The sequence below is a fragment of the Allobosea sp. GW821-FHT10B12 genome (assembly GCF_059415545.1).
The window spans coordinates 1-53,213 of sequence record NZ_JBWKNL010000017.1 but is presented as its reverse complement, the minus strand read 5'-3'; the positions used below and the strand labels follow the sequence as shown (position 1 = coordinate 53,213).

The following is a 53,213-nucleotide window of genomic DNA, read 5'->3' as shown; positions in this document are numbered from 1 at the left end:
TCGGGTCCTCTGTTTCCGGGTAATCCGGATGGACATGACCCCAAGGGAAGGTATGCACCGATGCGTTCCGGTGTGATTGCACAGAAAGTCGGGATGACCCGCATCTTCACCGATGCCGGCGAGCATATCCCGGTCACCGTGCTGAAGCTCGACAACTGCCAGGTCGTCGCGCATCGCACGATCGAGAAGAACGGCTATGTCGCCGTGCAGCTCGGGTCGGGCTTGGCCAAGGTCAAGAACGTCTCGAAGGCGCAGCGCGGCCACTTCGCCGTCGCCAAGGTCGAGCCGAAGCAGAAGATCGTCGAGTTCCGCGTCAGCGACGACGCGTTGATTCCGGTCGGCGCCGAGCTGACCGCCGACCACTTCGTCGTCGGCCAGTTCGTCGACGTCTCCGGCACGACCACCGGCAAGGGCTTCGCCGGCGGCATGAAGCGCTGGAACTTCGGCGGTCTGCGCGCCACGCACGGTGTCTCGATCTCGCATCGTTCGATCGGTTCGACCGGTGGCCGTCAGGACCCGGGCAAGACCTTCAAGAACAAGAAGATGCCGGGCCATCTCGGTGCCGAGCGCGTCACCACGCAGAACCTGCGCGTCGTCCAGACGGACGCCGAGCGCGGCCTGATCCTGGTCGAGGGCGCCGTCCCCGGCGTCGCCGGCGGCTGGATCCACGTCCGTGACGCGGTCAAGCGCACGCTGCCGAAGGACGCCCCGCTGCCGGGCAAGTTCAAGGTTTCCGGCGAGAGCAAGGCCGAAACTGTCGAGGCTCCTGCGGCCCAGGCTGAGGAGAACGTGTGATGAAACTCGATATCGTCACTCTTGAAGGCGGCAAGGCCGGCTCGCTCGAGCTGTCCGATGCGATCTTCGGCCTCGAGCCGCGCGCCGATCTGCTCGCCCGCATGGTGCGCTACCAGCTCGCCAAGCGCCGCGCCGGCACGCACAAGTCGAAGGGCCGTTCGGAAGTCGACCGGACCCGCAAGAAGATCTACAAGCAGAAGGGCACCGGCGGCGCTCGCCACGGCGCGGCTTCCGCTCCGCAGTTCCGCGGCGGCGGCAAGGCCTTCGGCCCGGTGGTGCGTGACCATGCTCACGAGCTGCCGAAGAAGGTGAAGGCCCTGGCCCTGCGCCATGCGCTTTCGTCGAAGGCCAAGGATGCCGGCCTGATCATCATCGACGACGCGAAGCTCGCGGAGCCGAAGACGAAGATCCTGCTCGGTCATTTCGGCAAGCTCGACCTGTCGAGCGCGCTGGTGATCGGCGGCGCCGAGATCGATGTGAACTTCGGCCTGGCGGCGCGTTCGATCCCGAACGTCGACGTCCTGCCGGTCCAGGGCATCAACGTCTATGACATCCTGCGTCGCGACAAGCTCGTGCTGACGCGCTCGGCTGTCGACGCGCTGGAGGCGCGCTTCAAATGAGCCAGTCCAAGAACCTCGATCCGCGGCACTACGACGTCATCGTCGGGCCCGTGATCACCGAGAAGGCGACCATGCTCTCCGAGCACAACAAGGTCGTCTTCAAGGTCGCCAAGACCGCGACCAAGCCGCAGATCAAGGCGGCCGTCGAGAAGCTGTTCGACGTCAAGGTGGTGAGCGTCAACACGCTCGTCACCGAGGGCAAGGTCAAGGTCTTCCGCGGCCGTCTCGGCCAGCGCTCTGACGTCAAGAAGGCGGTCGTGACCCTCGAAGAGGGCCACTCCATCGACGTCACCACGGGCCTCTGAGAAGGATCGTCATCATGGCTTTGAAAAGTTTCAAGCCGATCACGCCGAGCCTTCGCCAGCTCGTGATCGTCGACCGCAGCGAGCTCTACAAGGGCAAGCCGGTCAAGGCGCTGACCGAGGGCAAGTCGTCCTCGGGCGGCCGCAACAACCTCGGCCGCATCACCGTCCGCTTCCGCGGCGGTGGCCACAAGCGCACGCTGCGCCTGATCGATTTCAAGCGTCGCGGCAAGGCCGGTATCCCGGCGACCGTGGAGCGGATCGAGTATGATCCGAACCGCACCGCCTTCATCGCCCTGATCAAGTATCAGGACGGCGAGCTCTCCTACATCCTGGCGCCGCAGCGCCTGGCCGTGGGCGACACCGTCGTCGCCGGCGACAGCGTCGACGTGAAGCCCGGCAACGCCGCCCCGATGGGCTCGCTGCCGATCGGCACGATCGTCCACAATGTCGAGCTCAAGATCGGCAAGGGCGGGGCGCTGGCGCGCTCGGCGGGCAACTACGCCCAGATCGTCGGCCGTGACCAGGGCTACGTCATCGTCCGCCTGAACTCGGGCGAGCAGCGCCTGATCAGCGGCCTGTGCTATGCTACCGTGGGCGCGGTCTCGAACCCCGACCACATGAACATCAACATCGGCAAGGCCGGCCGCAATCGCTGGCTGGGCAAGCGTCCGCACAATCGCGGCGTGTCGATGAACCCGGTCGACCACCCGCACGGCGGCGGCGAAGGCCGCACCTCGGGCGGCCGTCATCCGGTCACGCCCTGGGGTCTGCCGACCAAGGGCAAGAAGACCCGCTCGAACAAGCGGACCGATACGTTCATCGTGTCGAGCCGTCACGCCCGCAAGAAGAAGAACTGAGGTCCGTCATGGCGCGTTCGCTTTGGAAAGGTCCGTTCGTCGACGGATACCTCCTGAAGAAGGCCGAGGTCGCCCGTTCGGCGAGCCGGTCGGAAGTCATCAAGATCTGGAGCCGCCGCTCCACGATCCTCCCGCAGTTCGTCGGTCTGACGTTCGGCGTCTACAACGGCCACAAGCATGTGCCGGTGAACGTCTCCGAGGAGATGGTGGGCCACAAGTTCGGCGAGTTCTCGCCGACGCGCACCTTCCCCGGCCACGCTGCCGACAAGAAGGCGAAGAGGAAGTAAGCCATGGGTAAGCCCTCCGCCCCCCGTGCGCTGCCCGAGAACGAGGCCAAGGCGGTGGCGCGCAACCTGCGCGTCTCCCCGCAGAAGCTGAACCTTCTCGCCCAGCTCATCCGCGGCAAGAAGGTCTCGACCGCGCTCGCCGACCTCGAGTTCTCGCGCAAGCGGATCTCGACCGATGTGCGCAAGTGCCTGCAGAGCGCGATCGCCAACGCCGAGAACAATCATGATCTCGACGTCGACGATCTGGTCGTCTCGCAGGCCTTCGTCGGCAAGGCGCTTGTCATGAAGCGCTTCCATGCCCGCGCCCGCGGCCGTGGCGCCCGCATCATGAAGCCCTTCGCCAACATCACGATCGTGGTGCGCGAAGTTCAGGCTGCGAAGGCCTGAGGAGAGAACGATGGGTCAGAAAATCAATCCGATCGGCCTTCGTCTCGGCATCAACCGGACCTGGGATTCGCGCTGGTTCGCCAACAAGGGCGAGTACGGCAAGCTGCTGCATGAGGACATGGCGATCCGCGCCGCCCTGATGAAGCTGCTGAAGCAGGCTGCCGTCTCGAAGATCATCATCGAGCGTCCGCACAAGAAGTGCCGCGTCACCATCCACTCGGCTCGTCCGGGCGTGGTGATCGGCAAGAAGGGCGCCGACATCGAGAAGCTGCGCAAGACGGTCTCGAAGCTGACGAACGCCGACGTGACGATCAACATCGTCGAGGTGCGCAAGCCCGAGATCGACGCGACCCTGGTCGCCGACTCGATCGCTCAGCAGCTCGAGCGCCGCGTCGCCTTCCGTCGCGCCATGAAGCGCGCCGTGCAGTCGGCGATGCGTCTCGGCGCCGAGGGCATCCGCATCAACTGCTCGGGCCGTCTGGGCGGCGCGGAAATCGCGCGCCTCGAATGGTACCGTGAGGGCCGCGTGCCGCTGCATACGCTGCGCGCCGACGTCGATTACGGCGTCGCCACTGCCTTCACGACCTACGGCACGTGCGGGATCAAGGTCTGGATCTTCAAGGGCGAGATCCTCGAACACGACCCGATGGCCCAGGACAAGCGCCTCTCGGACGAGGGCGGCCGCTCGGGTGGTGAGCGTCGCGAACGTCGCGAGCAGGCTGCGTAAGGCTGATCGAGAAGAGCCATGCTGCAACCAAAGCGCACTAAGTTCCGTAAGCAGTTCAAGGGACGCATTTCCGGCGTCGCCAAGGGCGGTACGGACCTCAACTTCGGCCAGTTCGGCCTGAAGGCCCAGGAGCCGGAGCGCGTCACGGCCCGCCAGATCGAGGCGGCCCGTCGTGCCATCACCCGCGCCATGAAGCGCGCGGGTCGAGTCTGGATCCGGATCTTCCCGGACGTGCCGGTCTCGAAGAAGCCGACCGAAGTCCGCATGGGTAAGGGCAAGGGTTCGCCCGAGTTCTGGGCGGCCAAGGTCAAGCCGGGCCGGATCATGTTCGAGCTCGACGGCGTCCCGGAGGATATCGCCCGCGAGGCGCTCCGTCTCGGCGCCGCCAAGCTGCCGATCAAGACCCGCTTCATCCAGCGCATCGCCGAGTAAGGAGGGCGAGATGAAATCGACTCAACGCCTGTCCGATCTCAAAGTGATGAGCGCGGACCAGCTCCAGGACGAGCTTCTCAAGCTCAAGAAGGAGCAGTTCAACCTGCGTTTCCAGCGCGCCACCGGTCAGCTCGAGAATACCGCTCGGGTCACCTTGGTGCGCAAGGAGATCGCCCGCATCAAGACACTGCAGCGGTCGAAGACCGCGGCAGTGAGCGCCTGAGGAGTAGGGGACCATGCCGAAGCGCGTGCTGCAGGGCGTCGTCGTCAGCGACAAGCAAAACAAAACTGTTGTGGTCAAGGTCGAGCGGCGTTATACGCACCCGCTCCTCAAGAAGACGGTGCGCCGTTCGAAGAACTATCACGCCCATGACGAGGCGGGGTCGTTCAAGGTCGGTGACTCGGTTTGGATCGAGGAGTCGAAGCCCATTTCCAAGCTGAAAAGCTGGGTTGTGCTCGAAAACGCCCCCAAGGCGTAAGCGAAATCATTGAGGCCAGGGGGCGATCGACCCCCGTCAGTCGTAGTCCGGGCTCAGGCATAACGCCTTTGTCCGGAAACCGCGCTGATACACAGATGGAAGGATCAAGGCCATGATCCAGGTGCAGACCAATCTCGAGGTCGCCGACAATTCCGGCGCCCGCCGCGTGATGTGCATCAAGGTTCTCGGCGGCTCGAAGCGGCGCTATGCCCGCATCGGCGATATTATCGTGGTTTCCATCAAGGAAGCCATTCCGCGCGGCCGCGTGAAGAAGGGCGACGTCATGAAGGCGATCGTCGTGCGCACCGCCAAGGACATCAAGCGTCCTGACGGTTCGGTGATCCGCTTCGACCGCAATGCGGCCGTGCTGATCAACAACCAGAAGGAGCCGGTGGGCACCCGTATCTTCGGACCGGTTCCGCGCGAGCTGCGCGCCAAGAACCACATGAAGATCATTTCGCTCGCTCCCGAGGTGCTGTGATGGCTGCGAAGATCAAGAAGGGCGACAAGGTCGTCGTGCTCGCCGGCCGCGACAAAGGCAAGAACGGCGAAGTGCTCCAGGTCCTGCCGAAGGACGCCCGCGCCGTCGTGCGCGGCGTGAACCTGGTGAAGAAGCACACCAAGGCTACCGCCCAGTCCGAGGGCGGCATCATCAGCAAGGAAGCCACGATCGACCTGTCGAACCTGGCCGTCGCCGATCCGAAGGACGGCAAGCCGACCCGCGTCGGCTTCAAGGTGCTCGATGACGGCCGCAAGGTCCGTTTCGCCAAGCGTTCGGGAGATCTGATCGATGGCTGATACCCAGCAGGCGGCTCTCTCGCCGCGTTTGAAGAAGCATTACGAGGACGTCGTTCGTCCCGCGATGATCGCCGAGTTCGGCTACAAGAACGTCATGGAAGTGCCGACCCTCGAGAAGGTCGTCATCAACATGGGCGTTGGCGAAGCGACTGCCGACCGCAAGAAGGTCGACAACGCCGCCGGCGACCTTGCCATGATCGCCGGCCAGAAGCCGGTCATCACCAAGTCCCGCCTCGCCATCGCCGGCTTCAAGCTGCGCGAGAACATGGCGGTGGGCTGCAAGGTCACGCTGCGCAAGACCAAGATGTTCGAGTTCGTCGACCGGCTCGTCACCATTGCTCTTCCGCGGGTGCGCGACTTCCGTGGCCTCAACCCGAAGTCGTTCGACGGGCGCGGCAATTTCGCGCTCGGGATCAAGGAGCACATCGTGTTCCCCGAGATCAACTACGACAAGGTCGACCAGGTCTGGGGTATGGACGTGATCGTCTGCACGACTGCGAAGTCGGATGACGAGGCTCGCGCCCTGCTCAAGCACTTCAACTTCCCGTTCCGGCAGTGAGCCTTCGGGCTCATACGCGGAAACCAGGAGATATCGATGGCTAAGAAGAGCTCCGTCGAGAAGAACAACCACCGCAAGGCGCTCGTGAAGAAATTCGCGGGCCGCCGGGCGCGCCTTCTCGCGATCGCCAATGACGAGAACCAGTCGATGGACGAGCGTTTCCTCGCTCGCCTGAAGCTGGCCGAACTGCCGCGCAATTCCGCCGGCATCCGCGTGCGCAACCGTTGCGAAGTCACCGGCCGCCCGCGCGCGTTCTATCGCAAGCTGAAGATGTCGCGCGTTGCTCTGCGCGAGCTCGGCAACAAGGGGCTGGTTCCCGGCCTCGTCAAGTCGAGCTGGTGAGGAGGTAGCACCATGGCGATCATCGATCCGCTTGGCGATATGCTGACCCGCATCCGCAATGCGCAGATGCGGCGCAAGTCGCGCGTTTCCACCCCGGGCTCGAAGCTGCGCGCCCGCGTGCTCGACGTGCTGCAGTCGGAAGGCTACATCCGCGGCTATTCGACCACCGAGTTCGGCAACGGCCGTACCGAGTTCGACATCGAGCTGAAGTACCACGAGGGACAGCCGGTCATCCGGTCGATCTCGCGCGTGTCGAAGCCCGGCCGTCGCGTCTACTCCTCGGTCGAGACCATGCCGCGCGTGGCCGACGGCCTCGGCGTCACCATCGTCTCCACGCCCCGTGGCGTGATGTCCGATCATCTTGCCCGCGAGCAGAACGTGGGCGGCGAAGTGCTCTGCAAGGTCTTCTGACCTTTCAGGCCGCTGCTCAGGAGAGATCCAATGTCTCGTATCGGTAAGAAGCCCGTTTCGGTCCCCGCTGGCGTCACCGCCAACGTTTCGGGCCAGCTGGTCAAGGTCAAGGGCGCGAAGGGCGAACTGTCCTTCGTGGTTCCCGAGGAGGTCTCGGTCGCCCTGGAGAACGGCGCCATCGCCGTCCAGCCGCGGTCGCAGACCAAGCGCGCCCGCGCGCTCTGGGGCACCTCGCGCGCCCGCATCAACAACCTGGTCGTCGGCACGACGGCCGGATTCGAGAAGAAGCTCGAGATCAACGGCGTCGGCTACAAGGCCGCGGTCGCCGGCAAGGTCCTGAAGCTCTCGCTCGGCTACAGCCACGACATCGACTACGAAATCCCGGCCGGGGTGACGATCACGACGCCGAAGCCGACGGAAATCGTCGTCGTCGGCATCGACAAGCAGGTCGTCGGCCAGACCGCCGCCGAGATCCGCGACTATCGCGGTCCCGAGCCCTACAAGGGCAAGGGCGTCAAGTACGCCGGCGAATTCATCTTCCGCAAGGAAGGCAAGAAGAAGTAAGGACGCGAGCCATGAGCAAGCAGACAGTTGCGACTGCGCGCCGCAAGGCCCGCGTCCGCCGCGCGATCAAGGCAGTGGCCAATGGCCGCGCCCGCCTGTCGGTGCACCGCACCGGCAAGCAGATCTATGCGCAGGTCATCGACGACACGAAGGGGCTGACGCTCGCTTCGGCCTCGTCGATGGACAAGGATATCCGTGCCGAGATCAAGTCGGGCGCGAATGTCGAGGCCGCGGCGCAGATCGGCAAGATCCTTGCCGAGCGCGCCATCAAGGCCGGCGTCAAGGAGGTCGTGTTCGACCGTGGCGCCTACATGTACCATGGCCGCGTCAAGGCGTTGGCCGAGGCCGCTCGCGAAGGCGGGCTGAGCTTCTGACTGGTTGAAGACCGCGGGATGCGGGAGGCCCCAACGGCTTCCCGCATATCGCATTTGGAAAGCCGCTCCATTCCGGAGCGCTCGAGCGAGCGGCGGGCCATGATCGGCACCGTCCGCGCAAGTAAGAGGAAGACATGGCGAGAGAACCTCGTGACCGCGATCGCGAAGAGCGCGATTCGGAATTCGTGGACCGGCTGGTCCACATCAACCGCGTCGCCAAGGTGGTGAAGGGCGGCCGTCGCTTCGGCTTTGCTGCCCTCGTCGTCGTCGGTGACCAGAAGGGCCGCGTCGGCTTCGGCCACGGCAAGGCCCGTGAAGTTCCCGAGGCGATCCGCAAGGCGACGGAAGCCGCCAAGCGTGGTCTCGTCCGCATTCCGCTGCGCGAAGGCCGCACGCTGCACCACGACGTCCAGGGCCGTCACGGCGCCGGCAAGGTCGTGCTGCGCGCTGCCCCGGCCGGTACCGGCATCATCGCCGGCGGCCCGATGCGCGCCGTCTTCGAGGCGGTCGGCATGCAGGACGTGGTTTCGAAGTCGCTCGGCTCGTCGAACCCGTACAACCTCGTGCGCGCCACCTTCGATGCGCTGAAGAACGAGGATTCGCCGCGCAGCGTCGCTGCGCGTCGCTCGCTCAAGGTTTCGGCCCTGCAGACCCGCCGCCGCGATGCTGGCGCGGATGCCGGCGCGGACGCGTGAGGAGGGTTCGATGGCAAAGGCTGAGAAGACCTTCACCGTCGAGCAGATCGGTTCGCCGATCCGCCGCGACGCCTCGCAGCGCCAGACCCTGATCGGTCTCGGCCTGAACAAGATCCGCCGCCAATCGACCCTGCAGGACACGCCGGCTGCGCGTGGCATGGTCGAGAAGGTCAAGCACCTCGTCCGCGTCGTCGACGCGAAGTGAGGAGGGGCGAACATGAAACTCACAGACATTCGTGACAACGAAGGCGCGACCAAGTCGCGCATCCGCGTCGGCCGCGGCATCGGCTCCGGCAAAGGCAAGACCGGCGGACGTGGCGTCAAGGGCCAGAAGGCTCGCGCCGGCGTCGCGGTCAAGGGCTTCGAAGGCGGCCAGATGCCGCTCTATCGGCGCCTGCCGAAGCGCGGCTTCCACAACCTGTTCGCCAAGGATCTGAACGAGGTCAACCTCGGTCGCATCCAGCAGGCAGTCGAAGCCGGCAAGCTCGATGCCAAGGGTGCCGTGACGATCGAGGCGCTGGTCGCCGCCGGCGTCATCACCCGGCAGGCCAAGGACGGCGTCAAGATCCTCGGCGTCGGCGAGCTCAAGGCGAAGCTCGCCTTCGAGGTGGCCGGTGCGTCGAAGTCGGCCGTCGAGGCGATCGAGAAGGCTGGCGGCACGGTCAAGATCCTGGCGGCTGCCGCTTCACAGGCGTGACTTCCACGCTTACATGACTAACGCGAGCGGCGGCCGGGCCCGAAGCCTTGGCCGCCGTTCGACTGTCTAGACCAGATTACACCCAAGGACCGGACGCATGGCATCGGCGGCTGAACAGCTTGCGGCAAACCTGAACTTCGGCGCGCTGGCCAAGGCCGACGAGCTGAAGAAGCGGATCTGGTTCACGCTGGGGGCGCTGATCGTCTACCGGCTCGGCACCTATATCCCGCTGCCGGGCATGAACCCCGACGCGGTCGCCGATCTGTTCAAGCAGACCCAGTCGGGCGTGCTCGGCCTGTTCAACATGTTCTCCGGCGGTGCGGTCGGCCGGCTCGCGATCTTCGCGCTGGCGATCATGCCGTACATCTCGGCCTCGATCATCATCCAGCTGCTGTCCAGCGTCGTCCCGACTTTCGAGGCGCTGAAGAAGGAAGGCGAGGCGGGCCGCAAGATCCTCAACCAGTACACGCGCTACCTGACGCTGGTCTTGGCGGTGTTCCAGGCCTGGGGCATCGGCGTGGGTCTTCAAGGCTCGGGCAATCTCGTGCTCGAACCCGGGCCGTTCTTCCTGATCTCGACCACGATCACCCTGGTCGGCGGCACGATGTTCCTGCTCTGGCTCGGTGAGCAGATCACCAGCCGCGGCATCGGCAACGGCACCTCGATGATCATCTTCGCCGGCATCATCGCCGAGTTCCCGGCACAGTTGGCGCAGACGCTCGAGCTCGGCCGCCAGGGCGCGATCTCGACCGGCCTCCTGCTGCTGGTGCTGGTCATGGCGGTCTGTGTCATCGCCTTCGTCGTCTTCGTCGAGCGCGCCCAGCGCCGCCTGCTGATCAACTACCCGAAGCGCCAGGTCGGCAACCGCATGTATGAGGGCCAGACCTCGTTCCTGCCGCTGAAGCTCAACACCGCCGGCGTGATCCCGCCGATCTTCGCCTCCTCGCTGCTGCTGCTGCCGACCACGATCGCCAGCTTCTCGCAGGCTTCCGGCGGCACCGGCATCCTGTCGACGCTCGCGACCTATCTGGCCCATGGCCGGCCGCTGTTCATGATCCTCTATGCGGCGCTGATCATCTTCTTCTGCTTCTTCTACACCGCGATCGTGTTCAATCCGGTCGAGACGGCGGACAACCTCAAGAAGCATGGCGGCTTCATGCCGGGCATCCGCCCGGGCGAGCGCACCGCCGAGCATATCGACCGGGTGCTGACCCGCATCACCGTGCTCGGCGCCGCCTATTTGACTATCGTCTGCTTGATCCCCGAGTTCATGATCACCTATGCCCAGATTCCGATCATCCTGCTCGGCGGCACCTCGCTGCTGATCGTGGTGACGACGACGATGGACACTGTCGCTCAGGTCCATGGTCATCTCCTGGCCCACCAGTATGAGGGCCTGGTCAAGAAGGCGAAGTTGAGGGGGGCAAGGCGCTGATGAGGCTGATTTTCCTGGGGCCGCCAGGGGCGGGGAAGGGCACTCAGGCGACGCGGATCGTCGCGAAGCACGGCATTCCGCAACTCTCGACCGGCGACATGCTGCGCGCGGCGGTGGCCGCCGGCACCCCGGTCGGTCTCAAGGCGAAGGCGGTGATGGATGCCGGTGGGCTGGTCTCGGACGAGATCGTCATTGGCATCGTCGCCGACCGCATCGAAGAAGCCGATGCGAAGAAGGGCTTCATCCTCGACGGCTTCCCGCGCACCCTGGCACAGGCCGAGGCACTCGACGCCATGCTCGCCGGCAAGGGGCTGAAGCTCGACAAGGTGCTGGAGCTCAGGGTCGACCAGAGCAAGCTCGTCGACCGGATCGTGCGCCGCGCTGAAGAAGCCAAGGCCGCTGGCCAGCCGGTCCGCAAGGACGACGACCCGGAGGTCTTCAAGACCCGGCTCGAGGCCTATAACCGCGATACAGCGATCGTCGCGCCCTATTACGAGAAGCGCGGCCAGCTGACGCCGATCGACGGCATGCAGCCGATCGATCATGTCTCGACCGCAATCGAGCAGGCGCTGACGGGCTGAGAGCCCGGCCCAATCCGAATTCAGAGGCCGCGCGGTTCTCGCCGCGCGGCTTTTTCTTGCGATGGAGCAGGCCCATGCCCAACGGCAACGACGACTACGTCTATGACGAAGCGACCGGTGAGTGGCGCCCGGCCTCGGAGCTGGCGACGGCTGCGGCTCAGAAGTCCGAGGTCCGCGATGCCTCCGGCAACATCCTCGCCGATGGCGACGCGGTGACGCTGATCAAGGACCTCAAGGTCAAAGGCGCCAACCAGACCCTGAAGCAGGGCACGGTGATCCGCTCGATCCGGCTGACGGACAATCCCGAGGAGATCGACTGCCGGCACGAGAGCATCAAGGGGCTGGTGCTGCGCACGGAGTTCGTGCGCAAGCGCTGAGACCTGCTGAAGCGCAGCCGCTCTCGCAACGCCCGAAGCCGACATTCCAAACCTGCCGAGTTGTGGCATGCTGCGGCCTGGAAGAGCGGGCGGGCTGGCCGTGCAGGTCGATCCTTCGGATGTCCATCAGACGCTCGAATACCGGCTGGACGCGGAGTTCGCGAGCTGGCTGCCGATCGGCTTGCTGACCCTGTTCTGCGGCCTCTTCATTTTCGCCGTGAAAATTCCCGACTGGCCGCCTCCCGGCGAGACCTTCGGCGCCTCGGCGGCGATCCTCGTCGGCATCGGCCTTTCGGCCTTCGCGCTCCGGCGTCGCTTCCGCCGCGGCAAGCCGGTCTATGTGCTGTCGCCGGATGGCGTGCACATATGCTGGTCGTCATCGCGCAAGGAGAGCTTCATCCCCTGGCGCGAGGTCAAGGGCATCGACACGATCGACATCGTGGTCTGGCACTGGCTGGCGCGCAATCCGCGGAACCTGCACTATAACGACGTCACCGTGGTCCTGGTCTCCAAGCAGTTCTACCAGGCGAACCTGCATATCAAGTCGCTGTTCCAGCGCGGACCCTACTGGCACCAGACCGCCTTCATCGCGAAGGGCGACATGGTGCAATGCGCGCTGCATGCGGAATTCGTCGGCGTCGAGCCGCAGCAGCTTCGTGCTGCGGTCGAGGTGCGCTGGCGGGCGTTCGGCGGAGAGCCCCACCGGCCGAAGCCGAGCGTGCCGGTCGTCTATGCCGCGCGCTGGCCGGATGGAACTGAGGCGACGGCCGTGCCCGGCCGGAAAGTGGTCGCGGCGGGAGGAACGCCGCGACCGATCTCGGCATGGGAGGCGATCAAGATCGTGCTGCCGCTGATCGGGATCGTCGTGGCTGGCAGCAACCTGCTCGGAATCTGGTCCACGGACGCGCAGATCGTTGCCCTGGCCAAGAAGCGCGAATGGCAGGAATGGAATGCGCGCTATGAGCGGGAGCGGCGCGAGCTCGACGAGAAGCTGCAAAGGCAGCGCGAGGAGATCGATGAGGCCCTGCGGCGCGCTTTCATAAGGCACTACTGATCAGCCCCCGGTGCGCTTTTGCGCCAGCGCAGGCGCGATTTCGCGCCCCGCTCCTGCAATTGACACATCCTCTCCCCGAAACTGAACTTCCGGCAGGCCCAAGACGGCCAAGACATGGCGGCGGTAGCCGATGGCTGGTGGCATGCGCCATCGCCGGCTGACCGACCGGCCAGTGATCGGGAGGACAGCATGAAACGGGTTGCGTGCCTTGTGGCGGCCGCGCTGCTGGCGACCGCATCGACCGCGCAGGCGCAGGATGCGGTCAAGATCGGCATCCTCAACGACCAGTCGGGCAATTATGCCGAGTTCGGCGGGCTCGGCTCGGTCGAGGCGGCGAAGCTGGCGATCGAGGATTTCGGTGGCTCGGTGCTCGGCAAGCCGATCGAGATCGTTGCTGGCGACCACCAGAACAAGCCTGATATCGCCGCCGGCCTGGCGCGGCGCTGGTACGATGTCGACGGCGTCACCGCCATCGCCGACCTGACCAATTCGGCGGTGGCACTCGCAGTCGCGGGCATCGCCAAGGAGAAGCAGAAGGTCGCGCTCTACAATGGCCCGGCGACGACGCGGCTGTTCAACGAGGACTGCTCGCCGACCGGCTTCATGTGGACCTTCGACACGGCGACCTCGGCCAAGGGCACGGCGCTGTCGATCCTGCGCGAGGGCGGCGACAGCTGGTACATCATCGCCGCCGACTACGCCTTCGGCCATCAGCTCACCGCCGATATCGAATCGATCGTCGCGGCCAACAAGGGCAAGACGCTGGGCGCGGTGCGCGCGCCGCTCTCGACGCCGGACTTCTCCTCCTTCCTGCTGCAGGCGCAGGCCTCGAAGGCCAAGATCGTCGCCTTCGCCAATGCCGGCACCGACACGATCAACTCGATCAAGCAGGCCGGCGAGTTCGGCCTCGTCGACAGCGGCCAGAAGCTCGCCGCCATGGTCGTGGTGCTGAGCGACGTGCACGGGCTCGGCCTCGACAAGGCCAAGGGCCTGATTACCACCGCCGCCTATTATCACGACGCCGACAAGCCGAGCCGCGCCTTCGCCGACCGCTACATGGCGCGAACCAAGAAGATGCCGGGCATGATCCAGGCCAGCGTCTATTCCTCGGTGCTGCACTATCTCAAGGCGGTGAAGGCGGCCGGTACGGCGGCGGGGCCTGCAGTCGCGGCCAAGATGAAGGAGCTGCCGGTCGATGATTTCTACGCGCCCGGCGCGAAGATCCGCGAGGACGGCCGCCTGCTGAACGACATGCTGCTGGTCGAGGCCAAGGCTCCGTCCGAATCCAAGGCGGCCTGGGACTACTTCAAGGTGGTCCGCAGGATCCCGGCGGCCGAGATCATCGCGCCGCTCTCGGAGAGCAAGTGCCCAGTGGTCAAGAAGTGACGCAGGCCCGGTTGGGCGTCTCCCGGCTTGACAGGGGGCGCCCGACCGACTAACAGCCGGCCATCCGGTTTCAGATGAGCGATGCCGATGCCTTCGCAAGAAGGGTCGACGTCGCGTTCTCGCGTGGACTGGGTTCAATGCTCCGCAGGGGCCGGCCTCCACCGGACGCGGAGTTCTTGTCATTGTCGTGGCGCTCCGCGTCGCGGCCGCAATGGAGAGGTGAAGAACATGGCTCGTATCGCGGGCGTCAACATTCCGACCGGCAAGCGCGTCGTCATCGGTCTGCAGTACATTCACGGCATCGGCGCCCACAAGGCCCAGGAGATCTGCGAGAAGGTCGGCATCGCCGCCGAGCGCCGGGTCAACCAGCTGACCGACGCCGAAGTGCTGCAGATCCGCGAGACGATCGACCGCGACTATCTCGTCGAGGGCGATCTGCGTCGCGAAGTCTCGATGAACATCAAGCGCCTGATGGACCTCGGCTGCTATCGCGGCCTGCGTCATCGCCGCTCGCTGCCGGTGCGCGGCCAGCGTACCCACACCAACGCCCGCACCCGCAAGGGCAAGGCGAAGCCGATCGCCGGCAAGAAGAAGTGAGTTTCGGCGGGCCGGACAACCGGCCCGCTGCACTGTTTTGCGTCGCCTGACCTGCTCGCGGGCAGGCGACATCCCCAGCGCCTGGCATCACGGGCGCGCCTGAAGGATGGAAGAAAGAGACTATGGCCAAGGAAGCCCAACGCGTCCGTCGTCGCGAACGCAAGAACATCGTTTCCGGCGTCGCGCATGTGAACGCCTCGTTCAACAACACCATGATCACCATCACCGACGCACAGGGCAACACGATCTCGTGGTCGTCCGCCGGCACGATGGGTTTCAAGGGCTCGCGCAAGTCGACCCCCTATGCCGCTCAGGTCGCCGCCGAGGACGCCGCCCGCAAGGCTGCCGAGCACGGCATGCGCACCCTCGAGGTCGAGGTCACCGGTCCGGGTTCGGGCCGCGAGTCGGCGCTGCGCGCGCTGCAGGCCGCCGGCTTCACCGTCACCTCGATCCGCGACGTGACGCCGATCCCGCACAATGGCTGCCGGCCGCGCAAGCGTCGCCGCGTCTGAGCCTTAGCCGGATCGAAGCGGCGTCCGCAGGGGCGGACGCCGGTACGGGGCGGCCCGCCGCCGCCATTATTGAATCACCAGGAGTGCGGTCGTGATCAGCAAGAATTGGCAGGATCTGTCCAAGCCTAACAAGCTCGAAGTCAAGGTCGGCGACGACCCGAAGCGTCAGGCCACCGTGATCGCGCGTCCGCTCGAGCGCGGCTTCGGCATGACCCTCGGCAACGCGCTGCGCCGCGTGCTGCTCTCCTCGCTCCAGGGCGCTGCCGTCACCGCCGTCCAGATCGACGGCGTGCTGCATGAATTCTCCTCGATCCCGGGCGTGCGCGAGGACGTCACCGACATCGTCCTGAACATCAAGGCGATCGCCATCAAGATGCAGGGCGAGGGTCCCAAGCGCATGACCCTGCGCAAGACCGGTCCTGGCGCCGTTACCGCCGGCGACATCAACACCATCGGCGATGTCTCGATCCTCAATCCCGAGCTCGTGCTCTGCACGCTCGACGACGGGGCCGAGATCCGCATGGAGTTCACGGTCAACACCGGCAAGGGCTACGTCCCCTCCGAGCAGAACCGTCCCGAGGACGCGCCGATCGGCCTGATCCCGGTCGACAGCCTCTACTCGCCGGTCAAGAAGGTCTCCTATCGCGTCGAGAACACCCGCGAGGGCCAGAACCTCGACCGCGACATGCTGACCATGCAGATCGAGACCAACGGCTCGGTTTCGCCCGAGGACGCGCTGGCGCTCGCCGCCCGCATCCTGCAGGATCAGCTCGCCGTCTTCATCACCTTCGAAGAGCCGCGCAAGGAAGAGGCCGTCTCGACCGCGCCGCAGCTGCCGTTCAACCCGGCCCTGCTCAAGAAGGTCGACGAGCTCGAACTGTCGGTCCGTTCGGCGAACTGCCTGAAGAACGACAACATCGTCTATATCGGCGACCTCATCCAGAAGTCCGAGGGCGAGATGCTGCGCACCCCGAACTTCGGCCGCAAGTCGCTGAACGAGATCAAGGAAGTGCTCGCCACCATGGGCCTCCATCTCGGCATGGACGTGCAGGGCTGGCCGCCGGAGAACATCGAAGAGCTGGCGAAGCGCTTCGAAGAGCACTACTGAGACCCTGGCGCGGGGATACCTCCCGCGCCATTCCCCGCCCGGCGTGACATCACTCCGGAGCATAAAGGACGGCCGTTCCGTGGCACGGCGGCCGTAAGCAACGAAGGAGCCAAACATGCGTCACGGATTTCGCGGTCGCCGTTTCAACCGCACGGCCGAGCATCGCCAGGCGATGTTCGCCAACATGGCCCAGGCCCTGATCAAGCACGAGCAGATCACCACCACGCTGCCGAAGGCCAAGGACCTACGTCCGGTCGTCGAGAAGCTGGTGACCCTCGGCAAGCGCGGCGACCTGCACGCCCGCCGCCAGGCGATCGCGCAGATCAAGGACGTCGCCCTGGTCGGCAAGCTCTTCGCCGTGCTGGGCCCGCGCTACAAGGAGCGCAATGGCGGCTATCTGCGCATCATGAAGGCCGGCTTCCGCTTCGGCGACAACGCCCCGCTCGCCGTGATCGAGTTCGTCGACCGCGACGTCGAGGCCAAGGGCAAGGATTCCGGCCCGGTCTTCACGGCGGATGACGAGCAGGCGGCCTGAGCCTCATCGGCATCGAGCATTTCGAAAGGGCGGTCTTCGGGCCGCCCTTTTTCTTTGTCCGCTCTCCTGACTTGCCGAGGTTTTGAGGGATATACGCAATACGCGTGGATTCGAGCCTGGATATCCCGATGCGAGCAAGCCGCTTTGCCGCCTATGTCGATGCCGCTCGCAATGGGAAGAGTGCGCTGTGGCGCATCCTTCTCGCGGTCGCGATCATCGCGGTCATCTGGGCCGTCGTATCGCTTGTCTTCGTTTATGCCTCCGCTGTCTTGATTCTGGTCCGCGACGGGATCTGGCCGGGGAGCTTCGGCGGCGTCTTCGAGCTCATCGATCTGGCGGACCTGACCGGTGACCCGATCTGGCCCTTCGTCATGCTGCTCTCGATCGCGCCGCTATGGTTCGCCGTCTGGCTGGCCGTTAAGGTCGCCCATAGGCGGCCGTTGCGTGGGCTGTTCGGGGTCGAGGGGCGCTTATACTGGTCAGATTTTGCCAGGAGCGCGCTCGTCACATTGGTCGTCGGCTTCGTGACCGCGCCGATCGCCCTTCTCATCGATCCGACCATCGTCCGCGGCAGTGTCAGCCTGTCCAGCTGGCTGGCGATGGCGCCTCTGCTGCTCGTCAGCCTGTTCCTGCAAACCTCGGCCGAGGAGGTTGTCTTTCGCGGGTATCTCCACCAGGCGCTGGCGGCACGCTTCGCGACGCCGCTGATCTGGCTCGCCGTGCCGACGGTGCTGTTCACAGCAATGCACTGGCAAAGCGGAGCTTCGACGGCAATGAACCTGGCCGGTCTGTTCGTCATCCTCGGCTTCTCGCTGAGCATGACCTGCCTACTCATGGCGAGCGGCAATCTGGCGGCGGCGATGGGCGCGCATCTCGCCAATAATATCGGTGCCGTCATGCTGTTCTCGTACCAACCGGACCTGGGCAGCGCCGCGTTGTTCATGGGGCGCTCGATCCTCGACCCGGGCTGGACGCCGACGCAGGCGGTCATGTTCGCCCTGTACGGCGTTCTGGTCGTGGCGGTGACGCAACTCCTGCTCTTGGACCGCGCCTCGCCGGTGCGGCTGCGATCATTGTCGTAGCGGCGCAGGGCGGCGGCCACGATTGCTACGGGAGATTGTTGCGCCCGCTCGCGCTTTTCGCTGCGTCAGGCCGATGCTAGCGTCGCCTCGAACCGGGCAGGGCGCTGCAACGCCAATGGGAAACAAGCCCGGCAACGAGGGGAATTCTCGCATGAAGCGCGCTGCTCTGACCATGCTCGCCGCCATCGCCGTCCTGCCGGCCGAGGCCCAGGACAAGTATCCGTCGAAGCCGATCAACATGCTGGTGCCGTTCGCGGCCGGCGGCTCCTCCGATGTGATCGCGCGGCTCGTCGGCGAGGAGATGGCCCAGGTGCTCGGCCAGCGCATCGTGATGGAGAACATGGGCGGAGCGGGCGGCGCCACCGCGCTGACCCGGGCGGCCCGCGCCGAGCCCGACGGCTACACCATTGTGATCGGCAACAGCGGCACCAACGCCGCCTCCTACACGATCTACAACGACCTGAAATACACCCCGGCCGATTTCGTGCCGATCGGCCTGGTCGCCAAGACCTCGCCGATGATCGCGCTGAAACTCGACTTTCCGGCCAAGGACCTCAAGGAATTCCTCGATTACGCTAAGAAGAACCCCGGCAAGCTCAGCCTCGGCCATGCCGGCGTCGGTTCGTCGAACTATCTGATCTGCCGCAACTTCCTGAAGGCGTCGGGGCTCGACGTGGCGCTGGTGAGCTATCGCGGCGCGGGCCCGGCGCTGAACGATCTGATGGGCGGGCAGATCGACGGCGTCTGCGATGCCGCGACCTCGCTCTCCGGGGCGGTCCAGGGAAACAAGGTCAAGGCGCTGGTGGTGGCGACGCCGCAGCGCCTGCCGAGCCTGCCCGACGTGCCGACCGCGGCCGAGGCCGGGCTGCCGGCCTTCCAGGCCCAGGGCTGGAACGCGATCTTCGCGCCGAAGGGCACGCCGCAGCCGGTGATCGACCGCCTGAACCAGGCGCTGCGTACCGCGCTTTCCAGCGAGAAGCTGCATGCGCGCTTCAAGGAGCTCTCCTCGGTATTGCCCGAGAAGGAGGAGATGTCGCCGGAGTTCGTCGCCAAGATGGTCCCGGCCGAGATCGAGAAGTACAAGGTGCTGCTCAGCGACAGCAAGTAGGCCTCAAGCCTGCGCGCTGGCGAGCTCGCCGGCGAGATCGAGCAGCACGTCCAGCGGCTGCTCGAAGATCTCGGCCTCCGGCGAGACGCCGTAGAGCCCGAAGATGAACTGGGTCGTCTCATTGTGCTCGGCGAAGGCCATCGCCCAGCCGGTGAACTTTCGTTGCGCGATGGCATCCTGCGCCAGCAGGCGCAGCTCGCCATGGCGTGGATCGACCATGATCCGGCCATAGGTTTCCGCGATAGAGCCGGCCTCGCCTTCGAGGACCTGGGCGAATCCGCCCGGCGTCGCCATCAGGAACCCCGTGACATGCCGCTCGGCATTGAGCCGTCGCGCCGTCTCGAGAATGCGCGCGAGCTCGACGCGTCGATCCGCCTCGACGAGTCGGCTGCGGCTGGCATAAACAAGGCGCACGAGGTTCACGTCGATGGTCCTTTCCAGAGCGGGGTGGGGTGCTTCGCGGCCCGGAACGGAAACGCGCAGTGCGTGTTTCCGAGACTGTCCGGGATGTTGCCGCGGATGGATGGTTCAGGAATTGAACGTCCAAGGCAGTCGTTTTGTTTCAAGAAGGAGATCGGCATGCGCCGTTCCATCATGCCGAACCGCTATCAGTTCGTCGCCCTGAGCCTCGGCCTTGCGCTGTCGATAGGGACGTCGACGCTGGCTCTCGCCCAGACCCGGCAAGTCCCCGAGGCGCGCCAGCAGATCAGCCTGTCCTTCGCGCCCGTCGTGCAGAAGACGGCGCCCTCGGTCGTCAACGTCTATGGCGCGCGCGTCGAGCGGCGGCCGCAGAATCCGTTCATGGACGATCCGTTCTTCCGCCGCTTCTTCGGCGATGGCGGCTTCGGCTTGCCGCGCGAGCAGGTGCAGCGCTCGCTCGGCTCGGGCGTGATCGTCGATGCGACCGGCCTCGTCGTCACCAACAACCACGTCATCCAGAACATGACCGAGGTGAAGGTGGCGCTGGCCGACAAGCGCGAATACGAGGCCGAGATCGTGCTGCGCGATCCGCGCACCGACCTCGCCGTGCTCAAGGTCAAGGGCGCCAAGGACCTCGCCGCGATCGAGGTCGGCGATTCCGACACGCTGCAGATCGGCGATCTCGTGCTGGCGATCGGCAATCCCTTCGGCGTCGGCCAGACGGTGACGCAGGGCATCATCTCGGCGCTGGCGCGCACCCAGGTCGGCGTCGGCGACGCCCAGTCCTTCATCCAGACCGACGCGGCGATCAATCCCGGCAATTCCGGCGGGGCGCTGGTCGACATGCAGGGGCGCCTCACCGGCATCAACACCGCGATCTTCTCGCGCTCGGGCGGCAGCCACGGCATCGGCTTTGCGATCCCCTCCGCCATGGTCCGCGTCGTCATCGAGAGCGCCAAGTCCGGCGCCAAGCTGGTGCGCCGGCCCTGGTTCGGGGCACGGCTGCAGGCGCTGACCCAGGACGTCGCCGATGGGCTCGGGCTCGACCGGCCGGCCGGTTCGGTCGTCGCCAGCGTGGTCGATTCGGGGCCGGCGGCGGAAGGCGGCCTCAAGCGCTCCGACGTGATCCTCGCGGTCGACGGCGTCGGTGTCGACGACCCCGAGAGCTTCGGCTACCGCTTCGCCACGCGCCCGATCGGCGGCACGACGCAGCTCACCGTGCTGCGCGGCGGCAAGCGCATCACGGTGCCGGTCAAGCTCACCCCGGCGCCGGAAACCCGCCCGCGCGAGCCGGTCAAGGTCGCCGGCCGCTCGCCTTTTACGGGCCTGACCGTGCTGAACCTCTCGCCGGCCGTTGCCGAGGAGCTCTCGATCGACCCGTCGACCGAGGGCGTCGTCGTCGGCGAGATCGAGGACAACAGCGCCGCTGCCCGCGTCGGCTTCCAGAAGGGCGACCTGATCCTCGCCATCAATGGCGAGCGCATCACTGCCTCGCGCGAGATCGAGCTGGCGACGCGCGAACGCAAGCGCTCCTGGGAGGTGACGATCTCGCGCAATGGCCAGACCGTGACTTCGACCTTCGGCGGGTGAGGTGAGCGATCTCTTCTCCGCCTCCGGCCTCGACAAATCCGGCCCACGCCCGCTCGCCGACCGGGTGCGGCCGACGACGCTCGGCGAGGTCGCCGGCCAGGACCACCTGACCGGCGAAGACGGCGTGCTGACCCGGCTGATCGCCTCGGGCTCGCTCGGCAGCCTGATCTTCTGGGGGCCGCCCGGCACCGGCAAGACCACCGTTGCGCGTCTGCTGGCTGGCGCGACCGATCTCGGTTTCGAGCAGATCAGTGCGATCTTCTCGGGCGTCGCTGATCTGAAGAAAGTCTTCGACGCCGCCCGCGGCCGCCGTCTCGGGGGTAGGGGCACCTTGCTGTTCGTCGACGAGATCCACCGCTTCAACCGGGCCCAGCAGGACGCCTTCCTGCCGGTGATGGAGGACGGCACGATCACCCTGGTCGGCGCCACCACCGAAAACCCGTCCTTTGCCCTCAACGCGGCGCTGCTCTCGCGGGCTCGCGTTCTGACCTTCAAGGCGCTCGACGAGGGCGCGCTGCTCTTCATGCTGGGCCGGGCCGAGGCGCTGGAGAACCGCGAATTGCCATTGACGCCGGAGGCGCGCCTCGCGCTGGCGCGTTTCGCCGATGGCGACGGGCGGGCGGTGCTGACGCTCGCCGAGGAGACCTGGCGCGCCGCCAAGCCGGGCGAGATCTTCGATGAGGCGGGTCTCAGCGAGGTGATCCAGCGCCGTGCGCCGATCTACGACAAGGCGCAGGACGGCCACTACAATCTGATCTCGGCCCTGCACAAGACGATCCGCGGCTCCGACCCGGATGCGGCGCTCTACTATTTCGCTCGCATGCTCGATGCCGGCGAGGATCCGCGCTTTCTGGCGCGGCGGCTGGTGCGCATGGCGGTCGAGGATATCGGCCTCGCCGACCCGCAGGCGCTGGTGCATGCCCGTGCCGCGGCCGAGACCTATGAGCAGCTCGGCTCGCCCGAGGGCGAGCTCGCTCTGGCCAACACGGTGATCTATCTCGCCACCGCGCCGAAATCGAACGCGGCCTATGTCGCCTACAAGGCGGCGATGCGCACCGCCAAGGAGGCGGGATCGCTGACGCCGCCCAAGACCATCCTGAATGCGCCGACCAAGCTGATGAAGAGCGAGGGCTACGGCGCCGACTACGCCTATGACCACGACGCGCCCGACGCCTTTTCCGGCCAGAACTACTGGCCCGACGCGCTCGGCCGCCAGCGCTTTTACGACCCGCCCGAGCGCGGCTTCGAGCGCGAGATCAGGAAGCGGCTGGAGTATTGGGAGAAGCTGAGAGCGGACAGGGGGGAGTGAGATTTTCTGCTTCTTCAGGTTGCCTTCTTCGCTTCAAGGCACTCCATCGTCATTCCGGCCGCAGAGAAGCGGAGCGCCGGAAACCATCTTAGAGCACCAGAGCCGTACGATGGATTCGGAAGCTGCGCCACTACGCGGCTTGTCCGGAATGACGCTGGGCCGCTAGGGCAGACGCTCGCTTGCAATCATTGGCAGCCTTACCGACAGTGGGCGCCGGGCGAGGGCGGCAGGCTTGACGACGGTGGAGAGCGGGATTGATTTGCGCTCGCATGAGGATGTTGAGCGCTTCCTGAGCGGTAAGCCGCGCGAATGGGCTGAGATGCTGGCGGCGCGGGCGGTGCTGCGGGTCGTGCCTCTGCTAGCGCCAATCTTGCTACCGAGACCAGGGGAATTGTACGACACCGAACCCTCCTACATAGTTCTTCCCTTGTTGCGAGCCACGACGCTGCCGTGGCTCGCGGCTCGTGTGCCGAGCGACGGCCGGGCGCTCAGAGTTGCCGCCGGCTACTTCCGTTCCAATGCTGACGTCGCCGCCTCGGTCGCTGCTCGTGCCGCTACCGCCGCCTTCGCCGTTGAGGCCGTCAAGGCCGCTGCCGACTATGTCGATGTCGCCGACGTTGCCGCCTCCGCTGCCACCGCCTCCGTCCGTGCCACCACTGCTGCCGCCCACGTCGCCTCTGCCCGGGCAGCCTCTGCCGCCAATGATGCGCTATCTCACGATGCACAGCATTTGATGGAAGGCGGGCCAACGGCTCTCACGGGGCTGCCACTCTGGATGGAAGGCAGCGTCCCGCCGAGAATCGGTGATGCCTGGACCGATTTTGTCCGCTTGGCAGCCCGTCTGGACGGTGCGCAAGATTGGCGCATCGTTTGGCTCGACTGGTACGAGGCGGTGCGCGACGGCCGCCCGCCTTGGGGCCTGCCGCGCGAAGCGGGCGAGCACATCCTGGTCGAGGCGATGCTCTGGTCACAGGCGGACTGGGACAAGGGTGCGCAGCATATCAATCCGCGCATCCGGACGCTGATCGAGGCGGAGCGGGGGAAGCTGCCTACCGAACACGAACTTGTTGAGCGCAAAGCTAAGCCAAGAGGGCGTAGCAAAAAGTCGGCGGCTGAGGCTGTAGAGCACGAGAAGCGGCGACCGAAAACCAGGGTTGGCGCCTCCGCTTTGGAACGCAGCCCCGAACTGCTTTCTCTCTGCACTGGGCTAACCTTGCTGATCGATCAGCGTCTTTCGGAGTTGCACCAGAGCCGGCCGAACTCAGAAGATGCTGTCTTCGAGCGGGACCGCGATATCGCGCAATTGGAGGATATGCGCCGGCAGGTCGCCGATCTCGCTCAACAGATCGCACGTTTCAAACAGTCTGCTATCGACGAAGAGCGTTTGGTCAAGAGCACGAACCGTTTCCGTGATGGCATTGCGGCGTGGTGGGAGAGAGATCGTGATGCGATCTGCGGCAGCACGGCGCGCGCGGGGTTGCTGTGCCTGTCCTTCGGTATCCTGCAAACGCTCGGCGTATCGGTGTCTGGCCATGTGGCGACTGCTGCTGCAGCTATCGTCGTCGGCGGCAAGCCAATTGCTGAAGCGTTGAAATCTATGAAGTCGATCCTGAAGGGGTAGGGCAGGCGCGGCTTTCGCTCAAAAACTCCGCTCGATGAACAGCTGCGTCGAGATCTGCCGCCCCGCCAGACCCGCCGCGATCTCGCGGCCGGTCAGCGCGATCTTTGCCCAGGCGATCGAGCTTTCGATGCCGGCCTTGAAACCCTCGACCGGGGTCCAGACCAGATTGGCGGCGAAGCGGTCGATCCTGATCTCGCCGCGGATCTGGTTGGCGAGCGGCACTTCGAGCCAGTAGCGGCTGAGATAGGCGTTGCTGGCGAGCTCGTCGGTCCATTCGAAACGGCCTGAGACCAGGCCTGAGAAGCCGCGCGTGGCGTCGCTCGCCAGCAGCACGCGGTTGACGAGGCGGGCGTCGAGCTGGGAGCCGATATAGGGCGCGCCGTCGATCGCGCCGGCGATCTGGGCGGTCAGGCTCCAGCCATGGCCGAAGTCCTCGCCTTCATAGGTCGCGCCGAGGATGCCGGCCCGGCCGAAGCGCGCGGGCGTGCCGGGGATCTCGCGCAAGGCGAGCGCGCCATGGATGGTCCAGCCGCCTTGCTCATAGACCAGCCGGCCGACGGCATCCGGCATCCGGCGCCCGGTCTGGACGGGCGCCGTCACCGAGGCGTTGCCGAGCGCCGGGTCCTCGAGGGCGAGCGTCGCGGTCCAGCTCTCGGTCAGCGGCAGTTCCAGCGCGATGACGCCGACGGTGCGCGAGGGCACGCGCGTCGAGAAGATGAACTCGTCGCCGGTCCAGAACGAGAAGCGCGAGGAATCGAGGCCGAAGGTCCAGGGACCGATCAGGATCGTCGCCTCGTCGATCGTGGTCTCGCTGACGCCATCGACCGGGCTCTGCATGGTGAAGCCGAAGGCGGTGCCGATGCGCAGGCCCGAGGCGAGCTCATGCGAGGTCGCGATGCGGAAGGCGGCGCTGACCGAGGAGGAGGTCGCGGCGGAGGGAGCCGGCGGGCCGTTGCGCGAGGCGCGGAAGCTGTCGCGCTGCATGCCGGCGCTGACCGTGCCGGTGATCGAGAGGCAGGTGGCCGAGCCCGGCAGGATGAGGCCGCGCTCCGGCGGGTCCTCGTCGTCGTCATCTTCCTCTTCGTCGTCGCTGTCGTCGTCCGCGGCGTCTTCGCCTGCTGCCGCGGGTTTTGCCGGTTCGCCGGCGAAGAGTGGCTCGGTCTCGGGGAGCGTAATGGTGCAGGCGCGGGCGAAGCTCGGAGCCTGTGCCGGGCGGGACGGCAAACGGGCCGGCGCGGCGAGGGCGGTCTGCGATAGCAGCGCGAGGCAGAGCCCGACAGGCAGGGCGGCGCGCCAACAGGCTGCGCCGATACGCTCGCCTTCCGGTTCGAAACCGCATGCCATCGATGCGCCGACCACCCCACGCTATCAGGCGGTTTTGCCGGTCGCGGGGGTGGCAAGTCAATCGCGCACGCCGCTTGAACACCGGCGGGATCAGGTGGCGGACGCCGGCTGCGGCGGGAGTGCTGGGGAGGCCGACGCTTCCTTGCGGATCTCGAAGGCGACGAGCGAGAGCCAGCCGAAGAGCACGATACCGGCGGCGCCGACGATCACGCCTGCCCAGGAGGGATTGGCCATGCCGGTGGCGACGAGCGCGGGAGCCAGCAGGGCCGTGGCGATGCTGTAGAGCGTCCAGCCGCGCTTGCCGACGGCGCTGAACCGGCGCGCCAGGACGAAGCAGGCCGCGATCAGCGACAGGAACGAGACGAGGAACGCCACCATGTGCAAGGCGCCGGTGGCACTCATCTGCGGCGCCTGGCCGGGGACGGGGAGGGGATCGGGCCCGAACAGCCCGGCACCAATCATGCCGAGGCCGTAGAGGCCGGCAAGGATGGGGCCCGCAATGCCGCCGCGCTGGCCGCGCAGGGCCCGGCGCAAACCGAGCGCGCCGGCGAGCGCCAGGGCGCCGGTCAGCACGAAATTCGCGACCTGTATCCAGCCGAGCTCGCCGATCGCGAGGAAGCTGAGTGGCTGCGTGCGGATGTCGTAGCTCGGCCTGAGCGCCAGCTGCACGGCGACGACGAGGTAGAAGAACGGGGCCGTCACGGCGCCACAGGCGAGGAGGGCACGGTTCGAGGATTGGGAGGATGCGGTTTTCATCTGGCTCTCCGGAAATGGAAGGGGTAAGGTGAAACTGAACGGTTTAGTATAACTAAACTGTGTAGTTTCATTCTCGATGTCAAGCCCCGGAGACGCTGCGCCATGTCGCAAGCCACCCTCGATCGATCCGAGCGCAAGCGCGGCACCGTCCTCGACGCGGCGACGACTCTCTTCCTGAGCAAGGGCTATGACGGCACCACCATGGACGAGGTAGCGGCCCTGGCGGGCGTGTCGAAGCCGACGCTCTACCGCTATTTCGCCGACAAGGAGCGGCTCTATGCCGAGATCGTCGCGGCAACCACGGACAATATCGACGGGTTGCTGCGGCTGGTGGCGGACGAACTCGCCGCCTCCGACGATCCGAGGGAGGGGCTCGGGCGGCTCGCCAACAAGTTCCTGACGGCGCTGATGCAGCCGAACCTGCTGCGCCTGCGCCGGCTGGTGATCGCCAATGCCGAGCGCTTTCCGGAAGTGGGGCAGGGCTGGTTCGACCGCGGCTTCGGCAGGGTGCTCCAGACGCTGTCGGGTGCCTTCCAGCGCTATGTCGCCAACGGCCGGCTGCGGATGGACGATCCCTTGCTGGCGGCCGACCATTTTGCCGGGCTGGTGCTGTGGATACCGCTGAACCGCGCCATGTTCAGCGGCAATTGCGACAGCGATCCGGCCGAGCTCGCCCGCTATGCGCAAGCTGCGGTCGACGCGTTCCTGCGAGGCTACGGAACGGAAGCGGTCAGGTAAGGAGCGAATCGGGCCGAAACGGACAGATCCGCAGCGGATTTCGTTTGTGCGCGCTGGCGCGGCGCTCTATGCCTCGGGGATGCTTTCCACCGCTCTCGTCTTCCTCGGCGCCGGCATCGGCGGCGTGCTCCGGCACGGCGTTAACGTCGTCTCGCTGAAATGGCTCGGCGCCTCGTTCCCCTATGGCACGATGGCGATCAATATCCTCGGCTCCGGCGTGATGGGGCTGGTCGCCGGTTTCCTCGCCTTCAAGGCCGGGGAGGGCTGGACGCAGAATGCGCGGCTCTTCCTCGCTACCGGTATCCTCGGCGGCTTCACCACCTTCTCGGCCTTCTCTCTCGATGCGGTACTGCTCTGGGAGCGCGGCGAAGCGATGATGGCCGCATTCTATGTCATTGGCTCGGTCGTGCTGTCGCTCGTGGCGCTGGTCGCGGGGCTCGCTCTGGTCAGGGGGCTGTCATGAGAACCGGTGGCAAGGGGACGGGCGGTCCTCCACGAGGCAACGGCCCCAAGCGCGGCGGCAGGCCGCCTGCCTCCGGCGCGCCGAAGGGCAAGCGCCCGAGCCATGATGCACGCCGCTCCGCCCGTGCCGCGGCCAGGCCGCGCCCGGCGGAGGAGGAGGTCGTGCGCACCGAGCCGACGCGCAACCCGAAGCCGCACCATCCCGCGCCGAGGGCGGCGGGGCCGCGCAAGCCCGCGACACGCAAGCCACCGATCACGGATGTGCCGACGCGCGCCGAGGTCAAGGCCGTCACCGCCGAGGTGCTCTCGACCGGCGTGCAGCAGCTCGTGGTGACGCCGGACGAAAACGAGATGCGGATCGACCGCTTCCTCGAGGCGCGCTTCCCGCAGCTCTCCTTCAGCCATATCCAGCGCATCGTCCGGAAGGGCGAACTGCGCGTCAACGGCAAGCGCGCCGACAGCAAGGACCGGCTCGAAGCCGGCCAGACCGTGCGCATCCCGCCGCTGAAGCTGGAGCAGGCGGCGGAGCGGCCTCGCTCGGCCAAGGCCGATGCCGACACGATCGGCTTCCTGCGCTCGATCACGCTCTATGAGGACGACGATGTCATGGTCCTCAACAAGCCGGCGGGCCTTGCGGTGCAGGGCGGCTCCGGCACGACCAGGCATGTCGATGGGCTGCTCGACGCGCTGACCGGCAAGGACGGGCAGAAGCCGCGCCTCGTTCATCGGCTCGACAAGGATACGGCCGGCTGCCTCGTCATCGCCAAGTCGCGCTTCGCGGCGGCGACGCTGGCCAAGACCTTCCGCTCGCGCTCGGCCCGCAAGGTCTACTGGGCGCTGGTCGCGGGTGTGCCGCGCGTGCACCAGGGCCGGATCTCGACCTATCTCGCCCGCGAGGAAGCGTATGACGGCGACCAGCGCATGGCCGTCGCCCAGCATGGCGACGATGGCGCCATGCATGCGGTAACCTATTACGCCGTGGTCGAGACCGCGGCGCAGAAGCTGGCCTGGCTCTCGCTGAAACCGGTGACCGGGCGGACCCACCAATTGCGCGCCCATGCCGCTCATATCGGCCATCCGATCGTCGGCGATCCCAAGTACTTCAACATCCTGAACTGGGAGCTGCCCGGCGGCATCCAGAACAAGCTGCATCTGCTGGCACGGCGAATCGTGCTGCCGCACCCGCGCGGCAAGGGCACGATCGACGTCAGCGCGCCGCTGCCGCCGCATATGCGCCAGAGCTGGAACCTGCTCGGCTTCGAGGACGCGCCCTACGACCCGATCGTCGATGCGCCGGACGAATAGGGCCCGCACGAGAAAGTTGCGTGACCTCACGTAAGAACACTTGTCGAACAAAACGCGATATGTTCTAAGTTTGTTCCTGTGAACTCGTCATCACGGGAGGCTTTCCATGTCGCGCATCGCCTTGCTTGCCGCCGGCCTCGTTGTTTCGTTTTCTTCTTCCGGTTTCGCTCAGGTCCAGCCGGCGCCTGTCGCCACGAAGCCGGCCGCCACGGCGGCCGACGAGCCGGTGCCGCGCGCTGCCCGCGCCGAGGCGCGGCGCGATTGCTATGCCGAGAACGTCGCCCTCTCCGGGGATGATCTGCGTCGTGCCATGCGCGAGTGCATGCAGGAGCGTTTTCCGGGCGTGAAGCTCTATGCCAGCGACGGTTTGACCCGCGACGGCAAGCCGACCGCGGCGACGGCGCGCGCCGTCTGCAAGCAGGAGGCTGATGCTGGCGGGCTCAAGGGCGCCGAGCGCACCGCGGCGCTGGTCGCCTGCTTCAATGGCAAGCGGCCGGACCTCGCCCAGCGCGCCGAATGCCGCAAGGAGGCGCGTGGCAAGGGGCTCGATGGCGAGGCCCTGAAGGCGGCGATCGCCGAGTGCGGGCGCAACCCGCAAGGATAAGGCCGTCGCGGCATGAGGGCCTTGCGCCGGCGGAGATGGCGGGCTGCCGCTATCTCCTGTAGAGCGCCGTGCATGGATCTCATCATCTTCGATCTCGACGGCACGCTGATCAATTCCGAGGCGATCATCCTCGGCGCGCAATACGAGACTTTCGCGCGCTGTGGCCGCGTCCACCCCGGTCGCGAGGCTGGCCTCGGTGTGATCGGGCTCACCCTCGACATCGCGCTGATGCGGGTCGCCGGGCTTGCCGAGCCGGATGACGTGCTGACGCAGACCTACCGGGACGTTTTCAACGACATGCGGCTGCGGGCGGAGAGCGATCCGTCTTTGGCCGAGCCGCTCTTCCCCGGCGTGGTCGAGCTGCTGGCAGGGCTGTCGCAGCGGCCGCAGACGCTGCTCGGCATCGCCACCGGAAAGTCACGGCGCGGGGCCGACTACGCCATCGAACGTCATGGCTGGAGACAGCTGTTCGCGACGACCCAGACGGCCGACGATGCGATCTCGAAGCCGCATCCCGAGATGATCCTGCGGGCGATGGCCGAAACCGGCGCGACGCCGGAGCGCACGCTGATGGTCGGCGACAGCACCTTCGACATGGAGATGGCGGTGGCGGCCGGTGTGACCCCGGTCGCGGTCTCCTGGGGCTTCCAGCCGGTCGCGGCGCTGCAGGCAGCCGGCGCGCGGCATGTGATCGACGCTTGCGCCGATCTGCTCGGCATCGTCGACAGGCTGGCGATGGCGGAGCCGGCCTGAGGGCGGCTGGAGCCGTTCGGAGAGGGCTCAGGACGCCTTGAGCTGGCCGAGCTCGTGCAGCAGCGCTGCGCCGGTGCGCAGTCCGCTATAGAAGCAGTCGAGCGTCAGGTTCTCGTTCGGGGCGTGGTTCGCCTCGTCGGGATTGGCATAGGGCGTGACGAAGGCGGGGATGCCGAGGATCTTGGTGAAGACATAGCCGGGCAGGCTGCCGAACCCCGCCGGGATCAGCAGCGGCTCGACGCCCTGCGCCGCGACGAAAGCCCGGCGTAAGGGGGTGGTGAAGGGCGAGGCGATCGGCGTCTTCGAGGGCTGCATGCCCGCATCGGCCGCGATGAACTCGACCTCCGGTGCATGCCCAGCCACATGCGCTGCGACCTTGCGCAGGATGTCCTCGGGGTCCTGCGCCTCGACCAGGCGGATATCGCATTTCACCAAGGCTTCGTTGGGCAGGACGGTCTTGGAGCCGGGACCGCCATAGCCGCCATGGAAGCCGTTGATGGTCAGTGTCGGCCGGAAGCAAAGGCGCTCGTAAAAGGGACGGTCGGCGGGCGCGTCGAGCCGCGTCAGGCCGAGGCTGCGCTTGATCGCTTCGATGTCGAGCGGCAGGGCCTCGATCGCGGCGAGCTCCTCGGCCGTCGGCGCTTCGATGTCGTCATGCAGGCCGGCAATGGTGATCTCGCCGGCGGCGTTCTTCATGGTGCCGAGCAGGTGGACCAGCGTCCAGATCGGGTTCGGCACGACACCGCCGAAATTGCCGGAATGGACGTCGCGGACGGCATGGCGGCAGCGCAGTTCGAAGGAGACGACGCCGCGCGAGCCGAACTTGATCGCAGCCGCGCCGCTGGCATGGCGCGGCCCGTCGGCGGTGACGGCGAGATCGGCCTGAAGCATGGCCTTGTTGGCGCGCACGAAGCCGGCGATGTTCGGGCTGCCGATCTCCTCCTCGCCCTCCAGCAGCAGGATGACGTTGCAAGGCAGTGTGCCATGCACCGCGAGATGGGATTCGATCGCCAGGATCTGGGCGAAATGCTGGCCCTTGTTGTCGCCGACGCCGCGCGCATAGATCCGGCCGTGGCGGATCGTCGGCTCGAAGGGCGGCGAGAGCCATTTGTCGAGCGGGTCTGGCGGCTGCACGTCGTAATGGCCGTAGAGCAGCACGGTCGGCTTGCCCGGCGCCTTCTCCCAACGCGCCACGACCATGGGATGCCCGTCGGTCGGCACCAGGCTGGTCTCAAGCCCGATCCCGGTCAGCATCCCGACCAGCAAAGCGCCGACTTCGGCGATGCCGATATTCTCGGCGCTGATGCTGGGATGGCGCAGATAGGCGAGCAGGCGATCGAGGAAGGCGCTGCGATTGGCTTCGATATGCTCGAAAACCGCGGCAAGAGAATCGGAAGAAGCCATGGTCGTGCCGCCTGCCTGAGATGGGCCCGGGATCACGGTAGAGTGCCGCGCGCGACCGCGTCCAATGCTCCAGACGCAGCCCGGAAAAGCGCTCGTGGACAGGGAGGAGCGGCAAGGCAGTAACATCCTCGCAACCACGCTGACTCAGTACCGTTTAACCTGAACGGACGTTCAGATTTGCGTGTTAACCACCTGCTGACTGGCCCGGCCGCATCGTCTTCACACGACAGGGACAAACCGACACACAACAACGTCGGACAGGGGTTGAACGATGATTGGCCACGAACTTCGCGAATTCGTCGATCACGTGATGGACAGGCGCGTTATCGACGATGAAGACGTCCGAATTCTTCAGCGCGAGATCTTGCACGAAGCCGTGCTGACCCGCGACATCATCGATGTTCTGGTAGCGCTCGACCGCGCCGTTACCGACAAGTCGCCGCTCTTCGCCGATGTGCTTCTGGCATTCTGCGTCGACTTCTCGGTCTGGGAGAGCCGCCCGACCGGCAAGATCGACCGCGACAAGGCTCATTGGCTGGTGACGACGCTCTCGGCCGGCGATGGCCCGACGCCGCTGGCGCAGAAGATCGCCTTCGAGGTGGTTCGCGAAGCCGAGGCCTGCGACGAGGCGCTGGTTAGCTTCGCCCTGCGCAAGGCCGATGCCCGGATCTCCATGGCCCCGACCGCCCAGCGCGTGGTGCTGGCGAGCTGACCTGCGACGCCCGGCGCGCCTCACCACCGGATGATTTTGGAGCCGTATCCGAGCGGGTTGATCCGACCCGCGCGGATACGGCTCTGGTGTTTGCGCACGTCGCAGAACTTTCGCATTAGTGGACGGATGCGCTTGCCTCCCGTAAAGCCCGCACTGCACAATGAAGGCACCGGGCCGGGGGGACGCCACGCATGTTCTCGAAGATCCTGATCGCGAACCGTGGCGAGATCGCCTGCCGCGTCATCAAGACGGCAAAGCGCATGGGCATCAGGACGGTGGCGGTCTATTCCGATGCCGATCGCGATGCGCTGCATGTCGAGATGGCGGACGAGGCGGTGCATATCGGCGCAGCCCCAGCTGCCGAATCTTATCTCCAGATCGAGAAGATCATCGCCGCCTGCAAGCAGACGGGCGCTGAGGCCGTCCATCCCGGCTACGGCTTCCTCTCCGAGCGCGAGGCCTTCGCCAAGGCGCTGAAGGAGAACGGCATCGTCTTCATCGGCCCCAATCCGGGCGCCATCGCCGCGATGGGCGACAAGATCGAATCAAAGAAGGCAGCGGCAGCCGCCCAGGTCTCGACGGTTCCGGGCTATCTCGGCGTGATCGAGAACCCCGAGCACGCGGTCAAGATAGCCGACGAGATCGGCTACCCCGTGATGATCAAGGCCTCGGCCGGCGGCGGCGGCAAGGGCATGCGCATCGCCCATTCGGCCGGCGAGGTCGCCGAGGGCTTCGCCCGGGCCAAGTCTGAAGCTGCGTCCTCCTTCGGCGACGACCGCGTCTTCGTCGAAAAATTCATCGTCGATCCCCGCCATATCGAGATCCAGGTGCTGGGCGACAAGCACGGCAACGTCATCTATCTCGGCGAGCGCGAATGCTCGATCCAGCGCCGGAACCAGAAGGTGCTGGAAGAGGCGCCGTCGCCGCTGCTCGACGAGGCGACCCGTCGCAAGATGGGCGAGCAGGCGGTGGCGCTGGCCAAGGCGGTGAATTACGACAGCGCCGGCACGGTCGAGTTCGTCGCCGGCCAGGACAAGTCGTTCTACTTCCTGGAGATGAACACCCGCCTGCAGGTCGAGCATCCCGTCACCGAGATGATCACCGGCATCGATCTGGTCGAGCAGATGATCCGCGTCGCCTATGGCGAGAAGCTCGCGATCTCGCAGGCCAACGTGAAGCTCAATGGCTGGGCGGTCGAGAGCCGCGTCTATGCCGAGGACCCGACCCGCAATTTCCTGCCCTCGACCGGGCGGCTCGTCACCTATCGCCCGCCGAGCGAGGGGCCGGATGGCGATGCCACCGTGCGCAACGACACCGGCGTGTTCGAGGGCGGCGAGATCTCGATCTACTACGACCCGATGATCGCCAAGCTGGTGACGCATGCGCCGACGCGCGAGGCGGCGATCAAGGCGCAGGCGCGCGCGCTCGATGCCTTCGCCATCGACGGCATCCGCCACAACATCCCCTTCGTCGCGGCGGTGATGCAGCATCCGCGCTGGATCTCGGGCAATCTCTCGACCGGCTTCATCGCCGAGGAGTTTCCGGAAGGCTTCTCGCTGCCGCAGCCGGACGGTGAGATCGCGCTGCGCATGGCGGCGATCGCGATCGCCTGCGACCATCGCCTGAACAGCCGCAAACGCCACGTCTCGGCGCAGATGGAAGGCTGGCGCAAGGTCGAGTTCGAGCGCACCCGCATCGTCTCGCTCGGCGGCGAGCGCTTCGAGGGTGAAGTCACGGAGCAGGGTGGGGCGGTGACGATCGCCTTCGCCGAACGCAGCCTGACGGTCGCGAGCGACTGGCGGCCGGGCGAGCCGGTCTGGCGCGGCACGCTCGATGGCGTTTCGATCGCGGCGCAGGTGCGGCCGATCCTGAACGGCGTCGCGCTCGGGCATGCCGGCGCCTATGCCAACGCCCATGTCTACACGCCGCGCGAGGCTGAACTCGCGGCGCTGATGCCGGAGAAGGCAGCGGCTGACACCGGCAAGGTGCTGCTCTGCCCGATGCCGGGCCTGGTCAAGGCGCTGCTCGTCAGCGTCGGCCAGGAGGTCAAGGCGGGCGAGCCGCTCGCCATGGTCGAGGCGATGAAGATGGAGAACGTGCTGCGCGCCGAGAAGGACGTCACCATCGCCAAGATCCTGGCGAAGGAGGGCGACTCGCTCGCGGTCGACGCGGTGATCATGGAATTCGCCTAGGCCTCAGCCGGGGTTGCGGCGCTGGCCTGCCGCCGGAAGAAGCGCGCGAGCGCCGCGACGACCTGTTCGGGGCTGTCTTCGAGCTGGAGGTGATCGCCGCTCGTGCTCGCGCCGCTGACCTCGTCCGCCCAGTTGCGCCAGATCCCGACCTGCCGTGCGAGGGCGTTCTCCGGGCCCGGCCAGATCACCAGCACCGGGCAGTCGAGCTTGCGGCCGGCTGCCCGATCAGCCTCGTCGCAGGCCAGGTCCTCGTCCAAAGCGGCGCGATAATCCTCGCAGATCGCATGCTGGACGTCGGGCCTGCGGAAAGCGGTACGGTAAGCCTCCCGGGCAGCCGGCTCGATGACGGCATCGCTCAGTGCGTTCATGCCGGCGAAGGCGCGGTCGATCAGCAGATCCGGCTCGGCGGCGAGCAGGCGCTCGGGCAGGTCCGCTTCCTGCGCCAGCAGGAACCAGTGATAGGCCTTTTGGGCATAGCGACAGTCGACGGCCGACATCGCATCGCGCGTCGGCACGACGGCCAGCGAGGCGAAGGCGCTGACGATGCCGGGATGATCGAGAACCAGGCGGTAGCCGGCCCTTGCGCCGCGATCGTGCCCGGCGAGCGCAAAACGCCCGTATCCGAGCGCCCGCATCAGCGCGACCAGCGCCGCACTGACCCGGCGCTTGCTCCAGCGCGGTCGCGATGCCTGCGGCCTGCTGGCGCCATAGCCGGGCAGGTCAGGAATGATCAGGGTATGCCCGCGCGCCAGGGCCGGGGCGACCTTGCGCCAGGCGATATGGGTTTGCGGGAAACCGTGCAGCAGCAGGAGCGGTGGGCCGCTGCCGCCGATCACGCCGGCAAAGCGGACACCGCCGGCTTCGAGATCGAGCGATCGGAAGCCAGGAAAGAAGGGCGGCGACCCCGCGCCGGAGCTCCGATGCGGTACCGGCTGCGACAGCATCGTTTCAGCCTCTGTTCGCTGCCGTGACGAAGGCGGCGAGCTCCAGCCCATAGCGGCCGGGCTCCTCATAGAAGGGGGCGTGGCCGCTATCGGCATAGAGGGAAAGCCGGCTGTTCGCGTGGAGCGCCGCGATGCGCTCGGACATGGCGACCCGCACCAGCCGGTCATGGACGCCATGGCTCAGCAGGATCGGTCCGGGATACTCCTTGAAGACAGGCTCGAGATCGGTGGCCTGCGTCCTGAGGAAGCCCTCGTTCACGGCGCGCGCGGTCATGCCGTTGACGACCAGCATACGCTGCAGCTCACGCGGCGCCGGCGGCCGATGGAAACACGCGGCGAGAAACTCGGCCGTAGCCGTCGCTCGCTGCGCCAGATCAGGCGAGGTGGTGGTCTGCGTGAAGGTCCCGGCCTCCTGCGTCAGGAGATCGGGGGAGAGCTTCGTCACCGCATCGACGAGATTGACGCCGGCGATCGCGGCTCCGCCATGTTTGCGCAGATAAGCGCCGGTCACGAAGCCGCCGAGCGACCAGCCCACCAGGACGGGCCGGCGCAGCCCGCTCGCCGCGATGACCGCCGCGACATCGTCAGCCCAGCGATCGGCGTCGGAATAGGCATCCAGTGAGGCGGGCTTGTCGGAATCGCCATGGCCGCGCAGATCGAATCCGACCAGGCGAAAGCCGGCAAGGACCGGATCGGAAAACTGCGTCTCCCAGCTCAGGCGGCTCTGGCGCAGCCCATGGATGAAGAGGATCTCGGGCGCCGCTGCATCGCCCTGAGCCCAGCCGGCGAGCTCTGTCCCGTCGGACGAGGTTGCCGAGAAAAGGCCAGCCGGATTCCGGGTGGCAGCCTCGGCAGCCGGACGAGGCAACGAGATATCCGCCAGGGCCGAGCCGGCTCCGGTCGCGACCATGGTGAGACCGCCGGTACCGGCCAGGAAGGTCCGCCGCGAATGATCCATATTGCATCGCTCCATGTTGTTTATCGGGCGCTAAACAACATTCTTGACCCCGATGGTCAAGTGGTTATTTAGTGGTCGCTATGGAACAAGCTGACCGATCCCGCGGCGGACGCCCCTGGAGCTTCGACCGCGACCAGGCGCTCGACATCGCGATGCGACAGTTCTGGCGGCACGGCTATGAGGGCGTGTCGATCGGCGACCTGACCAAGGCGATGGGGATCGCGCCGCCGAGCCTCTACGCTGCGTTCGGCAGCAAGGCCGAGCTCTATCGCGAGGCGCTGGCGCGTTATGAGGACGTTTTCGGCTCGTTCGATGTCGCCTCGCTCGCCGCGGCCAAGTCCCTGGAGCGGGCGGTGCGCCTATTGCTCGAAGGGGCTGTGCGAGCAGTCACCGATCCCGAGCGCGAGCCTGGCTGCATGATCTCGAGCGGTATGATCACCTGCCATCCCGATCACGCCGAGCTCGCCCGTCACGCAGCCGCGCATCGCGAGGCGATGCGCGAGCGGATCGTCTCGGTCCTGGATCGCTTCGGTGAAACGCGCGCGATTCAGCGTCTGGCCAGGCACCTTGCCGCGGTGATGCAAGGGATCTCGATCCAGGCGCGGGACGGCGCCTCGAGGACGGAGTTGCTGGAGATCGTCGAGGACGTGGTCGCGAGCCTCGCCGTTCGAGCCAGCGGCAAGACGGCTTGAGGCGCACGCCTCCGGCGTGGCGCCGAGTTCCCGCATCGTCGCGGGCGTGCTCGAGGGAAGACCCTGCATTCAGCCAAAGACGCTTGTCTTCGCTCGTCCGCAGGCTGATTGTCGCCGCCCTATCACGCGAAGGGGCGACCATGCTGACGATCTGGGGACGGATCAGCTCGATCAATGTGCAGAAGGCGGTCTGGGCCGCCGGCGAGGTTGGTCAGCCCTTCGAGCGCATCGATGTCGGCGGCCAGTTCGGCGGCAATCGCGAACCGGCCTATCTCGCCAAGAATCCAAACGGGCAGGTTCCGACGCTGGAGGATGGCGAGATCGTCATCTGGGAATCGAACAGCATCGTGCGCTATCTCGCCGCCCGTTACGGGGCCGGCTGGATCTGGGAAGAGGATCCGGCCAGACGCGCCGAAGCCGATCGCTGGATGGATTGGATGCTGTCCGAATTGCAGCCTTCGATGACGCCGGCCTTCTGGGGGCTGGTCCGGAAGACGCCGGGCTATACCGATGAGGCAGCGATCGCGGCCTCGGTCGCCAAGGCCGAAGCCAAGCTCGATATCCTGGAGGCGCATCTGGCGGGGCGAGCTTTCCTCGCCAATGAGCGCTTCGGCATGGCCGACATCACAGTGGCGCTCGGTGCCCATCGCTGGCTGCACATGCCGGTGCAGCAGAAGGACTGGCCCAATATCCGCCGCTGGTATGCACAGGTCTCGGCGCGGCCGGCGGCCGGGCCTGCCATGCCGTTGCCGATCTCGTGAGGATGGCGGGCGGCGCTTGACCCGGCCGATTTGGCCGTCATGATCCCCGCCATGCGCGGTTTTCTCGCCATTCCCGTCATTCTGGTGCAGTTCGGCTGTGCGGCCGCGCTCGCGCAGGTGCGGACCAATCCGGTGCAGTCCGCTGATCGCATGCAGGTGGCGAATTGCGTTCGGCAGGGGCTGGCCGCGAGCCCGGCCTGCATCGGCCTCGTCGCCGTGCCTTGCGTCAGCGCCGCTTCGGCCAGCGATCGTCCTCAGGCCGAGATCGCCTGTGCTCGGCGGGAAGAGGCGGTCTGGCGCGAGCGGTTGACACTGGCAGGCGCGGCGCTGGGGCAGACTCTCGACACCGGGGCGCGCAGCCAGTTCGCGGCGCTGCAGCTCGCCTGGCAGAGCTATGCCGTGCAGAAATGCGCCTTCTACGGCGCTGCCCAGCCGCCGGCGCGTTCGGCCGGGCTGCAGGCCGGCTGCGAATTGCGCGAGGTCGCCGAGCGCGCGCTCGAGGTCGAGCGCTTCGCGGCACGGCAGACGCGCCGCCCGCCGGCACAGCCGCCGCAGATCATCCGGTAAATCAAGCGCTTCATGCTCGGGCTTGACCCGAGCATCTCTGGCCGGATGAGGCGCCAGCCCGCGCCTTCTCGTCATGAGATTCTCGGGTCTGCGCTTCGCTTCGCCCGAGACAGCTTGGGACGACGGCGCTCGCCACCCGGCACTCACCGCAACGTGAACGCAATCCTGCATCGAACCCCGGCCGCCCTCAGCCGTTTCCTAACGGCCTGTCAGCTTTCTGTGCGTAAGGGGAGGTGGGTCTGTTCAAGAAAATCATGTTCTTCGTCCTCTCAAAGATCCTCTGGTTCCTGGCCTCGCCGGTGAATCTCGCCATCGGCGGGCTCGTGCTGGCGAGCCTGCTCGCCTTCACGCGCTTTTCCGGGCCGGGGCGCTGGCTCGGCCTTTTCTGCGTGTTCGTGCTCGGCCTGCTCGCCTTCAGCCCGCTGCCGCGCATCGTCGTCAGGCCGCTGGAGGATCGCTTCCCGCAGCAGGCGGTGAACTCCGGCAAGGTCGACGGCATCATCGTGCTCGGCGGCGCGATCGGCGTGGCGCGCGAGGACATCGTCCTCAACAACGCCGCGGCGCGGATGACCAAGGCGGTGGAGCTTGCCCGCGCCCATCCCGAGGCGAAACTGGTCTTCACCGGTGGCGGTGCTAATCTGCTCTCACCGGTGGTGCGGACCGAGGCTGACGGGGCGCGGCTGCTGTTTCTCGGGCTCGGCCTGCCGGAACACCGCCTGGTGCTCGAAGACAAGTCGCGCAACACGGTCGAGAACGCGGTGTTCACCCGCCGGCTGGTCGATCCCAAGCCCGGCGAGCGCTGGTTGCTGGTGACCTCGGCCTGGCACATGCCGCGCGCCATGGGCGTGTTCCGCAAGGCGGGTTTCCAGGTCGACGCCTTCCCGGTGGATTTCCTGTCCAGCGGCGAGCGGGCTGACTATCTGCGCCCCTACCGCAAGGCGGCGCGCGGGCTCGACATCGCCGACGACGCCTTCAAGGAATGGGCCGGGCTCGTCGCGTATTACCTTGCCGGCTATTCCGACGCGCTGTTCCCCGGACCGGCGCAGGTGGCGGCGCGACGCTAGGACGGCGGCTTTTCCTGGCTGATCGCCTCGAACAGTAGCCGAGCGGCCACCGCCGCTCCGTCGGCGCGGATCCTGCGAGCCACGTCGGTCGCCCGTGTTCCAGTCTCGGGCGCCAGCGCCACGGCGAGCGCTGCCGACAAGGACTCGAAGCTCGGTGTCGGACCATCATGAGCCGCGCCGATTCCCAAGTCGGCCACCCGGCTCGCCCAATAGGGTTGATCGACGATCTGCGGGACAATCACCTGCGTTGCACCGGAGCGGGCTGCCGCCGTCGTCGTGCCGGCGCCGCCATGATGCAGCACGGCCGCCATCTGCGGGAACAGTGCCTGCTGGTTGAGGTCGCCAGCGACGAAGCAATCGTCCCGGTCGTCATCCAGTGCGAGATCGGCCCAGCCCTGCAGCACGACCGCTCGGCGGCCCTGCGCCCGGACTGCCTCGATCGCCACGCGGGCGGCGTCCCTGGCCGACTGCATGAACATGCTGCCGAAGCCGATATAGATCGGCGGTTCGCCGGCCGCGAGGAACGCAACCAACTCCGCCGGAAGCGGACGCGTGTCAGGCAGGATCCAGGCGCCGGTCTGCACGGCGTCGCAGAGCTCGGTCTGCCGCCAGGCCCACAGCACCGGGTCCGAGGCCAGCAACGGCGTGTCCGTGAAGATGTGATCGCGGGCATTGTCGACGGGCGGCAGGCCGACCGAGGCGCGGTGCGCCCTGAGCGCCTCGCCGAACAGCGCATTCATGGTTCGTGCGTTGAAATCCCACAATTCGCGATTGTCGGTCACCTCCGGCGGCAGGGGATGGCCGGGATAGGGGAATGGCCGATGATGCTGTGAGGGCAGGAAGAGCGGGCAGAAGGTGACGTGGCGATAGACGAGGCCGATCAGTTCGGCCACCGACCGCGCGGCACTCGCCGACGGGAACAGGCCGGTCGCGACGATCGCATCGCAGCCTTCGGCCGCTGCGGAGATGGCGTCGAACTGCGCCGCCATCATGTCTGATGCAAGCGTGTGGAAGTCGGCCGGCGACGATGGCTTTGCCCGCTCCCTGACCCATTGGCGGATCGGCATGAAGGCCGGCGCCAGCGGCACGCCGGCCCGTGCCAGCAGGTCGGCGAATTCCCGGTCCGGTGGAGCGGAGACCACGGCCTCGGCGCCGAGCGCCTGCAATTCAACGGCCAGCGCCGCCATGGGCTCGACATCGCCGCGCGAGCCGTAAGTCGATAACAGGACACGCATTTTGCTACTCCCTTTGACCTGAGGTTCAGGTCGAGGGCAGCGTTCCTAGGCCATGGAGGGGGGCTTGCCGCAAGCCCCGGGGCGCGTTAGACGATGATAGTGGCAAAGGGCGGAGGCACTCCTCGGCCCTTTTTTTGTTGCTAAAGCTGCTCCTTGCGAGCTGGCAGCGCCGCCTTCGACCACCTTGCAGAGTACCAAGCAGGCGCGTTTATCGCTGACCGCAGACCGTCACCGCGGCACGATGCAAGCCGATCGCCGCGGAATGCCCTAGTCTTGGTCGGCTCCGTCATGCCCCGGTAGGCGCAGGCGATAGACGCCGCGGAAATCGTCGGGATCGACGGGGCGGCCCTTGCGGGTGATCACTAGCTTGCCGTCCTTCATCAACTGCACGGCGACGCGCCGGATCGGCTGCATCAGCGGGCCCCAGCCATCGGGGTGATCGCCGCCTAGGGTGCGGGCGATATCCATCGGCGAGGTCGTCCGATCGCTCCGCTCGCTGGTGAGACGCAGGATCGCCTCGGCGAGCTCGTCATCTGTCGGTGTGGTCATGCCGCTTGCTGAGCCGAGGAACGGGCTTCGTCAAGCGCTGCGACGTCCCGCACCGACGGCCGCCGCCGAATCCGAGGCGAATTGCCGGCGCCACATCACCGTCAGCACCGCTGCGGTGGCGACCAGGAAGAGCCAGGGCGAGATGAACCAGCCGAGATAGGCCAGTGCGAAGAAGAAGGCGCGCTGGCCGCGGTTGAAGTGCAGCCCGGCGACGATGTTCATCGCCACCGCCTCGCGCGCCGCTGCGATCGTTTCGGGCTTGTCGGCTTCGGTCCAAGGCGGGATCGCGCCGATCAGGATGGCGCAGTAGTTGAACAGCCGGTAGCTCCAGCTGAACTTGAAGAAGGCATAGGCGAAGATCACCGCGAGCCCGATCACCTTGATCTCCCAGGCGGCACGGGTCGTCGTGGTGGCGAAGGGCAGGTCGGCGAAGATCTGGACGACGCGGTCGGCCGATTGCAGCAGCGTCAGCGAGCCGCCGATGGCGATCAGCGAAGTCGAGGCGAAGAAGGCGGTGCCGTTCTGCAGGCCGTTCATCACCTGCGTGTCGATGATGCGGTTCTCGCGCTTGACCGATTCCATGATCCAGCGCTCGCGGCGCTGGTTCATCAGCGTGTTGAGGCTGCGCTTTGCGTGCGGGCCGGTTTCGACGGCCAGGAGATAGCCGATCCAGGCGGCGGCGAAGAACGCGATCGCGATCAGATCGAGTGGTCCGAATCCGGCCATGAGCCCCTCCCGCCGGCAGATTGGCGAGGCAGGGGCGCGCCTGCAAGCCTATCGATTGACGGTTGCCGCGGCAGCCGCCACCTTGCCGGCCCCGTGCAGGAGAACCGGCCATGCCGCAGACGATCACCAAGGGCTACAAGGCGCTGCTGGCCGAGGCGGAAACTGCGGTGAAGACGCTCTCGGTCGAGGAGGCGAAAGGCCTGGTCGGGCGTGACGACACCGTGTTCGTCGATCTGCGCGATCCGCGCGAGCTCGAGCGGGAAGGACGCATGCCCGGGGCCTTCCATTGCCCGCGCGGCATGCTGGAGTTCTGGATCGATCCGGACAGCCCCTATGCCAAGCCGGTCTTCCAGGAGGACAAGCAGTTCGTCTTCTTCTGCGCCGGCGGCTGGCGCTCGGCCCTCGCCGCCAAGACGGCGCAGGATATGGGGCTGAAGCCGGTCGCGCATGTCGAGGGCGGATTCGGCGCCTGGAAGAAAGCCGGCGCGCCCTTCGATGCGCCCGCGCCGAAGCAAGGCTGAGCCCGGCGCTTGTCCCATTTCGTCATCGTTTTGTTGGTCGTCTGCTTCGTCTTCCGCAAGCCGCTCGGCCGCCTGCTGGCGAAGCAGTTCCCCGACCGGGCCAAGCGCCAGCGTGTGCTCGCGACGATCATCGCGGCGTTCCTGCTGGTGATCGGGGTGAGGTTGCTGGCGCTGTTCTGGTAGGTTTTGCTCTTTAGCGTATCGGCTTGGGTTTGAAGTGATGTCTGATTCAATTGGCGCTTCCACGCGTCTCCTCACCGGCAAATGCCTGTGCGGAGCGGTCGGCTACGAGGTGGTCGATGCCTTTGAATATGCGATGAACTGTCATTGCTCGAACTGTCGGCGTACAACGGGCTCGGCATTCAAGCCCTTCGCCGGCATCAAGCGGAACCAGCTGCGGCTTGTCCGCTGCGACAAGCCCGTGTTGATTTTTGGCGACGAGCAGGCCGCGCATAATGTGAACTGCAGTGCTTGCGGCTCGCTTCTTTATTCGGTGGTGCGCGAGGGGGCTTATGTCCATGTCACCATGGGCACACTCGTCGATGAACCGCGCATCCGGCCGTCAGAGCACATTTTCGTCGGCTCGAAAGCGCTCTGGTACGAGATCACCGACGATTTGCCGCAATACGAGGAGTTTGCGGATCGCTGATTCCGCCCGCGCGTCGCGAAACATCGTGACCGCAATGCGAAGCCCGATCGGTTTCAGCTGCAACCGCCTCATGCATCAGGCGCGGCTTGCACAATAAGCGGGCATGCGGCATGTTGCTGGCCTTGGCTCCAACTCAGGAAAGGGAGGGCTGAATGAATTTCATCTTCACCGCCGCTCCCGCCATGCGGTCCCGCCACCACTAGGTCGGATCCGCACGAGGCCCGCCTCTTCGGCAGCCCGAGCCATCATTTCCAAGCGCGTTTTCTGAAGCCGCGGCCTTCGCTGCGCTTCGCCTGAATTTGGAGCCGGTCTCACCCTGACCGGATGCTTTCATGTCTCTTTCTCCCAAAACGGAGCGGCAGGAGCCGTTCCGGGCCGTTCTCGGCTTCACATTTTCGCATTGGGGCCGCCAGCGCTGGCGTGTCGCCGGCGTGGTCTTCACCGTGATGGCGGCGACCGCCGCCGACCTGTTCATGCCGCTCTATGCGGGGCGGCTGGTCGATGCGGTTGCCGGCGAGAAGGCGAGCGGGCTCGATGCCGCGCTCGCGGCGCTCGCCATGATGATCGCGCTCGGCGCCGGCACGGTACTGTTCCGGCACCTGTCCTTCATCGGCATCACCGAGATGACGCTGCGCACCATGGGCGACGTGGCGCGCGAGGCCTTCGCGCGCCTGCAGCGCTTCTCGACCGACTGGCACGCCAATAACTTTGCCGGCTCGACAGTGCGCAAGATCACCCGTGGCATGTGGGCGCTCGACCTGCTCACCGACACGATCGTGATCGCGCTGCTGCCGTCATTGATCGTGCTGCTCGGCACCACGGCGCTGCTGGCCTGGCACTGGCCGGCGATGGGCGCGGTCGTCTTTGCCGGCGCAGTGATCTACTGCGCGGTGACGATGGTGCTGTCGCTGCGCTTCGTCGCGCCAGCGGCGACGCTCGCCAATAGCTGGGACACCAGGCTTGGCGGCGCGCTGGCCGACTCGATCTCGTGCAACCCGGTGGTCAAGGCTTTCGGCGCCGAGGCTCGCGAACACAGCCGCCTGACCAGCGTGCTGGCGAAGTGGGCCGGGCGGACGCGGCGGACCTGGGTGCGCGGAACCTGGTCGGGAACCGCGCAGCAGGTCGTGCTGCTTGGCTTGCGTGCGGCGGTGATCGGCCTGGTGATCTGGCTCTGGGCCAATGGCCAGGCCTCGCCCGGCGATGTCGCCTTCGTGCTGACCAGCTATGCCGTCGTGCATGGCTATCTGCGCGATGTCGGCCAGCACGTGCACAACCTCCAGCGTTCGGTGAACGACATGGAGGAGCTGGTCGCGATGCACTCGCTGCCCTTCGGCGTGCCGGACCGTCCCGGTTCGACGGCGATGGACGTGACCGCCGGCGAGATCGCCTTCGAGCGGGTGACCTTCCACTATGGAGGCCACATCGAGCCGCTCTATCGCGATTTCTCGCTGACGATCAAAGCGGGCGAGAAGGTCGGCCTGGTCGGGCGCTCCGGCTCCGGCAAGACCACCTTCGTCAAGCTGGTGCAGCGTCTCTATGATGTCACCGGCGGGCGCATTGCTATCGACGGGCGCGACATCGCCTCGGCGACGCAGACCTCGCTGCGCGCGCAGATCGCGATCGTGCAGCAGGAGCCGGTGCTGTTCCACCGCTCGCTGGCGGAGAACATCGCCTATGGCCGGCCCGGTGCCAGCATGGCGCAAATCGAGCAGGCGGCGAAGCTCGCCAATGCGCATGAGTTCATCATGCGCCTGCCCAAGGGCTACGGCACGCTCGTCGGCGAGCGCGGCGTCAAGCTCTCGGGCGGCGAGCGGCAGAGGGTGGCGCTGGCACGCGCCTTCCTGGCCGACGCGCCGATCCTGATCCTGGACGAGGCGACCTCGAGCCTCGATTCGGAATCGGAGGCGCTGATCCAGGAGGCGATGGAGCGGCTGATGGAAGGCCGCACCACCATTGTCATCGCCCACCGGCTCTCGACGGTGCGCGCCATGGACCGCATCCTGGTCTTCGACCGCGGCAAGGTCGTGGAAGAAGGCCGGCATGAGACGCTGCTGACCCATGACGGCGGCATCTACCGGGCGCTGTTCGAGAAGCAGGTCAGCGAGCTGGCCAAGGGGCTGGTGGCGTAACGCCACCAGCTCCACCCCTGAATAGGGATTGCTCTAGCTGTCCGGCAGGCAACAGCCGGACAGCAGGCTGTCCCTGTACCAGACCGAGATCGTCATCGGCCTGTCCTCGTCGCTGTTGGTCGCCGAGCAGGCCTCGTGGCCGATGACGGCGCGGATCTCGCCCTTCGGTCCGAAGGTCACGCCGGCGATCAGCGTCGTGTTGCGGCTCTGCTGCAGGGTGAAGCGGGAGGTCGACGCCTCACCGTTCCCATCGGAGAACCGGGCCTTGCCGTCGGTCCCGAGCTTCAGGCTCCAATAGGGCTCGTCGCCACCGCAGCTGACGGGCGGTGCCGGCGTTTCCGGGGAACGGGCAAGAGCCGAGCCGGCCATCGGCATGGCGAGGAACAGCAGGACGGCTCCGGCAGCGATGGGCTTCATCGAGCTTCCTCTAACGACGCGTCAATTCGCCAAGAACAAGGCCTCACGCCGCCGCCCATATAGGACAGCGGCGCAAAAGCCTTAACGCGCGGCTCAAGCGGCCTGTTCTTCGCTCTCCGAGCGACGGCGCCCGAGCAGGAAGAACAGCGCCGAGCCGACGATGCCGATCGCGCCGGCCCCGGCGCCGACATAGATCATCTCGCTGTCCTGATCCGCCTGCTTGGCGGCGTCGTCGGCGATGATCACCGCATCCTTGCCGGGCTCGTCCGGCAGATACTTGATCTTCAGCGTGTCGACAGTGAGCTTGTCGTTGCTGATGATGCGATTGGCGAACTGGTTGGAGACCGAGATCTTCTCGGCCGTGCGGTCCTTGCCGGTGGCATCCTTCCAGGCGAGGTCGACGCTGTAGCTGGTGCCGCCGCGGCGGCGCTTAGTGCGGGTCGCGCCCTCGACCGAGGCCTGGGCCTCGATGCCCTTCGCCGCGATTGTCCTGACGCGCTCGCCATCCTGCCAGCTGAAGAAGGCGAGGACCGGTCCTCCGATCGCCGCGATCAGCAGCAGCCATTTGATCTTGCCGGTGATCCAGCCGACGATTCCGCTCATTGGGGCCTCCATCGAGACAGTTCGGGAAAGGAGCCCGGAGCTTCCGTCCGGACGCCTCCCGCCTGTCGCCGCCAGCGCGATTTTCGCGGTGGGGAAGGCGTCGCGCATGGCGTGCATGCACCAGCGTCGATCTTTCGAGACTCGAACTATTCGGATGCCTTGCCGGTACGGATTGTCGAGCTCGGCGCTGCGGCGCGCGGCCTGACGCCGGCGACCGGGCCGGCCGGCAGCGGCTCGCTCAGACTCTGAATCAGTGGCTTGCCATCCTGAATCGGCTTGCTCAGAAAACGATTCATCGAGGCTAGGTAAGTCTCTGGCAAGGCCAAGCTTCTGGCGCTGGCGATGACGCTTTCGAGATAGCCGGGGCGGGGGCGACCGACCTGCGCACTGCGCCCGACATAGATCAGCGCGCGCTTGGCGCCACCCTCGACCACGACCGGCTGGTTGATCTTGATGTAGAGCCCGCTTGCCAGCTCCTCGAACTTGTCGAGGGTGCGGATATCGCCGAGCGCGCAATCCCAGAGCACGCCATGGACGCTCTCGCGCGGGTCGCGGAGCACCGAGGCGTAGCCGTCCGTGGTGATGATGAAGCGATGGCGCGGCAGGCGGGCGAGGCCGAGCGGCGTCGAGCGTGGGCAGCGCTCGCGCATGCCGGCGACGTCCATGTTCAGGCCGTAGGCGAAGTAGAGGGGCATTGAACGCGGGCCAATTTGTCAGGCGAGGTCCCTTCTCCCCTCGGGGGAGAAGGTGTCTGCGGAGCAGACGGATGAGGGCGATCCGACCGGGTGAGACGAAGGCAGGTTGGTGCGTCCTTCCCTCATCCGACCCGGCTTTGCCGGGCCACCTTCTCCCCCGAGGGGAGAAGGAAGAACAGTCTCACTTCGTCTTGTTGAACAATTCCCGGCCGATCAGCATGCGCCGGATCTCGCTCGTGCCCGCGCCGATCTCGTAGAGCTTGGCGTCCCTGAGGAGCCGGCCGGTCGGGTAGTCGTTGATGTAGCCGTTGCCGCCGAGCAGCTGGATCGCGTCGAGGGCGAGCTGCGTCGCCTTCTCGGCTGCGATCAGGATGGCGCCGGCGGCGTCCTCGCGGGTGGTCTCGGCCCGGTCGCAAGCCTTGGCGACAGCGTAGACATAGGCCTTGCATGAGTTCATCGCGACATACATGTCGGCGACCTTGCCCTGGACGAGCTGGAACTCGCCGATCGACTGGCCGAACTGCTTGCGCTCGTGGATATAGGGCAGGACGATGTCCATCGCCGCCTGCATGATGCCGAGCGGGCCGGCCGAGAGCACGACGCGCTCATAGTCGAGCCCGCTCATCAGCACGTTGACGCCGCGGCCGACCGAGCCGAGCACGTTCTCTTCCGGAACCTCGCACTCCTCGAAGACGAGCTCGCAGGTGTCGGAGCCGCGCATGCCGAGCTTGTCGAGCTTCTGATGGGTCGAGAACCCCTTCATGCCCTTCTCGATCAGGAAGGCGGTGATGCCCTTCGGGCCGGCTTCCGGATCGGTCTTGGCGTAGACCACCAGCGTCTCGGCGATCGGGCCGTTGGTGATCCACATCTTGTTGCCGGTCAGGACATAGCGGTCGCCCTTCTTGATCGCCTTCGTCTTCATCGAGACGACGTCGGAGCCCGAGCTCGGCTCGGACATGGCGAGCGCGCCGACATGCTCGCCGGAGATCAGCTTGGGCAGGTACTTCTTCTTCTGCGCGTCGTTGCCGTTGCGGGCGATCTGGTTGACGCAGAGATTGGAGTGGGCGCCGTAAGAGAGGCCGACCGAGGCGGAGGCGCGGCTGACCTCCTCGATCGCGACGCAATGCTCGAGATAGCCGAGGCCGGCGCCGCCATATTCCTCCGGGACGGTGATGCCATGCAGGCCGAGCGCGCCCATCTCAGGCCAGAGATCGCGCGGGAACTGATTGGTCTTGTCGATCTCCTCGGCCCGCGGGGCGATCTTCTCCTGCGCGAAGGCATGGACGGTGTCGCGGATCGCGTCGGCGGTCTCGCCGAGGTCGAAATTGAAGGGGCGGGGCGCGTTGGCGAGCATGATGTCCTCCCGGCTCGGATGAGGCCTTTGCCCGGTTATAGCGCGGTTGGCCCTCAAGTCAGCGGGCATGGGTTGATAGTTGGTTCTGCGCCGATACGCAGGGTTCGAGAGCGACGCGCGGCAAATCCGCCACACCGGATCGATTTGCCGGGTTGTGAACGGCTGTTCATTGCCTTGCGTGCCGCGCTGCCCGAGCCTGCCCTTGGGTGAGAGGGCAGGATTGGTGTCGCAGACGATCGTTCTGGAGCTTGCGGTGAGCAGGCTGGCTCGGCCTGTGCCGGGCGTGATGTCGTCTGCCGTCTCCCTGCGCGCGCTCATGCTGGCGGCGGGGCTCGCGCTGCTCACCGCCGCGCCTGCCGCTCTCGCCCAGTCGGTGAGCGGCACCGGCGACGTCATTCCGGCGATCCCCACGCCGCCGCTGACGAGCTGGGACCTTGGTGGCGGACAACTCTTCGTCGGCGATTTCGGGACGGGAACACTGACCGTTGCAGGAGGCGGCACGGTCAGCAACAGCCGCGGCAATCTCGGCTATAATGCCGGTGCCAGCGGCACGGTGACGGTGACGGGCACCGGCTCGACTTGGACCAATAGCGGCGGGCTTTATGTTGGGTATCTTGGCACCGGCACGCTGACGGTCGAGGACGGCGGCAAGGTCTCGAGCACCCAGAGCTTGGTCGGTTATTACAGCAGCGGCAGCGGCACGGTGACGGTGAGCGGCGCCGGCTCGACCTGGGCGAATAGCGGCGAGATCTATCTCGGCATCTTCGGCACCGGGATGCTGACGGTCGAGAATGGCGGCAGCGTGACCAGCGGCGCCCTCATTCTCGGTCATGGCGGCACCGGCACGGGCACCCTGACCATCACGAGCGGTGGCACGGTCGCCAGCGCCGCCGGCATTGTCGGCCTTCCGGGCGGCGCCCACGGCACGGCGACGGTGAGCGGTGTCGGCTCGGCCTGGACCAATAGCGGCGACCTCTTCGTCGGCGACAGCGGCACCGGCACGCTGACCGTCGAGAATGGCGGCAGCGTCACCAGCGCCGCCGGCCATATCGGCTACAATACCGGAGCCAACGGCACGGTGACGGTGACGGGTTCCGGCTCGAGCTGGACCAATGGCGGCATCCTCCATGTCGGCTACAACGGCACCGGCAGACTGACCATCGCGAACGGCGCCACGGTCTCGAACACCGCCAGCACGATCGGCCATAATGGCAGTGGCGATGGCACGGTGACGGTGACGGGCGCCGGCTCGACCTGGACCAACACCGGCGCGCTCACGACCGGCTACTACGGTACCGGCACGCTGATCGTCGAGAACGGCGGCACGGTCACCAGCGCCGCCGCCACGATCGGCTACCACGGTACCGGCTCGGTGACGGTCGACGGCGCCGGCTCGTCCTGGACCAATAGCGGCGAGCTTTTCGTCGGCGATTACGGCGCCGGCACGCTGACCATCACGAATGGCGGGCAGGTCACCAGCGGCGCTGCCAATATCGGCTACAATGCCAGCGCCAATGGCACGGTGACGGTCGCCGGCGTCGGCTCGTCCTGGACCGCCAGCGGCGCCATCCAGGTCGGCTACCAGGGTACCGGGAGGCTGACGATCGAGAGCGGCGGCACTGTCTCGGGCACCAGCGGCACGATCGGCTCCAGCAATGGCAGCAACGGCACAGTGACGGTGACCGGCGCCGGCTCGACCTGGACCAACAGCGCTGAGCTTTATGTCGGCAACTCCGGTACCGGCACGCTGACGGTATCGAATGGCGGAACGGTCTCGAACACCACCGGTTACGTCGGCAACAACGCCGGCAGCAACGGCACAGTGACGGTGACCGGCGCCGGCTCGACCTGGACCAACAACGCTGAGCTCTCTGTCGGCAACTCCGGCACCGGCACGCTGACGGTATCGAATGGAGGAGCGGTCTCGAACACCACCGGTTACGTCGGCAACAACGCCGGCAGCTCCGGCACGGTGACGGTGACCGGGGCCGGCTCGACCTGGACCAATAGCGGCGACCTCCATGTCGGCAATTACGGCACCGGCACGCTGACCATCGAGAATGGCGGCACGGTCTCGAACGGCAACATTGGCTATGTCGGCTGGAACGGCGGCAGCGGCACCGTGACGGTGACCGGGGCAGGCTCGACCTGGACCAATGGCGATAGACTCGGGGTCGGCAACGGCACGCTGACGATCGCGGATGGCGGCGCGGTCTCGAACACCGGTGGCACAATCGCCGGAGGGTCCGGCAGCACCGGCACGGTGATAGTGACGGGTGCCGGCTCGACCTGGACCAATAGCGGCAATCTCGTTATCACGAGCGCCGGCGTGCTGAGGATCGAGGATGGCGGCGCCGTTTCGAGCGCCACTGGCCGGCTCGGCATCAACAGCGGCAGCGCCTCGGCGACGGTGACCGGTGCCGGCTCGACCTGGACCATGACCTACGAGCTTTCTGTCGGCGGGTTGGGCGCCGCCACGGTCACAATCGAGAATGGCGGCAAGGTGTCGAGCGGCGCCGGCCATGTCAGCGGCCACGATAGCGCCGGCACGGTGACAGTGACCGGTGCCGGCTCGAGCTGGACAAATTCCGGCAGTCTTTATCTCGGCAATAACGGCGCCGGTACGCTGACCATCGCAGATGGCGGCAAGGTTTCGAACACCAACGGCTATATCGGCTACTCTGGCGCCAGCACCGGTGACTCCGACACCGGTACCGCGACAGTGACCGGCGCCGGCTCGACCTGGACCAATAGCGGTTTTCTGCGTGTCGGTCGTGCAGGTACCGGGACGCTGACCGTCGCGGCCGGCGGCAAGGTCTCGAACACCTCCGGCCATATCGGCGCCAATGCCGGCGGCACCGGCACGGTGACGGTGACCGGCGCCGGCTCGACCTGGACCAACAGCGCCGAGCTCTATGTCGGATATCAGGGCACCGGCACGCTGACCATCGCCGATGGCGGCTCGGTCACGAGCGCCGGCAATGGCGGCTCCATCGGCACGCTGGCCGGCTCGACCGGCACGGTGATCGTGACCGGTGCCGGCTCGAGCTGGTTCAACAGCAACGTCTCCGCGATCACCGGCGAGCTTTATGTCGGCGCGGCCGGCACCGGCACGCTGATCGTGGAAAATGGCGGCACGGTCAGAAGTACCTCCGGCTATCTCGGCTATGCCTCCGGCGGCAGCGGCACAGTGACGGTAACCGGGACAGGCTCGCGCTGGACCGTCAACGGGCTGCTCGATGTCGGCCGTGACGGCACCGGCACGCTGACCATCGCCGATGGCGGGGCGGTCCAGGCCTCCGGAACCCAGATCGGAAGGAACGGCGCCGGCACTGGCTCGGTGACGGTCACAGGTGTCGGCTCGGCCTTAGACACCCGAACGATCACGATTGGCTCGAACGGCACACTGACGATCGACAAGGGAGGCTACGCCCTAGGCACGGGAGTCTACGCCGATGGAACTGGCGCTACACTGAACGTGCTCGGCGATGCCACGAACGGCCGCGGCGTCTTTGAGGTCATCTTCATCTATGCCAACTATGGCACGGTCAATCTCAACGGCGGCATCCTGCGCGCGAGCAGCAACCGATACGATTTCTTAGGCAGCACCGATGTGCAGACCATCGGCGCGAATGGCGCCTTCTTCGACAGCAATGGCTATGATATCGGCGTCCTGGTCAATTTCGACGGCACGGGCGGGCTGACCAAACTCGGCGCCGGCACGCTGACCTTGACCGGCACGAGCAGCTATAGCGGCGGGACGAGCATCTTGGGCGGCACGCTCTCGATCTCATACGACGCCAATCTCGGCGACGCCTCGGGCGGGCTGACGCTGGATGGCGGCAGCTTGCAAGTGACGGGCAGCTTTTCCTCGTCGCGCGCGGTGACCCTGGGCAGCGCCGGCGGCGGGATCGATGTGGTGAGCGGCCAGAGCTTCTCCCACAGCGGCACGATCTCGGGCACGGGCGGGCTGATCAAGACGGGCGATGGCACGCTGATTCTCTCGGGCACCAGCACCTATTCGGGGGCGACTACCGTGTCGTCCGGGACGCTCTACATCAACGGGTCCGGCGCCATGTCGGCGGCGTCCGACTATACCGTCGCGGGCGGCGCGCTCCTCGACGTCAACGACACGCTCGGCACGGTGACGGCGGGCTCGATCGCCGGCGCCGGCCAGATCCGGGTCGGGAGCGGCTCGACACTGGAGGCCGGCGCGACTAACGCCTCGACCACCTTCAGCGGCACGATCTCTGGCGATGGCGGACTGCGGAAGGTCGGCACGGGGACGCTGACGCTGACCACTGGAAACACGTATTCGGGCGGCACAGTGATCGCCGGCGGTACGATCAGCATCTCGAAGGGGGACAGGCTCGGCGACGCCTCGGGGGCGTTGACGCTGGATGGCGGCGTGCTGCAGGTGACCGATACCATACTGCACGAGCTGACGCGCGACATCGTCCTCGGTGCGAATGGCGGCGGCTTCGACATCGTCGAGGCCGGCAATACCTTCACCGTCAGGCAGTCCTTCTCCGGCACAGGCTCGCTCTCGAAGGCCGGCGCCGGCACGCTGGTGCTCGCTGGCACGCATAGCTATTCGGGCGCGACCACGGTGTCAGGCGGCGTGCTGCGGGCAGGTGCTGCCAATGCATTCTCGCCCAACTCCGCCTTCACGGTCGCGAGCGGCACGACGCTCGATCTCGCCGGCTTCAGCCAGACGATCGGCTCGCTCGCCGGCACCGGCACGGTCGCACTCGGCAGCGGCACGTTGACGGCCGGCTCCGACAACTCGTCGACGAGCTTCTCCGGTTCGATCACCGGCACAGGCGGCGTTAGCAAGACCGGCACCGGCACGCTGACGCTCACGGGCAGCAACACCTACACTGGCGCGACCAAGGTCTCGTCCGGCAAGCTCGTCGTGAACGGCTCGATCACGAGCAGCGTCACGCTCGACGGCGGCACGCTCGGCGGCTCCGGCACGATCGGCGGTGTCAGCGTCGCCAGCGGCGGCACGGTCGCGCCGGGCAATTCGATCGGG

General features: G+C 66.5%; 63 protein-coding genes. 50 read left to right on the top strand and 13 right to left on the bottom strand.

What is annotated here, in order from left to right; all coding sequences use genetic code 11:
* The first annotated feature begins 60 nt into the window (after positions 1-60).
* The 31 genes from rplC (at position 61) to AC07O0_RS29770 (ending at position 19,104) form a co-directional block, all read left to right on the top strand.
* A complete protein-coding gene (gene rplC, locus AC07O0_RS29920; RefSeq protein WP_346359045.1) occupies positions 61-795 on the top strand; it encodes a 50S ribosomal protein L3 in 735 nt (244 codons plus the stop codon).
* Positions 795-1,415 carry a 50S ribosomal protein L4 gene (gene rplD, locus AC07O0_RS29915; protein WP_137881201.1) on the top strand — a complete coding sequence of 207 codons (621 nt, stop codon included), beginning with the start codon at positions 795-797 and terminating at the stop codon, positions 1,413-1,415. The genes rplC and rplD overlap by 1 nt, the downstream gene beginning before the upstream one ends.
* Positions 1,412-1,720 carry a 50S ribosomal protein L23 gene (locus tag AC07O0_RS29910; RefSeq protein WP_092159641.1) on the top strand — a complete coding sequence of 103 codons (309 nt, stop codon included), beginning with the start codon at positions 1,412-1,414 and terminating at the stop codon, positions 1,718-1,720. Before rplD ends, AC07O0_RS29910 begins: the two co-directional genes overlap by 4 nt.
* A 14-nt stretch (positions 1,721-1,734) precedes the next feature.
* The gene (rplB, locus tag AC07O0_RS29905) at positions 1,735-2,577 is read left to right on the top strand and encodes a 50S ribosomal protein L2 (protein ID WP_454023939.1); all 843 of its coding nucleotides are present in this window, start codon (positions 1,735-1,737) and stop codon (positions 2,575-2,577) included.
* Positions 2,578-2,585: 8 nt separating this feature from the next.
* Positions 2,586-2,864, top strand: a complete 279-nt coding sequence (rpsS, locus tag AC07O0_RS29900) for a 30S ribosomal protein S19 (RefSeq protein ID WP_091842265.1) — start codon at positions 2,586-2,588, stop codon at positions 2,862-2,864.
* Positions 2,865-2,867: 3 nt separating this feature from the next.
* On the top strand, positions 2,868-3,251 hold the full coding sequence (gene rplV, locus AC07O0_RS29895) for a 50S ribosomal protein L22 (protein ID WP_091842262.1): 384 nt from the start codon (positions 2,868-2,870) through the stop codon (positions 3,249-3,251).
* A gap of 10 nt (positions 3,252-3,261) precedes the next feature.
* Positions 3,262-3,978 carry a 30S ribosomal protein S3 gene (gene rpsC, locus AC07O0_RS29890; RefSeq protein WP_137881199.1) on the top strand — a complete coding sequence of 239 codons (717 nt, stop codon included), beginning with the start codon at positions 3,262-3,264 and terminating at the stop codon, positions 3,976-3,978.
* An 18-nt stretch (positions 3,979-3,996) separates the two neighbouring features.
* Positions 3,997-4,410, top strand: coding sequence for a 50S ribosomal protein L16 (gene rplP / locus AC07O0_RS29885; protein WP_057193262.1), 414 nt, complete (start codon positions 3,997-3,999; stop codon positions 4,408-4,410).
* A gap of 10 nt (positions 4,411-4,420) precedes the next feature.
* Positions 4,421-4,633: a 50S ribosomal protein L29 gene (gene rpmC / locus AC07O0_RS29880; RefSeq protein ID WP_091842257.1), complete on the top strand. Its 213-nt coding sequence runs from the start codon at positions 4,421-4,423 to the stop codon at positions 4,631-4,633.
* A 13-nt stretch (positions 4,634-4,646) separates the two neighbouring features.
* Positions 4,647-4,889, top strand: coding sequence for a 30S ribosomal protein S17 (gene rpsQ, locus AC07O0_RS29875; protein ID WP_494628434.1), 243 nt, complete (start codon positions 4,647-4,649; stop codon positions 4,887-4,889).
* Positions 4,890-5,001: 112 nt separating this feature from the next.
* Positions 5,002-5,370 carry a 50S ribosomal protein L14 gene (rplN, locus tag AC07O0_RS29870; RefSeq protein ID WP_057193256.1) on the top strand — a complete coding sequence of 123 codons (369 nt, stop codon included), beginning with the start codon at positions 5,002-5,004 and terminating at the stop codon, positions 5,368-5,370.
* Positions 5,370-5,687 (top strand): 50S ribosomal protein L24, encoded by a 318-nt coding sequence (rplX, locus tag AC07O0_RS29865; RefSeq protein WP_057193254.1) that lies wholly within the window; start codon positions 5,370-5,372, stop codon positions 5,685-5,687. The genes rplN and rplX overlap by 1 nt, the downstream gene beginning before the upstream one ends.
* Entirely contained in the window at positions 5,680-6,246 is a 567-nt protein-coding gene (gene rplE, locus AC07O0_RS29860; protein WP_454023936.1) for a 50S ribosomal protein L5, read from the top strand. The genes rplX and rplE overlap by 8 nt, the downstream gene beginning before the upstream one ends.
* Positions 6,247-6,282: 36 nt before the next feature.
* Positions 6,283-6,588, top strand: a complete 306-nt coding sequence (gene rpsN / locus AC07O0_RS29855; protein WP_092159603.1) for a 30S ribosomal protein S14 — start codon at positions 6,283-6,285, stop codon at positions 6,586-6,588.
* 12 nt (positions 6,589-6,600) lie between these two features.
* Positions 6,601-6,999 carry a 30S ribosomal protein S8 gene (gene rpsH / locus AC07O0_RS29850; protein ID WP_057193248.1) on the top strand — a complete coding sequence of 133 codons (399 nt, stop codon included), beginning with the start codon at positions 6,601-6,603 and terminating at the stop codon, positions 6,997-6,999.
* Positions 7,000-7,029: 30 nt separating this feature from the next.
* Complete coding sequence (rplF, locus tag AC07O0_RS29845; protein ID WP_092159599.1) at positions 7,030-7,563, top strand: 50S ribosomal protein L6; 534 nt, start codon at positions 7,030-7,032, stop codon at positions 7,561-7,563.
* A gap of 11 nt (positions 7,564-7,574) precedes the next feature.
* Entirely contained in the window at positions 7,575-7,937 is a 363-nt protein-coding gene (gene rplR / locus AC07O0_RS29840; RefSeq protein ID WP_494628430.1) for a 50S ribosomal protein L18, read from the top strand.
* A gap of 134 nt (positions 7,938-8,071) precedes the next feature.
* Positions 8,072-8,632 carry a 30S ribosomal protein S5 gene (gene rpsE / locus AC07O0_RS29835; RefSeq protein ID WP_092159597.1) on the top strand — a complete coding sequence of 187 codons (561 nt, stop codon included), beginning with the start codon at positions 8,072-8,074 and terminating at the stop codon, positions 8,630-8,632.
* Between the two features lie 10 nt (positions 8,633-8,642).
* Complete coding sequence (gene rpmD / locus AC07O0_RS29830) at positions 8,643-8,837, top strand: 50S ribosomal protein L30 (RefSeq protein ID WP_091842304.1); 195 nt, start codon at positions 8,643-8,645, stop codon at positions 8,835-8,837.
* Between the two features lie 12 nt (positions 8,838-8,849).
* Positions 8,850-9,329 (top strand): 50S ribosomal protein L15, encoded by a 480-nt coding sequence (rplO, locus tag AC07O0_RS29825; protein WP_454023933.1) that lies wholly within the window; start codon positions 8,850-8,852, stop codon positions 9,327-9,329.
* 97 nt (positions 9,330-9,426) lie between these two features.
* The gene (gene secY / locus AC07O0_RS29820) at positions 9,427-10,764 is read left to right on the top strand and encodes a preprotein translocase subunit SecY (protein ID WP_494628428.1); all 1,338 of its coding nucleotides are present in this window, start codon (positions 9,427-9,429) and stop codon (positions 10,762-10,764) included.
* Positions 10,764-11,345: an adenylate kinase gene (locus tag AC07O0_RS29815; RefSeq protein ID WP_454023931.1), complete on the top strand. Its 582-nt coding sequence runs from the start codon at positions 10,764-10,766 to the stop codon at positions 11,343-11,345. The genes secY and AC07O0_RS29815 overlap by 1 nt, the downstream gene beginning before the upstream one ends.
* 74 nt (positions 11,346-11,419) lie before the next feature.
* Complete coding sequence (locus tag AC07O0_RS29810; protein ID WP_494628426.1) at positions 11,420-11,722, top strand: alkylphosphonate utilization protein; 303 nt, start codon at positions 11,420-11,422, stop codon at positions 11,720-11,722.
* 67 nt (positions 11,723-11,789) lie between these two features.
* Complete coding sequence (locus AC07O0_RS29805) at positions 11,790-12,776, top strand: hypothetical protein (protein ID WP_494628424.1); 987 nt, start codon at positions 11,790-11,792, stop codon at positions 12,774-12,776.
* Positions 12,777-12,965: 189 nt separating this feature from the next.
* Positions 12,966-14,162 (top strand): ABC transporter substrate-binding protein, encoded by a 1,197-nt coding sequence (locus AC07O0_RS29800; protein WP_494628422.1) that lies wholly within the window; start codon positions 12,966-12,968, stop codon positions 14,160-14,162.
* A gap of 228 nt (positions 14,163-14,390) precedes the next feature.
* Entirely contained in the window at positions 14,391-14,759 is a 369-nt protein-coding gene (rpsM, locus tag AC07O0_RS29795; protein ID WP_137881186.1) for a 30S ribosomal protein S13, read from the top strand.
* Positions 14,760-14,881: 122 nt separating this feature from the next.
* Entirely contained in the window at positions 14,882-15,271 is a 390-nt protein-coding gene (gene rpsK / locus AC07O0_RS29790) for a 30S ribosomal protein S11 (RefSeq protein WP_043237079.1), read from the top strand.
* A 91-nt stretch (positions 15,272-15,362) separates the two neighbouring features.
* Positions 15,363-16,379, top strand: a complete 1,017-nt coding sequence (locus AC07O0_RS29785; protein ID WP_152013690.1) for a DNA-directed RNA polymerase subunit alpha — start codon at positions 15,363-15,365, stop codon at positions 16,377-16,379.
* 115 nt (positions 16,380-16,494) lie between these two features.
* Positions 16,495-16,914 carry a 50S ribosomal protein L17 gene (gene rplQ, locus AC07O0_RS29780; protein ID WP_454023927.1) on the top strand — a complete coding sequence of 140 codons (420 nt, stop codon included), beginning with the start codon at positions 16,495-16,497 and terminating at the stop codon, positions 16,912-16,914.
* 128 nt (positions 16,915-17,042) lie between these two features.
* On the top strand, positions 17,043-17,996 hold the full coding sequence (locus AC07O0_RS29775; protein ID WP_494628419.1) for a CPBP family intramembrane glutamic endopeptidase: 954 nt from the start codon (positions 17,043-17,045) through the stop codon (positions 17,994-17,996).
* A 151-nt stretch (positions 17,997-18,147) separates the two neighbouring features.
* A complete protein-coding gene (locus AC07O0_RS29770; protein ID WP_494628418.1) occupies positions 18,148-19,104 on the top strand; it encodes a tripartite tricarboxylate transporter substrate-binding protein in 957 nt (318 codons plus the stop codon).
* Positions 19,105-19,107: 3 nt separating this feature from the next.
* Here the strand turns inward: AC07O0_RS29770 and AC07O0_RS29765 are convergent, their stop codons facing one another.
* The gene (locus AC07O0_RS29765; RefSeq protein ID WP_494628416.1) at positions 19,108-19,527 is read right to left on the bottom strand and encodes a BLUF domain-containing protein; all 420 of its coding nucleotides are present in this window, start codon (positions 19,525-19,527) and stop codon (positions 19,108-19,110) included.
* Between the two features lie 156 nt (positions 19,528-19,683).
* On the opposite strand from AC07O0_RS29765, the gene AC07O0_RS29760 reads away from it, so the two are divergent.
* The 3 genes from AC07O0_RS29760 (at position 19,684) to AC07O0_RS29750 (ending at position 24,044) form a co-directional block, all read left to right on the top strand.
* Entirely contained in the window at positions 19,684-21,114 is a 1,431-nt protein-coding gene (locus AC07O0_RS29760) for a DegQ family serine endoprotease (protein ID WP_494628414.1), read from the top strand.
* Between the two features lies 1 nt (position 21,115).
* A complete protein-coding gene (locus AC07O0_RS29755; RefSeq protein ID WP_494628412.1) occupies positions 21,116-22,423 on the top strand; it encodes a replication-associated recombination protein A in 1,308 nt (435 codons plus the stop codon).
* A gap of 232 nt (positions 22,424-22,655) precedes the next feature.
* Positions 22,656-24,044 carry a hypothetical protein gene (locus AC07O0_RS29750; protein ID WP_494628410.1) on the top strand — a complete coding sequence of 463 codons (1,389 nt, stop codon included), beginning with the start codon at positions 22,656-22,658 and terminating at the stop codon, positions 24,042-24,044.
* Positions 24,045-24,062: 18 nt separating this feature from the next.
* Here the strand turns inward: AC07O0_RS29750 and AC07O0_RS29745 are convergent, their stop codons facing one another.
* Both AC07O0_RS29745 and AC07O0_RS29740 read right to left on the bottom strand, forming a co-directional pair.
* Entirely contained in the window at positions 24,063-25,388 is a 1,326-nt protein-coding gene (locus AC07O0_RS29745; RefSeq protein WP_494628408.1) for a hypothetical protein, read from the bottom strand.
* A 90-nt stretch (positions 25,389-25,478) separates the two neighbouring features.
* Complete coding sequence (locus AC07O0_RS29740) at positions 25,479-26,144, bottom strand: DUF998 domain-containing protein (RefSeq protein ID WP_494628406.1); 666 nt, start codon at positions 26,142-26,144, stop codon at positions 25,479-25,481.
* Between the two features lie 102 nt (positions 26,145-26,246).
* Here AC07O0_RS29740 and AC07O0_RS29735 point away from each other — a divergent pair, with 102 nt between their 5' ends.
* From AC07O0_RS29735 to AC07O0_RS29715, 5 genes are all read left to right on the top strand, one after another.
* Entirely contained in the window at positions 26,247-26,882 is a 636-nt protein-coding gene (locus tag AC07O0_RS29735; protein ID WP_494628404.1) for a TetR/AcrR family transcriptional regulator, read from the top strand.
* A gap of 79 nt (positions 26,883-26,961) precedes the next feature.
* Entirely contained in the window at positions 26,962-27,345 is a 384-nt protein-coding gene (gene crcB, locus AC07O0_RS29730) for a fluoride efflux transporter CrcB (protein WP_494628439.1), read from the top strand.
* Positions 27,342-28,649, top strand: a complete 1,308-nt coding sequence (locus tag AC07O0_RS29725; protein WP_494628403.1) for an RluA family pseudouridine synthase — start codon at positions 27,342-27,344, stop codon at positions 28,647-28,649. The genes crcB and AC07O0_RS29725 overlap by 4 nt, the downstream gene beginning before the upstream one ends.
* A 106-nt stretch (positions 28,650-28,755) precedes the next feature.
* Complete coding sequence (locus AC07O0_RS29720) at positions 28,756-29,253, top strand: hypothetical protein (protein WP_494628401.1); 498 nt, start codon at positions 28,756-28,758, stop codon at positions 29,251-29,253.
* A gap of 72 nt (positions 29,254-29,325) precedes the next feature.
* Positions 29,326-30,006, top strand: coding sequence for an HAD-IA family hydrolase (locus tag AC07O0_RS29715; protein WP_494628399.1), 681 nt, complete (start codon positions 29,326-29,328; stop codon positions 30,004-30,006).
* Positions 30,007-30,033: 27 nt separating this feature from the next.
* Here the strand turns inward: AC07O0_RS29715 and AC07O0_RS29710 are convergent, their stop codons facing one another.
* Positions 30,034-31,410 (bottom strand): M20/M25/M40 family metallo-hydrolase, encoded by a 1,377-nt coding sequence (locus tag AC07O0_RS29710; protein WP_494628397.1) that lies wholly within the window; start codon positions 31,408-31,410, stop codon positions 30,034-30,036.
* A gap of 310 nt (positions 31,411-31,720) precedes the next feature.
* Between AC07O0_RS29710 and AC07O0_RS29705 the strand changes: the two genes are divergently transcribed.
* Positions 31,721-32,122, top strand: a complete 402-nt coding sequence (locus AC07O0_RS29705) for a hypothetical protein (RefSeq protein WP_494628395.1) — start codon at positions 31,721-31,723, stop codon at positions 32,120-32,122.
* 191 nt (positions 32,123-32,313) lie between these two features.
* Positions 32,314-34,314, top strand: coding sequence for an acetyl-CoA carboxylase biotin carboxylase subunit (locus AC07O0_RS29700; protein ID WP_494628393.1), 2,001 nt, complete (start codon positions 32,314-32,316; stop codon positions 34,312-34,314).
* Here the strand turns inward: AC07O0_RS29700 and AC07O0_RS29695 are convergent.
* Positions 34,311-35,258 carry an alpha/beta fold hydrolase gene (locus AC07O0_RS29695; protein ID WP_494628391.1) on the bottom strand — a complete coding sequence of 316 codons (948 nt, stop codon included), beginning with the start codon at positions 35,256-35,258 and terminating at the stop codon, positions 34,311-34,313. The two genes, AC07O0_RS29700 and AC07O0_RS29695, sit on opposite strands and share 4 nt — an antisense overlap.
* Positions 35,259-35,262: 4 nt before the next feature.
* On the bottom strand, positions 35,263-36,216 hold the full coding sequence (locus AC07O0_RS29690; protein WP_494628389.1) for an alpha/beta fold hydrolase: 954 nt from the start codon (positions 36,214-36,216) through the stop codon (positions 35,263-35,265).
* Between the two features lie 80 nt (positions 36,217-36,296).
* On the opposite strand from AC07O0_RS29690, the gene AC07O0_RS29685 reads away from it, so the two are divergent.
* From AC07O0_RS29685 to AC07O0_RS29670, 4 genes are all read left to right on the top strand, one after another.
* Complete coding sequence (locus AC07O0_RS29685; RefSeq protein ID WP_494628387.1) at positions 36,297-36,908, top strand: TetR/AcrR family transcriptional regulator; 612 nt, start codon at positions 36,297-36,299, stop codon at positions 36,906-36,908.
* A 140-nt stretch (positions 36,909-37,048) separates the two neighbouring features.
* Positions 37,049-37,669 (top strand): glutathione S-transferase family protein, encoded by a 621-nt coding sequence (locus AC07O0_RS29680; RefSeq protein WP_494628385.1) that lies wholly within the window; start codon positions 37,049-37,051, stop codon positions 37,667-37,669.
* Between the two features lie 51 nt (positions 37,670-37,720).
* Positions 37,721-38,236 carry a hypothetical protein gene (locus AC07O0_RS29675; RefSeq protein ID WP_494628383.1) on the top strand — a complete coding sequence of 172 codons (516 nt, stop codon included), beginning with the start codon at positions 37,721-37,723 and terminating at the stop codon, positions 38,234-38,236.
* Positions 38,237-38,490: 254 nt separating this feature from the next.
* Positions 38,491-39,300, top strand: coding sequence for a YdcF family protein (locus tag AC07O0_RS29670; RefSeq protein WP_494628381.1), 810 nt, complete (start codon positions 38,491-38,493; stop codon positions 39,298-39,300).
* Here AC07O0_RS29670 and AC07O0_RS29665 read toward each other — a convergent pair.
* From AC07O0_RS29665 to AC07O0_RS29655, 3 genes are all read right to left on the bottom strand, one after another.
* Positions 39,297-40,535, bottom strand: a complete 1,239-nt coding sequence (locus AC07O0_RS29665) for a glycosyltransferase (protein ID WP_494628379.1) — start codon at positions 40,533-40,535, stop codon at positions 39,297-39,299. The genes AC07O0_RS29670 and AC07O0_RS29665 overlap by 4 nt on opposite strands.
* A 267-nt stretch (positions 40,536-40,802) precedes the next feature.
* Positions 40,803-41,084 (bottom strand): DUF3253 domain-containing protein, encoded by a 282-nt coding sequence (locus AC07O0_RS29660; RefSeq protein WP_494628377.1) that lies wholly within the window; start codon positions 41,082-41,084, stop codon positions 40,803-40,805.
* Positions 41,085-41,114: 30 nt separating this feature from the next.
* A complete protein-coding gene (locus tag AC07O0_RS29655) occupies positions 41,115-41,810 on the bottom strand; it encodes a DUF599 domain-containing protein (protein WP_494628375.1) in 696 nt (231 codons plus the stop codon).
* A 110-nt stretch (positions 41,811-41,920) separates the two neighbouring features.
* On the opposite strand from AC07O0_RS29655, the gene AC07O0_RS29650 reads away from it, so the two are divergent.
* The 4 genes from AC07O0_RS29650 (at position 41,921) to AC07O0_RS29635 (ending at position 45,109) form a co-directional block, all read left to right on the top strand.
* Positions 41,921-42,331: a rhodanese-like domain-containing protein gene (locus tag AC07O0_RS29650; protein WP_494628373.1), complete on the top strand. Its 411-nt coding sequence runs from the start codon at positions 41,921-41,923 to the stop codon at positions 42,329-42,331.
* A gap of 9 nt (positions 42,332-42,340) precedes the next feature.
* A complete protein-coding gene (locus AC07O0_RS29645) occupies positions 42,341-42,514 on the top strand; it encodes a hypothetical protein (RefSeq protein WP_494628371.1) in 174 nt (57 codons plus the stop codon).
* 37 nt (positions 42,515-42,551) lie between these two features.
* A complete protein-coding gene (locus AC07O0_RS29640; protein WP_494628369.1) occupies positions 42,552-42,980 on the top strand; it encodes a GFA family protein in 429 nt (142 codons plus the stop codon).
* Positions 42,981-43,312: 332 nt separating this feature from the next.
* A complete protein-coding gene (locus tag AC07O0_RS29635; RefSeq protein WP_494628367.1) occupies positions 43,313-45,109 on the top strand; it encodes an ABC transporter ATP-binding protein in 1,797 nt (598 codons plus the stop codon).
* Positions 45,110-45,142: 33 nt separating this feature from the next.
* Here the strand turns inward: AC07O0_RS29635 and AC07O0_RS29630 are convergent, their stop codons facing one another.
* From AC07O0_RS29630 to AC07O0_RS29615, 4 genes are all read right to left on the bottom strand, one after another.
* On the bottom strand, positions 45,143-45,526 hold the full coding sequence (locus AC07O0_RS29630; RefSeq protein WP_494628365.1) for a hypothetical protein: 384 nt from the start codon (positions 45,524-45,526) through the stop codon (positions 45,143-45,145).
* Between the two features lie 93 nt (positions 45,527-45,619).
* Positions 45,620-46,129 carry a hypothetical protein gene (locus AC07O0_RS29625; protein WP_494628363.1) on the bottom strand — a complete coding sequence of 170 codons (510 nt, stop codon included), beginning with the start codon at positions 46,127-46,129 and terminating at the stop codon, positions 45,620-45,622.
* Between the two features lie 146 nt (positions 46,130-46,275).
* On the bottom strand, positions 46,276-46,824 hold the full coding sequence (locus AC07O0_RS29620) for a gamma-glutamylcyclotransferase family protein (protein ID WP_494628361.1): 549 nt from the start codon (positions 46,822-46,824) through the stop codon (positions 46,276-46,278).
* A gap of 181 nt (positions 46,825-47,005) precedes the next feature.
* Positions 47,006-48,178, bottom strand: coding sequence for an isovaleryl-CoA dehydrogenase (locus tag AC07O0_RS29615; RefSeq protein ID WP_494628359.1), 1,173 nt, complete (start codon positions 48,176-48,178; stop codon positions 47,006-47,008).
* A gap of 253 nt (positions 48,179-48,431) precedes the next feature.
* Here AC07O0_RS29615 and AC07O0_RS29610 point away from each other — a divergent pair.
* Positions 48,432-53,213 (top strand): beta strand repeat-containing protein (locus AC07O0_RS29610; protein WP_494628357.1); only part of this gene is annotated, 4,782 nt, incomplete at its 3' end.

What these genes read in the sequence shown, in the direction of transcription:
- AC07O0_RS29760 (WP_494628414.1), top strand. Translation starts at nt 19,684, where the DNA reads ATGCGCCGTTCCATCATGCCGAACCGCTATCAGTTCGTCGCCCTGAGC.
- AC07O0_RS29710 (WP_494628397.1), bottom strand. Translation starts at nt 31,410, where the DNA reads ATGGCTTCTTCCGATTCTCTTGCCGCGGTTTTCGAGCATATCGAAGCC.
- AC07O0_RS29615 (WP_494628359.1), bottom strand. Translation starts at nt 48,178, where the DNA reads ATGCTCGCCAACGCGCCCCGCCCCTTCAATTTCGACCTCGGCGAGACC.
- rpsH (WP_057193248.1), top strand. Translation starts at nt 6,601, where the DNA reads ATGGCGATCATCGATCCGCTTGGCGATATGCTGACCCGCATCCGCAAT.
- rpsM (WP_137881186.1), top strand. Translation starts at nt 14,391, where the DNA reads ATGGCTCGTATCGCGGGCGTCAACATTCCGACCGGCAAGCGCGTCGTC.
- rpsS (WP_091842265.1), top strand. Translation starts at nt 2,586, where the DNA reads ATGGCGCGTTCGCTTTGGAAAGGTCCGTTCGTCGACGGATACCTCCTG.
- AC07O0_RS29650 (WP_494628373.1), top strand. Translation starts at nt 41,921, where the DNA reads ATGCCGCAGACGATCACCAAGGGCTACAAGGCGCTGCTGGCCGAGGCG.
- rpsQ (WP_494628434.1), top strand. Translation starts at nt 4,647, where the DNA reads ATGCCGAAGCGCGTGCTGCAGGGCGTCGTCGTCAGCGACAAGCAAAAC.
- AC07O0_RS29695 (WP_494628391.1), bottom strand. Translation starts at nt 35,258, where the DNA reads ATGCTGTCGCAGCCGGTACCGCATCGGAGCTCCGGCGCGGGGTCGCCG.
- AC07O0_RS29680 (WP_494628385.1), top strand. Translation starts at nt 37,049, where the DNA reads ATGCTGACGATCTGGGGACGGATCAGCTCGATCAATGTGCAGAAGGCG.
- rplD (WP_137881201.1), top strand. Translation starts at nt 795, where the DNA reads ATGAAACTCGATATCGTCACTCTTGAAGGCGGCAAGGCCGGCTCGCTC.
- rplN (WP_057193256.1), top strand. Translation starts at nt 5,002, where the DNA reads ATGATCCAGGTGCAGACCAATCTCGAGGTCGCCGACAATTCCGGCGCC.
- rplO (WP_454023933.1), top strand. Translation starts at nt 8,850, where the DNA reads ATGAAACTCACAGACATTCGTGACAACGAAGGCGCGACCAAGTCGCGC.
- AC07O0_RS29635 (WP_494628367.1), top strand. Translation starts at nt 43,313, where the DNA reads ATGTCTCTTTCTCCCAAAACGGAGCGGCAGGAGCCGTTCCGGGCCGTT.
- rplR (WP_494628430.1), top strand. Translation starts at nt 7,575, where the DNA reads ATGAGCAAGCAGACAGTTGCGACTGCGCGCCGCAAGGCCCGCGTCCGC.
- AC07O0_RS29800 (WP_494628422.1), top strand. Translation starts at nt 12,966, where the DNA reads ATGAAACGGGTTGCGTGCCTTGTGGCGGCCGCGCTGCTGGCGACCGCA.
- secY (WP_494628428.1), top strand. Translation starts at nt 9,427, where the DNA reads ATGGCATCGGCGGCTGAACAGCTTGCGGCAAACCTGAACTTCGGCGCG.
- rplF (WP_092159599.1), top strand. Translation starts at nt 7,030, where the DNA reads ATGTCTCGTATCGGTAAGAAGCCCGTTTCGGTCCCCGCTGGCGTCACC.
- AC07O0_RS29735 (WP_494628404.1), top strand. Translation starts at nt 26,247, where the DNA reads ATGTCGCAAGCCACCCTCGATCGATCCGAGCGCAAGCGCGGCACCGTC.
- AC07O0_RS29705 (WP_494628395.1), top strand. Translation starts at nt 31,721, where the DNA reads ATGGACAGGCGCGTTATCGACGATGAAGACGTCCGAATTCTTCAGCGC.
- AC07O0_RS29775 (WP_494628419.1), top strand. Translation starts at nt 17,043, where the DNA reads ATGCGAGCAAGCCGCTTTGCCGCCTATGTCGATGCCGCTCGCAATGGG.
- crcB (WP_494628439.1), top strand. Translation starts at nt 26,962, where the DNA reads ATGCTTTCCACCGCTCTCGTCTTCCTCGGCGCCGGCATCGGCGGCGTG.
- AC07O0_RS29675 (WP_494628383.1), top strand. Translation starts at nt 37,721, where the DNA reads ATGCGCGGTTTTCTCGCCATTCCCGTCATTCTGGTGCAGTTCGGCTGT.
- rpsN (WP_092159603.1), top strand. Translation starts at nt 6,283, where the DNA reads ATGGCTAAGAAGAGCTCCGTCGAGAAGAACAACCACCGCAAGGCGCTC.
- AC07O0_RS29665 (WP_494628379.1), bottom strand. Translation starts at nt 40,535, where the DNA reads ATGCGTGTCCTGTTATCGACTTACGGCTCGCGCGGCGATGTCGAGCCC.
- rplV (WP_091842262.1), top strand. Translation starts at nt 2,868, where the DNA reads ATGGGTAAGCCCTCCGCCCCCCGTGCGCTGCCCGAGAACGAGGCCAAG.
- AC07O0_RS29910 (WP_092159641.1), top strand. Translation starts at nt 1,412, where the DNA reads ATGAGCCAGTCCAAGAACCTCGATCCGCGGCACTACGACGTCATCGTC.
- rpsK (WP_043237079.1), top strand. Translation starts at nt 14,882, where the DNA reads ATGGCCAAGGAAGCCCAACGCGTCCGTCGTCGCGAACGCAAGAACATC.
- rplC (WP_346359045.1), top strand. Translation starts at nt 61, where the DNA reads ATGCGTTCCGGTGTGATTGCACAGAAAGTCGGGATGACCCGCATCTTC.
- rplX (WP_057193254.1), top strand. Translation starts at nt 5,370, where the DNA reads ATGGCTGCGAAGATCAAGAAGGGCGACAAGGTCGTCGTGCTCGCCGGC.
- rpmC (WP_091842257.1), top strand. Translation starts at nt 4,421, where the DNA reads ATGAAATCGACTCAACGCCTGTCCGATCTCAAAGTGATGAGCGCGGAC.
- AC07O0_RS29690 (WP_494628389.1), bottom strand. Translation starts at nt 36,216, where the DNA reads ATGGATCATTCGCGGCGGACCTTCCTGGCCGGTACCGGCGGTCTCACC.
- rplE (WP_454023936.1), top strand. Translation starts at nt 5,680, where the DNA reads ATGGCTGATACCCAGCAGGCGGCTCTCTCGCCGCGTTTGAAGAAGCAT.
- rplQ (WP_454023927.1), top strand. Translation starts at nt 16,495, where the DNA reads ATGCGTCACGGATTTCGCGGTCGCCGTTTCAACCGCACGGCCGAGCAT.
- rpsE (WP_092159597.1), top strand. Translation starts at nt 8,072, where the DNA reads ATGGCGAGAGAACCTCGTGACCGCGATCGCGAAGAGCGCGATTCGGAA.
- AC07O0_RS29740 (WP_494628406.1), bottom strand. Translation starts at nt 26,144, where the DNA reads ATGAAAACCGCATCCTCCCAATCCTCGAACCGTGCCCTCCTCGCCTGT.
- AC07O0_RS29805 (WP_494628424.1), top strand. Translation starts at nt 11,790, where the DNA reads ATGCTGCGGCCTGGAAGAGCGGGCGGGCTGGCCGTGCAGGTCGATCCT.
- AC07O0_RS29620 (WP_494628361.1), bottom strand. Translation starts at nt 46,824, where the DNA reads ATGCCCCTCTACTTCGCCTACGGCCTGAACATGGACGTCGCCGGCATG.
- rplB (WP_454023939.1), top strand. Translation starts at nt 1,735, where the DNA reads ATGGCTTTGAAAAGTTTCAAGCCGATCACGCCGAGCCTTCGCCAGCTC.
- rpmD (WP_091842304.1), top strand. Translation starts at nt 8,643, where the DNA reads ATGGCAAAGGCTGAGAAGACCTTCACCGTCGAGCAGATCGGTTCGCCG.
- AC07O0_RS29660 (WP_494628377.1), bottom strand. Translation starts at nt 41,084, where the DNA reads ATGACCACACCGACAGATGACGAGCTCGCCGAGGCGATCCTGCGTCTC.
- AC07O0_RS29640 (WP_494628369.1), top strand. Translation starts at nt 42,552, where the DNA reads ATGTCTGATTCAATTGGCGCTTCCACGCGTCTCCTCACCGGCAAATGC.
- rpsC (WP_137881199.1), top strand. Translation starts at nt 3,262, where the DNA reads ATGGGTCAGAAAATCAATCCGATCGGCCTTCGTCTCGGCATCAACCGG.
- AC07O0_RS29810 (WP_494628426.1), top strand. Translation starts at nt 11,420, where the DNA reads ATGCCCAACGGCAACGACGACTACGTCTATGACGAAGCGACCGGTGAG.
- AC07O0_RS29715 (WP_494628399.1), top strand. Translation starts at nt 29,326, where the DNA reads ATGGATCTCATCATCTTCGATCTCGACGGCACGCTGATCAATTCCGAG.
- AC07O0_RS29745 (WP_494628408.1), bottom strand. Translation starts at nt 25,388, where the DNA reads ATGGCATGCGGTTTCGAACCGGAAGGCGAGCGTATCGGCGCAGCCTGT.
- AC07O0_RS29770 (WP_494628418.1), top strand. Translation starts at nt 18,148, where the DNA reads ATGAAGCGCGCTGCTCTGACCATGCTCGCCGCCATCGCCGTCCTGCCG.
- AC07O0_RS29655 (WP_494628375.1), bottom strand. Translation starts at nt 41,810, where the DNA reads ATGGCCGGATTCGGACCACTCGATCTGATCGCGATCGCGTTCTTCGCC.
- AC07O0_RS29630 (WP_494628365.1), bottom strand. Translation starts at nt 45,526, where the DNA reads ATGAAGCCCATCGCTGCCGGAGCCGTCCTGCTGTTCCTCGCCATGCCG.
- AC07O0_RS29720 (WP_494628401.1), top strand. Translation starts at nt 28,756, where the DNA reads ATGTCGCGCATCGCCTTGCTTGCCGCCGGCCTCGTTGTTTCGTTTTCT.
- rplP (WP_057193262.1), top strand. Translation starts at nt 3,997, where the DNA reads ATGCTGCAACCAAAGCGCACTAAGTTCCGTAAGCAGTTCAAGGGACGC.
- AC07O0_RS29700 (WP_494628393.1), top strand. Translation starts at nt 32,314, where the DNA reads ATGTTCTCGAAGATCCTGATCGCGAACCGTGGCGAGATCGCCTGCCGC.
- AC07O0_RS29670 (WP_494628381.1), top strand. Translation starts at nt 38,491, where the DNA reads ATGTTCTTCGTCCTCTCAAAGATCCTCTGGTTCCTGGCCTCGCCGGTG.
- AC07O0_RS29725 (WP_494628403.1), top strand. Translation starts at nt 27,342, where the DNA reads ATGAGAACCGGTGGCAAGGGGACGGGCGGTCCTCCACGAGGCAACGGC.
- AC07O0_RS29685 (WP_494628387.1), top strand. Translation starts at nt 36,297, where the DNA reads ATGGAACAAGCTGACCGATCCCGCGGCGGACGCCCCTGGAGCTTCGAC.
- AC07O0_RS29625 (WP_494628363.1), bottom strand. Translation starts at nt 46,129, where the DNA reads ATGAGCGGAATCGTCGGCTGGATCACCGGCAAGATCAAATGGCTGCTG.
- AC07O0_RS29815 (WP_454023931.1), top strand. Translation starts at nt 10,764, where the DNA reads ATGAGGCTGATTTTCCTGGGGCCGCCAGGGGCGGGGAAGGGCACTCAG.